General features: G+C 35.4%; 60 protein-coding genes and 6 pseudogenes (2 of these 66 running past the window's edge). 27 read left to right on the top strand and 39 right to left on the bottom strand.

What is annotated here, in order from left to right; all coding sequences use genetic code 11:
* The 6 genes from DN392_RS18820 to DN392_RS18795 all read right to left on the bottom strand — a co-directional run.
* Positions 1-985 carry the 5' portion of a conserved virulence factor C family protein gene (locus tag DN392_RS18820; protein ID WP_064469584.1) on the bottom strand. 143 nt of this gene lie to the left of the window's left edge, so only the first 985 of its 1128 coding nucleotides appear in the window; the start codon lies at positions 983-985; its stop codon lies off the left edge, out of view.
* A 155-nt stretch (positions 986-1140) separates the two neighbouring features.
* A complete protein-coding gene (locus tag DN392_RS18815) occupies positions 1141-1479 on the bottom strand; it encodes a single-stranded DNA-binding protein (RefSeq protein ID WP_000982032.1) in 339 nt (112 codons plus the stop codon).
* 158 nt (positions 1480-1637) lie between these two features.
* Complete coding sequence (locus DN392_RS18810) at positions 1638-1892, bottom strand: DUF4318 domain-containing protein (RefSeq protein WP_016134349.1); 255 nt, start codon at positions 1890-1892, stop codon at positions 1638-1640.
* Between the two features lie 144 nt (positions 1893-2036).
* Entirely contained in the window at positions 2037-2768 is a 732-nt protein-coding gene (locus DN392_RS18805) for a Bax inhibitor-1/YccA family protein (protein ID WP_088321158.1), read from the bottom strand.
* Positions 2769-2843: 75 nt separating this feature from the next.
* The gene (locus DN392_RS18800; protein WP_000783162.1) at positions 2844-4739 is read right to left on the bottom strand and encodes an ABC-F family ATP-binding cassette domain-containing protein; all 1896 of its coding nucleotides are present in this window, start codon (positions 4737-4739) and stop codon (positions 2844-2846) included.
* The gene (locus tag DN392_RS18795; protein ID WP_000165959.1) at positions 4736-5383 is read right to left on the bottom strand and encodes an HD domain-containing protein; all 648 of its coding nucleotides are present in this window, start codon (positions 5381-5383) and stop codon (positions 4736-4738) included. Before DN392_RS18795 ends, DN392_RS18800 begins: the two co-directional genes overlap by 4 nt.
* A 109-nt stretch (positions 5384-5492) precedes the next feature.
* Between DN392_RS18795 and DN392_RS18790 the strand changes: the two genes are divergently transcribed.
* From DN392_RS18790 to DN392_RS18765, 5 genes are all read left to right on the top strand, one after another.
* Positions 5493-6248 carry a hypothetical protein gene (locus DN392_RS18790; protein ID WP_088321156.1) on the top strand — a complete coding sequence of 252 codons (756 nt, stop codon included), beginning with the start codon at positions 5493-5495 and terminating at the stop codon, positions 6246-6248.
* A 482-nt stretch (positions 6249-6730) separates the two neighbouring features.
* Positions 6731-7006, top strand: a complete 276-nt coding sequence (locus tag DN392_RS18780; protein WP_000529672.1) for a TIGR04197 family type VII secretion effector — start codon at positions 6731-6733, stop codon at positions 7004-7006.
* Positions 7007-7046: 40 nt separating this feature from the next.
* Positions 7047-7409 (top strand): DUF3958 family protein, encoded by a 363-nt coding sequence (locus DN392_RS18775; RefSeq protein ID WP_064449672.1) that lies wholly within the window; start codon positions 7047-7049, stop codon positions 7407-7409.
* Complete coding sequence (locus DN392_RS18770) at positions 7406-9034, top strand: T7SS effector LXG polymorphic toxin (protein ID WP_083569008.1); 1629 nt, start codon at positions 7406-7408, stop codon at positions 9032-9034. Before DN392_RS18775 ends, DN392_RS18770 begins: the two co-directional genes overlap by 4 nt.
* A gap of 14 nt (positions 9035-9048) precedes the next feature.
* Positions 9049-9531: a hypothetical protein gene (locus tag DN392_RS18765; protein WP_002192948.1), complete on the top strand. Its 483-nt coding sequence runs from the start codon at positions 9049-9051 to the stop codon at positions 9529-9531.
* 177 nt (positions 9532-9708) lie between these two features.
* On the opposite strand, the pseudogene DN392_RS30910 reads toward DN392_RS18765, so the two are convergent.
* From DN392_RS30910 to DN392_RS18750, 4 genes and pseudogenes are all read right to left on the bottom strand, one after another.
* Positions 9709-9777: pseudogene (locus DN392_RS30910) on the bottom strand (N-acetylmuramoyl-L-alanine amidase); the annotation flags it as partial.
* A 12-nt stretch (positions 9778-9789) separates the two neighbouring features.
* Positions 9790-10818, bottom strand: coding sequence for a GH25 family lysozyme (locus DN392_RS18760; protein WP_071742711.1), 1029 nt, complete (start codon positions 10816-10818; stop codon positions 9790-9792).
* The gene (locus tag DN392_RS18755; protein ID WP_064056669.1) at positions 10818-11243 is read right to left on the bottom strand and encodes a phage holin family protein; all 426 of its coding nucleotides are present in this window, start codon (positions 11241-11243) and stop codon (positions 10818-10820) included. The genes DN392_RS18760 and DN392_RS18755 overlap by 1 nt, the downstream gene beginning before the upstream one ends.
* 93 nt (positions 11244-11336) lie before the next feature.
* A complete protein-coding gene (locus DN392_RS18750) occupies positions 11337-12446 on the bottom strand; it encodes a tail fiber domain-containing protein (RefSeq protein WP_002108434.1) in 1110 nt (369 codons plus the stop codon).
* Positions 12447-12492: 46 nt separating this feature from the next.
* Between DN392_RS18750 and DN392_RS18745 the strand changes: the two are divergent.
* A pseudogene (locus tag DN392_RS18745) lies at positions 12493-12789 on the top strand (YxiF family protein); the annotation flags it as partial.
* Positions 12790-12885: 96 nt separating this feature from the next.
* Here the strand turns inward: DN392_RS18745 and spoVS are convergent.
* Positions 12886-13161 carry a stage V sporulation protein SpoVS gene (gene spoVS, locus DN392_RS18740; protein ID WP_000427789.1) on the bottom strand — a complete coding sequence of 92 codons (276 nt, stop codon included), beginning with the start codon at positions 13159-13161 and terminating at the stop codon, positions 12886-12888.
* Between the two features lie 474 nt (positions 13162-13635).
* Here spoVS and DN392_RS18735 point away from each other — a divergent pair.
* Positions 13636-14219, top strand: a pseudogene (locus tag DN392_RS18735) (preprotein translocase).
* A gap of 184 nt (positions 14220-14403) precedes the next feature.
* On the opposite strand, the gene DN392_RS18730 reads toward DN392_RS18735, so the two are convergent.
* From DN392_RS18730 to exsG, 3 genes are all read right to left on the bottom strand, one after another.
* Positions 14404-15987 carry an esterase/lipase family protein gene (locus DN392_RS18730; RefSeq protein ID WP_370512828.1) on the bottom strand — a complete coding sequence of 528 codons (1584 nt, stop codon included), beginning with the start codon at positions 15985-15987 and terminating at the stop codon, positions 14404-14406.
* 238 nt (positions 15988-16225) lie between these two features.
* Entirely contained in the window at positions 16226-16435 is a 210-nt protein-coding gene (locus tag DN392_RS18725; protein ID WP_000830260.1) for a hypothetical protein, read from the bottom strand.
* Between the two features lie 215 nt (positions 16436-16650).
* Positions 16651-16803 carry an exosporium protein ExsG gene (exsG, locus tag DN392_RS18720; protein WP_000395678.1) on the bottom strand — a complete coding sequence of 51 codons (153 nt, stop codon included), beginning with the start codon at positions 16801-16803 and terminating at the stop codon, positions 16651-16653.
* A 202-nt stretch (positions 16804-17005) separates the two neighbouring features.
* On the opposite strand from exsG, the gene DN392_RS18715 reads away from it, so the two are divergent.
* Positions 17006-17905 (top strand): excalibur calcium-binding domain-containing protein, encoded by a 900-nt coding sequence (locus DN392_RS18715; protein WP_472926191.1) that lies wholly within the window; start codon positions 17006-17008, stop codon positions 17903-17905.
* Between the two features lie 199 nt (positions 17906-18104).
* Positions 18105-18812, top strand: coding sequence for an iron-sulfur cluster repair di-iron protein (gene ric, locus DN392_RS18710; RefSeq protein WP_071742716.1), 708 nt, complete (start codon positions 18105-18107; stop codon positions 18810-18812).
* A 57-nt stretch (positions 18813-18869) separates the two neighbouring features.
* Here ric and DN392_RS31405 read toward each other — a convergent pair.
* The 3 genes and pseudogenes from DN392_RS31405 to DN392_RS30905 all read right to left on the bottom strand — a co-directional run.
* Positions 18870-19097, bottom strand: a pseudogene (locus DN392_RS31405) (IS3 family transposase); the annotation flags it as partial.
* Positions 19061-19228 (bottom strand): IS3 family transposase, encoded by a 168-nt coding sequence (locus DN392_RS31400; protein WP_429786212.1) that lies wholly within the window; start codon positions 19226-19228, stop codon positions 19061-19063. The gene DN392_RS31400 and the pseudogene DN392_RS31405, both read right to left, overlap by 37 nt.
* A gap of 2 nt (positions 19229-19230) precedes the next feature.
* Positions 19231-19384: pseudogene (locus DN392_RS30905) on the bottom strand (IS6 family transposase); the annotation flags it as partial.
* A gap of 128 nt (positions 19385-19512) precedes the next feature.
* Here DN392_RS30905 and DN392_RS18695 point away from each other — a divergent pair.
* Positions 19513-19794, top strand: coding sequence for a hypothetical protein (locus DN392_RS18695; RefSeq protein ID WP_064056664.1), 282 nt, complete (start codon positions 19513-19515; stop codon positions 19792-19794).
* Positions 19795-19911: 117 nt separating this feature from the next.
* Here the strand turns inward: DN392_RS18695 and DN392_RS18690 are convergent.
* A pseudogene (locus tag DN392_RS18690) lies at positions 19912-20370 on the bottom strand (IS3 family transposase); the annotation flags it as partial.
* 212 nt (positions 20371-20582) lie between these two features.
* On the opposite strand from DN392_RS18690, the gene nirB reads away from it, so the two are divergent.
* From nirB to DN392_RS18665, 5 genes are read left to right on the top strand one after another with little or no spacing between them, the layout of a single operon-like run.
* A complete protein-coding gene (gene nirB, locus DN392_RS18685) occupies positions 20583-22988 on the top strand; it encodes an NADPH-nitrite reductase large subunit (RefSeq protein ID WP_064469589.1) in 2406 nt (801 codons plus the stop codon).
* A gap of 15 nt (positions 22989-23003) precedes the next feature.
* Positions 23004-23321 (top strand): nitrite reductase small subunit NirD, encoded by a 318-nt coding sequence (nirD, locus tag DN392_RS18680; protein WP_000616689.1) that lies wholly within the window; start codon positions 23004-23006, stop codon positions 23319-23321.
* A 58-nt stretch (positions 23322-23379) separates the two neighbouring features.
* Positions 23380-24804, top strand: a complete 1425-nt coding sequence (locus DN392_RS18675) for a uroporphyrin-III C-methyltransferase (protein ID WP_001014922.1) — start codon at positions 23380-23382, stop codon at positions 24802-24804.
* Positions 24801-25511 carry a sirohydrochlorin chelatase gene (locus DN392_RS18670; RefSeq protein WP_000676445.1) on the top strand — a complete coding sequence of 237 codons (711 nt, stop codon included), beginning with the start codon at positions 24801-24803 and terminating at the stop codon, positions 25509-25511. The genes DN392_RS18675 and DN392_RS18670 overlap by 4 nt, the downstream gene beginning before the upstream one ends.
* Entirely contained in the window at positions 25504-25974 is a 471-nt protein-coding gene (locus tag DN392_RS18665; RefSeq protein ID WP_000272176.1) for a precorrin-2 dehydrogenase, read from the top strand. The genes DN392_RS18670 and DN392_RS18665 overlap by 8 nt, the downstream gene beginning before the upstream one ends.
* A 223-nt stretch (positions 25975-26197) precedes the next feature.
* Here DN392_RS18665 and DN392_RS18660 read toward each other — a convergent pair whose 3' ends face one another.
* The 9 genes from DN392_RS18660 to moaA all read right to left on the bottom strand — a co-directional run bounded on the left by DN392_RS18660 (position 26198) and on the right by moaA (position 34269).
* Positions 26198-27115 (bottom strand): AEC family transporter, encoded by a 918-nt coding sequence (locus DN392_RS18660; RefSeq protein WP_000497511.1) that lies wholly within the window; start codon positions 27113-27115, stop codon positions 26198-26200.
* A gap of 85 nt (positions 27116-27200) precedes the next feature.
* On the bottom strand, positions 27201-27944 hold the full coding sequence (locus tag DN392_RS18655) for an amidohydrolase family protein (protein ID WP_001217843.1): 744 nt from the start codon (positions 27942-27944) through the stop codon (positions 27201-27203).
* Between the two features lie 486 nt (positions 27945-28430).
* Complete coding sequence (locus tag DN392_RS18650) at positions 28431-28628, bottom strand: PspC domain-containing protein (protein WP_000737851.1); 198 nt, start codon at positions 28626-28628, stop codon at positions 28431-28433.
* Between the two features lie 271 nt (positions 28629-28899).
* Entirely contained in the window at positions 28900-30069 is a 1170-nt protein-coding gene (gene narK, locus DN392_RS18645) for a nitrate transporter NarK (protein ID WP_000841868.1), read from the bottom strand.
* Between the two features lie 80 nt (positions 30070-30149).
* Positions 30150-30383: a molybdopterin converting factor subunit 1 gene (gene moaD / locus DN392_RS18640; RefSeq protein ID WP_000573670.1), complete on the bottom strand. Its 234-nt coding sequence runs from the start codon at positions 30381-30383 to the stop codon at positions 30150-30152.
* Entirely contained in the window at positions 30380-30850 is a 471-nt protein-coding gene (locus DN392_RS18635) for a molybdenum cofactor biosynthesis protein MoaE (RefSeq protein ID WP_000149968.1), read from the bottom strand. Before DN392_RS18635 ends, moaD begins: the two co-directional genes overlap by 4 nt.
* Before the next feature lie 44 nt (positions 30851-30894).
* A complete protein-coding gene (locus tag DN392_RS18630; protein ID WP_000890790.1) occupies positions 30895-32184 on the bottom strand; it encodes a molybdopterin molybdotransferase MoeA in 1290 nt (429 codons plus the stop codon).
* A 40-nt stretch (positions 32185-32224) separates the two neighbouring features.
* The gene (locus DN392_RS18625; protein WP_064056656.1) at positions 32225-33238 is read right to left on the bottom strand and encodes a molybdopterin-synthase adenylyltransferase MoeB; all 1014 of its coding nucleotides are present in this window, start codon (positions 33236-33238) and stop codon (positions 32225-32227) included.
* 17 nt (positions 33239-33255) lie between these two features.
* Positions 33256-34269 carry a GTP 3',8-cyclase MoaA gene (gene moaA, locus DN392_RS18620; protein WP_000544618.1) on the bottom strand — a complete coding sequence of 338 codons (1014 nt, stop codon included), beginning with the start codon at positions 34267-34269 and terminating at the stop codon, positions 33256-33258.
* Between the two features lie 280 nt (positions 34270-34549).
* On the opposite strand from moaA, the gene DN392_RS18615 reads away from it, so the two are divergent.
* Positions 34550-35242 (top strand): Crp/Fnr family transcriptional regulator, encoded by a 693-nt coding sequence (locus tag DN392_RS18615; RefSeq protein WP_064449668.1) that lies wholly within the window; start codon positions 34550-34552, stop codon positions 35240-35242.
* A 93-nt stretch (positions 35243-35335) separates the two neighbouring features.
* Here the strand turns inward: DN392_RS18615 and narI are convergent, their stop codons facing one another.
* The 4 genes from narI to DN392_RS18595 are packed head-to-tail and all read right to left on the bottom strand — an operon-like array spanning position 35336 to position 41741.
* Positions 35336-36025: a respiratory nitrate reductase subunit gamma gene (gene narI / locus DN392_RS18610; protein WP_088321664.1), complete on the bottom strand. Its 690-nt coding sequence runs from the start codon at positions 36023-36025 to the stop codon at positions 35336-35338.
* 17 nt (positions 36026-36042) lie between these two features.
* Positions 36043-36573 carry a nitrate reductase molybdenum cofactor assembly chaperone gene (narJ, locus tag DN392_RS18605; protein ID WP_000814228.1) on the bottom strand — a complete coding sequence of 177 codons (531 nt, stop codon included), beginning with the start codon at positions 36571-36573 and terminating at the stop codon, positions 36043-36045.
* Between the two features lie 19 nt (positions 36574-36592).
* A complete protein-coding gene (narH, locus tag DN392_RS18600; RefSeq protein WP_000692693.1) occupies positions 36593-38068 on the bottom strand; it encodes a nitrate reductase subunit beta in 1476 nt (491 codons plus the stop codon).
* The gene (locus DN392_RS18595; protein ID WP_088321663.1) at positions 38058-41741 is read right to left on the bottom strand and encodes a nitrate reductase subunit alpha; all 3684 of its coding nucleotides are present in this window, start codon (positions 41739-41741) and stop codon (positions 38058-38060) included. Before DN392_RS18595 ends, narH begins: the two co-directional genes overlap by 11 nt.
* Before the next feature lie 476 nt (positions 41742-42217).
* On the opposite strand from DN392_RS18595, the gene DN392_RS18590 reads away from it, so the two are divergent.
* The 5 genes from DN392_RS18590 (at position 42218) to DN392_RS18570 (ending at position 47977) form a co-directional block, all read left to right on the top strand.
* Positions 42218-42718 (top strand): hypothetical protein, encoded by a 501-nt coding sequence (locus DN392_RS18590; RefSeq protein WP_071742720.1) that lies wholly within the window; start codon positions 42218-42220, stop codon positions 42716-42718.
* Between the two features lie 116 nt (positions 42719-42834).
* Positions 42835-43185, top strand: a complete 351-nt coding sequence (locus DN392_RS18585; protein WP_061672509.1) for a hypothetical protein — start codon at positions 42835-42837, stop codon at positions 43183-43185.
* A 390-nt stretch (positions 43186-43575) separates the two neighbouring features.
* Positions 43576-44538, top strand: a complete 963-nt coding sequence (locus DN392_RS18580) for an AAA family ATPase (RefSeq protein WP_071742722.1) — start codon at positions 43576-43578, stop codon at positions 44536-44538.
* A complete protein-coding gene (locus DN392_RS18575; protein WP_061672510.1) occupies positions 44538-45752 on the top strand; it encodes a DUF58 domain-containing protein in 1215 nt (404 codons plus the stop codon). Before DN392_RS18580 ends, DN392_RS18575 begins: the two co-directional genes overlap by 1 nt.
* A complete protein-coding gene (locus DN392_RS18570; protein ID WP_071742725.1) occupies positions 45749-47977 on the top strand; it encodes a transglutaminase TgpA family protein in 2229 nt (742 codons plus the stop codon). Before DN392_RS18575 ends, DN392_RS18570 begins: the two co-directional genes overlap by 4 nt.
* A gap of 83 nt (positions 47978-48060) precedes the next feature.
* Here the strand turns inward: DN392_RS18570 and bsaA are convergent, their stop codons facing one another.
* Positions 48061-48543 carry a glutathione peroxidase gene (bsaA, locus tag DN392_RS18565; protein ID WP_000219419.1) on the bottom strand — a complete coding sequence of 161 codons (483 nt, stop codon included), beginning with the start codon at positions 48541-48543 and terminating at the stop codon, positions 48061-48063.
* A gap of 224 nt (positions 48544-48767) precedes the next feature.
* On the opposite strand from bsaA, the gene DN392_RS18560 reads away from it, so the two are divergent.
* The 4 genes from DN392_RS18560 (at position 48768) to DN392_RS18545 (ending at position 51002) form a co-directional block, all read left to right on the top strand.
* Positions 48768-48977 carry a DUF3925 domain-containing protein gene (locus DN392_RS18560; protein ID WP_000844971.1) on the top strand — a complete coding sequence of 70 codons (210 nt, stop codon included), beginning with the start codon at positions 48768-48770 and terminating at the stop codon, positions 48975-48977.
* A gap of 95 nt (positions 48978-49072) precedes the next feature.
* The gene (locus DN392_RS18555; RefSeq protein WP_071742727.1) at positions 49073-50044 is read left to right on the top strand and encodes an MBL fold metallo-hydrolase; all 972 of its coding nucleotides are present in this window, start codon (positions 49073-49075) and stop codon (positions 50042-50044) included.
* Positions 50045-50129: 85 nt separating this feature from the next.
* On the top strand, positions 50130-50564 hold the full coding sequence (locus DN392_RS18550; RefSeq protein ID WP_061672513.1) for a hypothetical protein: 435 nt from the start codon (positions 50130-50132) through the stop codon (positions 50562-50564).
* Between the two features lie 192 nt (positions 50565-50756).
* Positions 50757-51002 carry a hypothetical protein gene (locus tag DN392_RS18545; protein ID WP_061672514.1) on the top strand — a complete coding sequence of 82 codons (246 nt, stop codon included), beginning with the start codon at positions 50757-50759 and terminating at the stop codon, positions 51000-51002.
* Between the two features lie 54 nt (positions 51003-51056).
* Here the strand turns inward: DN392_RS18545 and DN392_RS18540 are convergent, their stop codons facing one another.
* Both DN392_RS18540 and DN392_RS18535 read right to left on the bottom strand, forming a co-directional pair.
* Positions 51057-51737 carry a DUF3600 domain-containing protein gene (locus DN392_RS18540; RefSeq protein ID WP_071742729.1) on the bottom strand — a complete coding sequence of 227 codons (681 nt, stop codon included), beginning with the start codon at positions 51735-51737 and terminating at the stop codon, positions 51057-51059.
* Entirely contained in the window at positions 51734-52312 is a 579-nt protein-coding gene (locus DN392_RS18535; protein ID WP_088321661.1) for a sigma-70 family RNA polymerase sigma factor, read from the bottom strand. The genes DN392_RS18540 and DN392_RS18535 overlap by 4 nt, the downstream gene beginning before the upstream one ends.
* Before the next feature lie 206 nt (positions 52313-52518).
* On the opposite strand from DN392_RS18535, the gene DN392_RS18530 reads away from it, so the two are divergent.
* A complete protein-coding gene (locus DN392_RS18530; RefSeq protein ID WP_064056646.1) occupies positions 52519-53505 on the top strand; it encodes a quinone oxidoreductase family protein in 987 nt (328 codons plus the stop codon).
* A gap of 29 nt (positions 53506-53534) precedes the next feature.
* Positions 53535-54173, top strand: coding sequence for a zinc dependent phospholipase C family protein (locus DN392_RS18525; protein WP_061672518.1), 639 nt, complete (start codon positions 53535-53537; stop codon positions 54171-54173).
* 44 nt (positions 54174-54217) lie between these two features.
* On the opposite strand, the gene DN392_RS18520 is transcribed toward DN392_RS18525, so the two are convergent.
* The 5 genes from DN392_RS18520 to DN392_RS18500 all read right to left on the bottom strand — a co-directional run.
* Positions 54218-54601 (bottom strand): VOC family protein, encoded by a 384-nt coding sequence (locus DN392_RS18520; protein WP_064056645.1) that lies wholly within the window; start codon positions 54599-54601, stop codon positions 54218-54220.
* Between the two features lie 70 nt (positions 54602-54671).
* The gene (locus DN392_RS18515; RefSeq protein ID WP_061672520.1) at positions 54672-55466 is read right to left on the bottom strand and encodes a sugar phosphate isomerase/epimerase family protein; all 795 of its coding nucleotides are present in this window, start codon (positions 55464-55466) and stop codon (positions 54672-54674) included.
* A gap of 196 nt (positions 55467-55662) precedes the next feature.
* Positions 55663-56832 (bottom strand): DEAD/DEAH box helicase, encoded by a 1170-nt coding sequence (locus DN392_RS18510; protein ID WP_000588609.1) that lies wholly within the window; start codon positions 56830-56832, stop codon positions 55663-55665.
* Positions 56833-56851: 19 nt separating this feature from the next.
* Positions 56852-57379 (bottom strand): hypothetical protein, encoded by a 528-nt coding sequence (locus DN392_RS18505; protein ID WP_000460226.1) that lies wholly within the window; start codon positions 57377-57379, stop codon positions 56852-56854.
* A gap of 90 nt (positions 57380-57469) precedes the next feature.
* A protein-coding gene (locus DN392_RS18500; protein WP_012644371.1) for a formate--tetrahydrofolate ligase crosses the window boundary here: on the bottom strand, positions 57470-57671 show its 3' end. The gene runs 1487 nt beyond the window's last position; only the last 202 of its 1689 coding nucleotides appear in the window; its start codon lies off the right edge, out of view — the gene reads right to left on this strand; the stop codon is at positions 57470-57472.

Genomic DNA, 57671 nt, shown 5'->3' with positions numbered 1-57671 from the left:
TCGCACTTTCATCTCCAAGTTCAAATAAGAACATTGCTGCACGCCAGCGTACTAATTTACTTGAATCTTTCAGAGATTTAATCATAACGAACATCGCTGCTGGATCACCTACGTCTGATAAGCAATCGCCCGCTGTACGGCGAACACTTACTGAACGATCTAATAACGCTTTATATAATAACGGCAATACCCCATCACCTTTTACCATACCTAAATACGCTGTTGCTAAACGGCGGATTGAAACTTTTTCATCATCTAACGCCATCTTCAACACTGGCATATCTTCTTCAGTAGGATCCATTTGCTCTAATGCTGCAAAACGATTTTTCCAGTCAGCATCTTTCATCATCTCTACTGTTACTTTATACGGCTCACGCTTTTGAATCGTTACTTCAACAGCACCTGCCTGGTTTAATAATTCTTTAACTGTTTCATTTACACGTTCTTCTGAATAAGCAGCAACAATCTCTTCCACTACTTCTTTCCCGATTTCTTCAAAATTACCGTAACGTGTACTTTGTTCCACCCATTTACGTTCTTTTACAACGTTTGGTGCAGACATTTGAACTTTCATAATTGATTCTTTAAAACGATCTGGTAAACCAACACGTTCTTCCGATGTTCCATCTGTTAACTTTACTTGCATTGGAATTGTAAAGAACATTTGAACAAACACTTTCACTTCTCCAAAATGAGCAAGTTGTTGTTCTTCACTCTCTTCTACTACCTCTTCGCCGAAAACAGCACGAACTTGTTGTAATAAAACTTTCCAGTCATACTTTGCATTTCGCTCCACCGCTAAAAAGTCGGCTACATGATATACACCTTTAATGCCTTCAATTTTCAAAATTTCTTGCACTTGCATTGGTGCTTGCTCTTTATTTTCATTTGTATAATTATTACGCGCTCCTGATGGTAATACTTCATTCAAAATAACTTTCATTGTATTTGGACTTGGCGTCGGTTCAATTGCTTTAATCTTCACGTAAAAAACTCTCCTTTATTGCATGTTCTTAGGTGTATTGTAACATGTTCCACCTTTCTAAACCTACTCGGATGCTTTATTTTGCTGATTTCTTTCCATCATCACACTTTATCTTTCAACCTAATTGCCCCAAACCCATTGTTTAAAGTCCCCTCTTATTGCGATGCGCCCTCCCGCCTTCTCTCCAAAAATGTAATGCTCTCAATTACAACTTCCGTTTTATATATTCTCTTACCTTGATCATCCTCGTAATTACTCGTATGAATACGCCCGGTAATTCCAACAAGAGACCCCTTCGTACAATATTCAGTTACATTCTCAGCCGCTCTTCGCCAAACGACACAATTAATAAAATCTACTTGTTGCTCACCTAAACTATTTCGAAAACCTCTATTCACCGCAACACATACTCGTGCATAAGCGACGCCTTGCTTTGTGTAGTATAATTCTGGCTCCTTTGTCAATCTACCGATTAATACAACTCGATTCATCATAAGTTATACCACCTCACATATTTTTCTTCATTGTAAAGAAAAATGTTTGAAGGGTAAAAAGCGTAAAATAATATATTTTAAAGTGAAAAATATTATTTTATATCTAATAAAAACAAAAAAGAAACCTTACATATTTTAAACATGTAAGGTTTCAAAATTTATACTTCACTACATGATATGTAATATCCACCGCGAGCCATCTTTATTTCAACGCGGTACATTACATTTTCTAAGTAAAAAGTAATCGGTTTAACTTTACTCTCAAATTTTAGTTTTTCATTACATTCAGCCGCATATCCTTCTATTGCTGAAGTAATAACTTCTGCTGACGGATATGTTAAAGCTTCATCTAGTTCTATGAAAAAACTTTTAGAAAATAGTTTTTTCATAATCCCTTTCTTCTCTTTCATCATATGCCATCCCCTTCAATTCAAACTATCACCATCCATATTATACCATACCCTCAATTTATCCCGCATTAACGGGCAGTAACAGCCCCACTGATTAAAATCTTTGAAAATAAAAAAATCCTGCATTTTTCATGCAGGATTTTTTTATTAGTCATTTTTCGTAAAGTAAGAAACAAAACGAAGAATTTCTAAGTATAACCAAACTAATGTAAGCATTAGTCCCATCGCAGTGTACCACTCCATATATTTCGGAGCTTGACTACGTACACCATTTTCGATTAAATCGAAATCTAGTAATAAGTTTAATGCAGCAACTACAATAACAACTGCACTAATAATAATACCAATCGTACCGCCTTGGTGAATGTACGGAACAGTTACACCAAACATGTTTAGTAGAAATACGACTAAATACATAACCATAATTCCAAGTGTTGCTGCCATCACGCCTGTACGGAATTTATCCGTTACCTTTACTACGCGTGTTGCATATAACACTAACATTGCAAATAGAATTGAGATTGTTAGTAATACAGCATTTAAAACGATAGAATCGCCAAATTTCATTGTATAAATCGCTGAAATACTACCTAATACAACCCCTTCTACCGCTGCATAGATTGGTGCACCAAAAGGTGAAATACGCGGGAAGAACATAGACGCAAATGCGATGATTGCCGCAACGATTAAAGCACCAATTAATACAGGCATCTTCATCGTCCCCTGCATCATTTGTATGTATGAATAGACAGACGTTGCAAGTAGCAAGATAAGCATAATAAACGTTTTGCCTACTGTTCCGCCAATCGTCATCGCAGAAGCGCTTGCTCCCTCTTTACGGAATGCCTCTTTTTTCAACATTGGATTAGATGTTCTCATTTTTTCCCTCCTAAAATAGGTTCTACCAATAGTGTAAAGTTTTTCTCTTTACTTTTCAATATATGCAGCTTGTTTTTATTTTAATCCTTCAACGATGTCTGATAGTTCACTCCATCTTTCCATCGTTTTTTCTAGCTCTTCTTCTGTTTTCTGCTGTGCTTCAGATAATTCTTGTGCCTTTGTGAAGTCAGATCCAACTTTCGCAAGTTCTTCTCCAATTGACTCAATTTTCTCTTCTAGTTCGGCAATTGTATCTTCAATTGTTTCCCATTCACGCTGCTCATTGTATGAAAGTTTACGTTTACGTTGTTGTTTCGGAGCTTCTTCTACCACTTTTTTCTCTTTCTGCACTTCCGCTTTCTCAATAAGTTCTCTCGTTTTTTCCATTTCTAAATAATCCGTATAACTCCCTAGAAATTCGCGCACTTCTCCTTCTCCCGCAAAGATGAACAACTCATCTACTACTTTATCTAAGAAATAACGATCATGCGATACAGTTAAAACGACACCTGGAAAATCTTCTAAATAATCTTCTAACACTGTTAATGTTTGTGTATCTAAATCATTCGTAGGCTCATCCAGTAATAGTACGTTCGGTTCCCCCATTAATATACGTAATAAGTATAAACGTCTTCTCTCGCCACCAGATAGTTTACCAAGCGGTGTGCCATGTGAATGCGTCGGGAATAAGAAACGTTCTAGCATTTGAGATGCACCAATTACTTTTCCGTCTGTCGTATGAATAACTTCTGCAATCTCTTTAATGTATTCAATCATACGCTGATTTAAATTCATCTCTTCATTTTCTTGCGTATAATAAGCAACTTTTACAGTTTGCCCTACTTCAACTTCACCACTATCAGGAGATAGCTTACCTGCAAGCATATTTAAAAGAGAAGATTTCCCACTTCCATTCGCTCCAATGATTCCGATACGATCTCCTGGTTTCACAATATGATTAAAGTTGTGTAATACCGTTTTATCACCGAATTTTTTCGTTACATCTTTTAACTCAAGTACTTTTTTCCCAAGGCGGCTACCGCTAAGTGCAATATCAACTGACTGTTTTGCAGCTGGGCCTTCTTGTCCCTTTAGCTCATCAAAACGCTGAATACGCGCCTTTTGTTTCGTAGAACGGGCTTTTGCACCACGGCGGATCCACGCTAGTTCACGACGATATAAGTTTTGACGTTTTGATTCTTGCGCAATTTCTTGCTCCTCACGCAAAGCTTTCGCTTCTAAAAACGTGCTATAGTTTCCTTCATAACTATATAGCTTTCCATTATCTAATTCGAAAATACGATTCGTTACACGATCTAAGAAATAACGATCATGGGTTACAAGTAATACAGCACCTGTATATCTTGCTAAATATTCTTCTAACCATTCCACTGTCTCATGGTCCAGATGGTTCGTAGGCTCGTCTAAAATTAATAGATCAGGTGTTTCAATAAAACATTGTGCCATTGCGATACGTTTTTTCTGTCCACCAGATAAATTCCCAACAATTGCAGTGAAATCTGTAATTCCTAATTTCGTTAATAACGATTTTGCATTCGCATTTGCTTCCCATGCACTCATCGCATCCATACGTTGCTGCACTGCAAATAATTGTTCCTGTACTTTTTCATTACTTGGATCTTTTTCGATATTTAATAACGATTGTTCATAATCACGAAGAAGACGAATTAAAGGTGTATCACCATGGAACACTTGCTCTAATACAGTAAGCTTTTCATCAAACTCTGGTTGCTGTGATAAATAACTAATTGTATACCCACGTGAATGCGTCATATCACCTATATCAGGAATTTCTAACCCTGCAATAATTTTTAATAATGTCGATTTACCAGTACCGTTTACACCAATAATTCCGACACGTTGTCCTTCTGTAATACTACATGATAATCCATCAAATAACGGTTTTTCTCCGTATGATTTCGATAAGTTTTCCACAGTTAACATTTTCATATTTGTGCATTCCACTCTTTCATAAATTGTTCAATAAACTGTTCCATATAACGATGACGAACTTCAGCCTCTTGTTTTGCTGCGTTCGTGTTCATTAAGTCTTTTAGTTTCAAAAGTTTTTCATAAAAATGATTTAAAGATGGATCGTTATTTTTTCTATATTCATCTTTCGTCATCACTTCACGCGGAGGAATAGTTGGATCATACATTAATCTCCCTTTTGCTCCACCATACGCAAATGTGCGAGCTATTCCAATTGCTCCAAGAGCATCTAAGCGATCCGCATCTTGAACAATCTCCCCTTCAAGTGACTTCACTTTGCCACCATGACCACCCTTATAAGACATGTTGGCGATGATATGAAGAACATGTTTGCTTTCCTCTTCTTCCACATGTAACTCTTCTAACCAATCAGAAACTTTTTTCATTCCTGCTTCTTCACTCTCATTTAGCTTCTCATCTGCCACATCGTGAAGTAATGCTGCCATTTCAATTATAAAACGATTTCCCCCTTCTTGCTCGGATAAAGAAATCGCCAGTTTATGTACGCGCTCAATATGATACCAATCATGCCCACTCGCATCTTTTTCTAAAATATGTTTTACAAAAGTAATTGTTTTTTGAATCTTTTCTTGTTTTGTCATTTTATCTTCACCCAGTTACTTATTGTAACACGCCCGCATTTTTTCATCACATATTTTCTTGTCCGCCCATACACTGAGTGGTAAGCATCATCATGGAGGAGGAATAAATATGTTCTATAATAATCAACCGCCTTATCCACAACAACCATTTTACCCTCAGCAACAGGACCAAAGATACACAGAGCAATATGAAGAACACGAGCTACAAGAGCAAAAATATGAACAAAATCCATACGCATCACAACAAAACCAAGAAGCTAATCATCAACAAAATTCATTCGACACACGTCCTAATTATGAATATCCTCAAAACCCATATGCAGCACCACAAGATCAAGAACAACAATTTCAGCAAAATCCATATGTAACACCACAAAATCAAGAACAACAGTATCAGCAAAATCCATATGTAGCACCACAAAATCAAGAACAACAATATCAACAAAATCCATACGCAACTCAGCCTCAACAACCACAATATCAGCCGCAAATGTATCAACCAAACTATGACGCGCGTGTTTCACCACCTAAACCACCAACAATTGATCCAACGCAACCTCAAATTTTACCTCCTGGACCAACATTCGATATTACACAGCCACAAATCTTACCACCTGGATCAATTACAGAACCGACACAACAACAAATTCAACAATTTGTCGGTACACAGTTTTTACCTTTAAAGAAACCTGTACTAGATTTCGTAAAACCTTGGGTAGATTACGGTTTAAATGAAGCAAAACATACATCACACAAACATGCTTTAACAGAAGTTGCTGCAATTATGTTTTTAGTTGGGAAAGGATTCAATCCTACGATTGCACATTATATTGTAGAATCTTGGGAGAAGAATGAGCAGTTTTAGGGTTGTTCGTTTTATATTATATAAAACTATAAAAGTGTCACAAATGCCTGTTATACAAGCATTTGTGACACTTTTTATTTGTTATATTATATTCTATTCCAAAGAGGTATTTCATATTTTTTCGCGTTTTTTTTATATTATTTGCGAGCAAAATGTGAGCAAATAATATCCTTTTAATTAAACTGTACTAGGGCGATTTTCATTTTAAAGACCATTCATTCAACATAAATTCCCACAATAAATTTTGTATTACAATCCCCTTGATAAATAGGTATTATCGTGGATTACCTATTGAGAACTATAACAAACACATATGTTGGAAAATATATTTTTTTGAGGAAACTTTAACCATTTATTATTATAATTATATCCGCGATATTTTTCCAGGAGGGTTCCTATAAAGAACAATAGGATAATGGACATACATACTAGGCACTCCCCTTCTTTAATACGTTCATAGAAATATAGAAAGGGTTTATACGATGGGACAATTCCAAAGTAATTTACAAACAGCAACACAAATTGCTACGAAAATGGGATCAGCTTCTGACAGGATTCAAAGTGCAACAAGTCGTTCTATAACAAAGGCGACGCGTACAACACTATCTGTTAACTCCAAAGCACAAGAAGCGAGCCAACAAGTTTTAGATTTGACGAAACAATTTTCTGTAGCCTTTCAACAAGCGGTTGATAATATTCATTCGGTAGCTAACGAGTTTGAGAGAATGGATAAAGAACTTCAAAATATTTTTCGCTAATGTGATAACCTACGTAAAGTAAAACGGTAGGAGGAAAAAGATGAGTCAAGATATTGAAAAACAAATGAATCAATTAAATCAAAAATTACGAAGTGTATTTGAAGAACAGAATCGGAATCAATCTGCGATTCAAACACAGGAACAAGTAGAAGAGGATTTTCATGTATGGAAAAATCAAAACCATCGTTTGTTTGACCGTATTTTAGGAACTTGGCATAGAGATAGAGAAATGTCATTGTTTTTTATGAATATGAGTCAAGATGTACAATATATTGAGCGAAAACTTACTTTCGAATTGGAAAATCAAAAAGAAACATTACTTAAGGAAAAACGAAATCTTAGTGACTTAGAAAATGACCTTTACTATCAAAAACAGAATCTAGCAAAGGAGGTCAATTCATGAGTTTGAATATGTATCTAGGGGAAGTACATACGCAAACACAAAGCATGAACGCTGTATGTACCGCTACCATTCAAGGTATGGAACAAGCTATTCAGTCGATTGATGCTTTTGCAATTGATACTGTTCTACAAGGACAAACATATAGCAGTGCAAAAGCATTCTTTGCACAAACCTTTCGTCCATTAGCACAAGGAATTATTTACTTGTGTGAAGAACTAATTCGTCAGAATGATGCCTTTCCAAGTCAATTTCAATCACAGGTAGCTTCAACTGATGTAATTGAACATGAAATATTAGAACAAATTCGAGAAATTGACCGAATGAAGGCAAGTATGGAAGCCATCAGTCAAGCTTTGCCAATCCCGGGTATGGACGCTATGACGAATCTTTTTATTGCCATGAGGCGCAAGCTTCAAGAAAAGTTAGATCATTTGTATCAGTTCAACCAAACATCTAGTAATAACTATAATACAGCAATTCAATTAGCCGCTATCATTGCGACGGGTCTTGCTGAAGTCCAAAGTGGGAAAGGTTTTAGTCCTGCTAGTGGTACATTTAGTACACAAGGGTTGAATATGGAATGGGCGGCTTCTATTCAAGCGATTGCAGAAGATAGGAATCGTCAGGCTGATAATTCAATTGAAGATGGAGAAATGTGCGGTAGGATAGAAAAGAAATCTCCGATTAGAAAGGCTTGGGACGATAAGATAGACGATGTAGTTACAATGTTCGAAACAGTAAAAAAGATGTGGAATGGTACTGTAATCGGAACAGGGAAAGCTGTTGAAGATGAAATCAAGTCCATGGAAACTTTAAGCAATATGGATATAGGAACTTTTATTAATGTTACATATGCGATTTTACATTTGGATGAAACGACAAAAAATATGTGGCATGCATTTTCAAGTACTGTGAAACGAGATATAATAGATGGAGATGCAGAGAGCATTACACAATGGACTACTTATGGATTAACACAAATAGGCATTGGTCTAATTCTCGATAAGGGACTAGGTAGAGCAGGCCTCGTCACAAAAGGAGCAGGTGGAGCAAGTACATTAGCTAAAGGCGTAACGCTAGTAAAAGAATTGAAGCAAACAGCTGATATTTTACAATCTTTTAAGAAAGATGTTTCATATGCTTTTGCAGGTATGAGTTCATTCAAAAATGAACCACCTACAATTAAAGATTTCTTTGTCAAAGCAAACAGTGGAGAAAGTAAGGGATTAAACAATAAAATTGGTAAGGATTCTAATCTTAAAAAGAATATTGAAATTGTCGAAAATAGAACAATTGCATTTAATAAAGCTAAAGACTTAGCTGGTATTCCTAAATCACAACAACCTACACGCCAATGGCAAGTAGGAGATGATATATCTAAAAAAGGGTATGAATCAAAGAACTATGAATATAGTGCTAATCACACTCACCATGGGCGTTATTATGAATATGATACCCCTCAAGGTAAACGAGTTATTGTTGAGCATATTAATGATGGCGTATTACATACACATGCAGGTAAACCAAAAGATGGCGCTAATCCGTATACTTATGATTTTAAGAAGGAAAGATACTCTAACATTTACGGGTCTAATAACGATCATCACATTTATTATAACAAATGAGAGGCAGGGAAATTATGATATATCAAAATGAGAAGATTCGTAGAAAAAAAGCATTAATCAGTGCCAAAAAAGTCTTTAGCCAATTTTCAAATTTAGAACTTATTGAATTTGAAAATCCCGATTCTGAATGGATAAAACTGTTCGACACAGCATTGAAACAGTTTCGTAATATAGACTCTAATCCAACATTTCACATTCCTATTGGTGATGTTAAAAGTAAGTATATTTTATGGATTGAAAGTTCTTTAGGTTCTTTAAGTTTTTCAAATCATAAAACAGAATATTTTATATTAGTTCCTAATTGTTTAGAGCCGGTATGGGCAAATGTTAGAATATTGAATTTCACAAAATCTATCGAGGAACTTTGGGACATTTCTGAAACTAATGAATTTATAATTGCTGATAAGAGTACAGGGCAAATTGCACAAATATTTTCTGAAGAAGAATGTTATGAAATTCACTTTAAGCGCTGCAACACAGACCTAATTGACTCTTAAAAAAATTAATTTGTAAATTAATATTAGTATTAGGAATTTAAGCCTTGATTAGCTAAATGTTTTTCAAACTTTCTGAATAGATGAGTATAGCAACTTGTGTAAAGTGATTGAGCAAGCAGTAAAAAATATATTATACAAAAGAGCACCCCTTAATTAGTGAATGCTCTTTTGTAACTCCTACTTCACATATACAAAGGCTTCATTTGCTGTTACATAGTATGTTTTACCTTTGTTGTTGTGTACTTTTGAAACCACCTATTACTTAATAATTACATGTTCCTCACGAATCCAACGATTACCACCAATATCAACATGCCCATCTTGTCTATTAAACAACTGATACGGCTCACTTCCATCCACAAAACCAGTGTCATTGCCACTCGGCCCATCGTAAGTTCGGATTTGATACCCTGACCAATATTTAGTGTATGCATAGAACCATTGAACATCAAAATGTTTTAGGTAAGCCCACTGTTTTTCATTTCCGAGGCAGATCATATTCTTCTCTCCACCACCCCAGTATCCTTTATGGATTAAGTAAGGGATTTTTTGTGTGATACGTCCAGCAAAAATAGGATCAGCAGGATTTTCATATAGATTCACACCATAACCATCATCGTATTTCGATGTTGCATGTCCAATGCCCTCTTTTTGAATAGGCTGAATTGGATCAATCGGGTTAATTGGATTTAGTTCATTACCACCAATAAACCAAGATAATGGCTTGTCTCCATTTAGAACATTTAAGTCAACTTTTCCTACACCATCAAGCCAACCGCCTGTTTCTCCATCTGCATATTGCCATAGATCACACGCATAGGCAGGTTTATTACTTCCATAACGAGGAATCCATAAAAAGTCTGCTTTCACCTTATTTAAACCATATTGATTGTACATATGATGTGATACATAAAATCCGACTTTCCAGCCTGCCGCTTTACATGTATCAATAAAAGCTTGAGAAGCAGCTGCTAGATTGTCGGGGCCACAACTTTTTAATGTATCATCCTCACAATCTAGCACTAAGAATTTAGCATTTGAATTTGTTCTTTTCATAAAATCGTTCGCTTCCACAATTGCATCATTAACAGAAACATAGCATCCATACGCATAGGCAGCATGTGAAATACCACGTTTCTCTAATTGCGCTACATGTTGTTTATATAATACATCTACTGTATCTGATCCATATTGAACACGGCAAATCGCTAAACTAACTTGAGGAGCTAATACATCCCAATTAATACTGTCATTCCATTTTGAAATATCGATAATATGTTTTTTCATTATTGAACATCTCCCTTTTTATCTTCTTGTTTTTGTTTACCACCTAAAATTTCAACCGCGTTTGTCAAAGCTTGTGGAAGTGAGATTCCCATACGTCCAGCGTTTTCTAAAAGTGATAGCAACTCATTTCCGATAAAGAAAAAGATTGTAGCTTCACGAATAGCACTATTGCTTCCGAGTGCTGTATCTAATTGAGTTGCCACTCCAACCAAAAGAAAAAGCACCACCTTTTTGGCGATGCCTTTGAATCCAACTTTACTTTTCAACTCTCCGTTATATCCTGCTGCAATCATTCCTGTAAGATAGTCAATGATTGCCATCGTAACTAAGATTTTCAATGTTGTATCCCATCCTCCCAAAAAGTACCCGCAGAAGGCACCAAAAGTTGCAATAAAAGCTTTTAATAATACATCGATTCGATCCACTATTTTACCTCCTTATTTAAATTAAATAGAGGACCACATTTTGTGACCCTCTTAATCTATAAAAGCCGTATTTTGTGCAAAATAAAAAACAGCTTATGGCTGCTCTGTTTGTGTTATATTTTTAGTTGTTGTTTCATTTATCAATTTCCCTACTAATTCTTCTAAAGTCATTATTCGTTTTTCTTGTTCCACCTCCTTAAGTCTTTGTCCTTCAAGTTTTTGCTTTAACATTCCAATATCAAACTGCATATTGTCTGCTTTCCAGTCTAATTCTTGAACCGCTTGCATTGTAATAGAAACAGAGTCATAGAGTGTGACTGCATCTTTTTCTTTTGTTGTGAATACTTCATCAGTATCTTCTGCAATCATACCGTAATTTACAGGTAAAACATCAATTTCACCTGCATTGTATTTTTCAACATCAGAGATTAAATTATATTGTTTAATTCTTAAGTTATTAACTTTTTTTAGTGCTGAGAAAGGTAAATCTTCGATGTTCGTTTTAACTTTCCGTGTAGACGTATTAATGAAATTCTTTGCATACACATCTGCATTACAGCCAATGTTCCCTATTGTTCGTAATATGCCTAGTTTCATGTTTCCCCAAGAAGTTCCTGTTCCATTTTTAATCTGCAATCCGTCCCCCACATAATCAGGATGCCTTGCCACTCTAAGCGTAAGCTGATTTGCAAAGTTGAAATCTACATCACCTTGATTTGTTGAAGCTAAATCTTTAATTACCATTGCTGGGAATGACTTATTCTCACTTGTGTAGAAATTAAAATAGCCACGTTTAGAAGTAAAGTTAATATCCTTAGAAGCGCTTAAATTTATAAAACCAGTTGTTGATCCTGTAGCATTAGCATGTAAGTTCACGTTTCCGTTATCATTCGTAATCTTGAATTCACCTTGAGACTTGAGCTCCATTCCTCCATCGTAACGATAGAAATTAATGTAACTTGATTTCAAGATGTCATTCCCACTTCTACCAGTAACAATTCCAATAGAAGCAACTGAGTTAGTCCATTGAGTACCTGCAATTGTAGTTTGATCAAGTACTAAAGAACCATTGAGGGTTCCTGAACTTGCATAATCATTACCTAAGATTAGAGCAGACTGAATATTACTATCTGTACGGTTAATAAAACCAAAGTAACCACGAGCCTGATTGCTGCCGTATAAAGTCATGTTCTGAGCATTCAAGCGGATTTGATTAGCTCCTGATCCTTGAGGTGCTGTTTGAATAGTTACCCCTTGTGAAGAAAACAGAATACTATCAATAGCATTGTTAAAAGAAATAGCTAAAACTATTAAATTTCCAGTTAATCAAGGGAGACTCTTTTTCTCTAAGGGTGGTAAATTTGAAGCAGTTAAACTGAACATTGCTGAAGTATTTGAGAATTTAGAAGCGTTATCAACCATATCAAGATTTCTAACTGGATATGCAGATTTTGTATTAGTTGGGGACGATTTAGAATTCGGGATTGTTATTGAGCGCACTGAACACCACTACGAATTCAGTATGTGGGGCGTATCCACAATATGAAATACGAAAATACAAAAGACCACTTCAAAAATGAGAGTGGTCTTTTTATTACTTTATCTATCAACCTTTCCAAATTATTCATATCAACACTTTCTTTTAAGACCTTCTCTTCCTAGGACCTACAATTAATTTAATCGCCGTTCTTTCTTGATCATTAATAGTAACCTCTTGAAATGCTGGAACAAAGGCCAAATCAATACCACTTGGAGCAACAAATCCTCTTGCGATTGCAATTGCTTTAATCGCTTGATTTATAGAACCCGCCCCAATCGCTTGAATTTCCACATTGCCACTTGTTCTTAGTACACCAGCTATTGCACCTGCTACTGAATTTGGTTTTGATTTTGAAGATACCTTTAATATATTTTCCATGTAAGTTGCTCCCTCTATTATTTAATCGCTCTTTTGTTACGGTTTAAAATATTTCAACGTATCTTTTATTACTATTCACACCAAAAGCAAACAATGCTACATATGTACATTCATTCGATACTTTTCGTCTTCTTCCTGCCCCACTACGTAAATAAAAGATAATAACCACAAACTCTAATATACAAACACTTCAAAATAGACATTCACTTAAACGATCACATCATTGCAACTGAGGATAATGGTTTTACTTTCACATGTAAAATATGAGTGCCCGCTTTACTTCAATCTTTCAAGATATTCCACTGATATTTCCACCAAAACATCAACCTTGTCTTCTTCAAAATCGTTACAGCTACTATTCTATTACTACATTTCATCGTATTAGCACTTTATACTCCAAATCTATCACCTTTTATATAAGACAAGCATAAAATACTATGAGTATACACTTCATTCATAATAGGAGGTAATATATTGGGTTCATACTATCATTCTTCAAATTCAAATAAAAAATGTTCATGTAACTCTTCTTCCAGTTCATATAAAAAATGTTCATGCAACTCCTCTTCTAGCTCCTATAAAAAATGTTCATGCGACCATTCACATAAAAAAGCTGTCCAGCATACGGCACTTTTTGGCAAACTGAGTTTATAACTGTCCCTTTTGGCGATCCTTTTCCATTTAATCACGTTGGCCCTATAGCAGGAGGAGTTTCCTTACTAAATCCTACTACTATACAATTTAGTCAAGCTGGTGATTATAGAGTTTCTTTCATTTCAACGATTAACACTACTTCAAATCCTGTATTTCCACATATTCCAGTCATGACTATATTTTTAAATAATAATCCACTTGCTAATAGTCAAGGTGATTTCGCTTTCCAAATGAATACTTCATCAAATAACGAATGTCTTCAACTAGCAGGCGAAACGATTGTTACAGTGACAGCTAATTCCACTCTTCAACTGAAAAATAATAGTGGTTTTAATCGTCAAAGTATTGCAACTTGTGATAATGGTATTAATTCAGTTGAATTAACAGTTATAAAACTAAGTTAATAATCCTCTTCACATTCAGATGCTATTTCAGCATCTTTTTTATTGAATAATGCTCTTTTAATTCCTATAATCAAACATAAATTCCATTGTACGTTTCTGTTAATCTAATAAACATGAAAAAAGTACCGAACTCTTCTACTACAAAAGTTCGGTACTTTTTATATTAAAAACTTCTCATTCTTTCTTACTTCTCCACATAAACCGACTTAACAATTGTACGATTATACGGTTGTCCTTCTTTATTCGTCCCTTTTATATCCATCGTAACGTTATATACTCCTGGTTGCTTTATGTCCTTCAAAGCACCAGTAAACGTATTGTTATTACCCTTTTGTAATTCATTGTATTCAGAGACTAGTTTCCCTTCTTTATTAACTACTCTTACTGTTATAGAAAGATCCCCTTTCATTTCAGGTGCCACAGGTGATTTTTTCAGTTTATACTCAGATTTATTCACTTTAACTTTTGTAGGCATTTGGAGAACAAATGGTGCACCACTATTGTAATCGCTTACGATTAAAAATGCATCTTTCGACTGCTTCGCCATCATTTTAACTTTCCATTCTCCTACATCCATTTTATCAAATTTAAATGTTCTAATTGTCGCACCACCAAAGAAAGATTCACCTTCACCAGTAGTAATAACGCTATCCTTATTTGTATACATTTTTCCTTTTGGAGACATCATTTGTACTTCTACATCCGAAGACGCTGTTAAGATAGAAACTATTCCTTCAGCTTTTTTATCAACCGTAACAGTTTGCTCTATCCACTGATTTTGTGGCAATTCTCCTCCTAATATGTTTTGATTTGAAGTTGTATTTAATTGTTCTATATTTTCATTTGAACTAGTGCTGGATGCTACTAAAGCCGGTACGGCTACACTTGCTGTACGTAAATATGGTTCAATTCGAGAGAAAACAGAAGATCCTTTTCGTATATTATCATGATCAAATCTGGAATCTGTAAATAAATGCGTTCCATATGGCAGCTTAGCACTCCACTCATTTACTAGTCCATCATTTGAACCGTATGATGACAAATATAACCCGCCCATAGATAGCGCAGAAAATACTGGTCCCCAGCTAGTCCCAGTAGCCGTATAGTAACGGTTTAATTTAGCTGCTGGATTATTATCAATCGTTGAACGAAATTTTGCCATTTCGCCCATTTGTAATGAGTACGTACCATCATCTTTTTGACCTAAAATAGAAGCCAGCCATCCTGCCCACCAACTATATGATAAGTCCGCTAAATTTGAGCCCTGATGTGGCGTCGCAAGCGTAATAACATTTCCTACAAATCGATTTGCACCATATCCTACTAATGCAGCCTGTGTATCGATACCGCCTTTACTATGTGCTACAATATTAACTTTTTTACCGAAGTGATTATATATTTCTTCTAATTTTTGTGCTAACAATTTTCCGTTGTCCCACTGACTAGCTGACCCTTTCCCAGCAGCATCATATAATTGTATAAATACTGTTTGATAGCCTGCTTTTAAAGCATAGTCATACATATCATTTATATCGTGATACACTGTCTTTCCATACCAACTATCAGCATTCCCATTCCTTCCTTGTACAAAAAGAATTGGAGGCTTATTCTCATCGTAATTAGCAGGTTTTTGACCTAAAAACCATTCTCCAGGTGTAAATACTTCTTTATCTGGAAATCCCGTTTTAATTTCTTTTACTTCCTCCGCCTCTACCTTCGTACTAACAGCCATCGGAGTTATAATAAAAAATGCGAGAAATAATAACATACACCTTTTCAAAATCCTCATTAACATTCCCCCTTTTTTGAAAGGAAGCACTATTTTACTCTAGTTATTTTTGCAGGTGAAATAAATAGTAACTGTCCTTTCTTATGAAACGTTATTCTCTCAACATGTATTCATTCCTTTTCCTATTAAGCTCATTAAAAATTTCTCAACATATTTCTAGCTAAAAAAGCTGCGTATAAAAGGTCTATTTCATAACCTTTTATACGCAGCTTCTTTCTTATAAATCAATGATATACTCATCATCATATTTATCGTATTGGAGCCCTGATCCTATTTTTGATTCCGTAACTTGATCTCTTAAAAACGGTGCAGCTTCCATTTTGCTAGTTGCAATTTCAATTCCATATTTTTTCGTTAAATGGGCTAATTCTATTAAAAACCACTCTCTTCGCAATGTAACTGGAATATCCAATGTTCTTCTTTTCATATATAATAGCACCTCTTTAATTTCATAACTTAATGAACATCACTACATTCACGTGTGAAAACTACCTTTCATCACTAACATCCAATGAAACATTATAGTATATGCATGTCCATTTTAAACGTGCTATTACAAAACATATCTTAGTTTACATAATCATATTATGTAAGAGTAGAAGAGAAAGGTATATCCCTTCCCTTCTACTCTAGAAACTTAAATTAAGAACATCTTGGTACACCTAAAGCTAAGAATAAACCTGCTACTCCCGCAGTAATCGGTACTTTTAACGTAATAACATCGTCTACTTTCGTTACTAAAAAGAAAGCATTACCTTCTTGTAATATACAAGTTACCAATAATTGAAATTCCATTTAAACCCCCTCCTTTCAATCTATATATTATACTTTATGAATTCTCTTTAAAAATGTAATAGGAAATATATCTATTTTTCCTTATATACGAAATAAATGTTTATAAGTCTATTAAAAATACTAATTTTCTAAATTTATATAAATCGTGTAATATCCAATAAGTTCCTATATAATCAATAGTGAAAATCTTACAAATGGAGGTATAAAAATGGCGATTTTGAGTAATATTGGTGCAGCTTTATTTTTTATTGCTTTTATTCTTTTAATACTATGTATCATTTCATTCTTTAAGAAAAATGGAAAAGCAAAACAATATGGTCGTCCTACTGTTATTCTTTTTATGATTTCAATTCTCTTAATAGGAATGGGCACTACAAAATCTGAACACCCAGTCATCGATTTTTTTGCTACTTTAAGTTTAATTTTATTTATTTTTTTCCTTGTTCTAGCAATCTTATCCGTAATTAAAAAGACAGGTGTAGCAAAAAAACAATTTATTATCACTGCTATTTTATTTGTCATTTTTGTTGCATTATCAAGTATTTCAGCTCCTTCTTCTGAAAAGACGACAGCAACAAATAAACAAGTCGCTTCTAATAAGGCAGAGAAAAAAGATGATAAAAAGAAAGAAGCGGACGAGAAAACTCAAAAGCAAGAGGATGAAAAACGCCAAGCCGAAGAGCAAGCTCGTAAGCAAGAGGATGAAAAACGTCTAGCCGATGAACAAGCTCGCAAACAACAAGAAGAGCAAAAACGTCTAGCTGATGAACAAGCTCGTAAACAACAAGAAGAGCAAAAACACCAAGCTGATGAACAAGCTCGTAAACAACAAGAAGAGCAAAAACGCCAAACTGATGAACAAGCTCGTAAGCAACAAGAAGAGCAAAAACGCCAAGCTGATGAACAAGCTCGTAAACAACAAGAGGAACAGAAAAAAGCACAGCAAGCTCAAACACAACCTGCTGCAAGTAACAATAGTAATGTAACTTACAAAAATTGTACTGAAGTTAAAAATGCTGGAAAAGCTCCATTATATAGAGAGCAACCCGGTTATAGCTCTAAACTTGATCGTGATGGCGATGGAGTTGCATGTGAAAAATAGTAATAAAAAAGAAGCTTCTAATAAGCTTCTTTTTTTATCAAATAGTATGGTGACTAATTACCTCCTCTCTCTTCCGTTTATAACACTCCTATTATTCTCAAAACTGACACATTATAAGTGATTTCAATCACCACATTGTTTTTCATTTATCGCTATTCTTAATTTAGATATTACATTTAAACTTTATGGAGGCATTCATATGGAACATACATTTACTGAAACTTCAATTGTTGGTGAGATTGTCACACAATTTCCGAAAGCTAGTGATCTCTTTAAATCATATAGAATAGATTTTTGTTGTGGTGGTAATAAGCCACTTATTGATGCAATTCATGAAAGAAATTTATCGGCGGATGAAGTAATTACAGAGTTAAATACGCTTTATCATAATACGAAACGATTAAATGAATCTGAAATTGATTGGAAAAGTGCTTCTTATCGCGAATTGATTGATTATGTTATAAATAAGCATCATCGTTATTTAAATGAAGAGTTGCCACAATTAAGTCCTTATGTGACGAAAGTGTTACGTGTTCATGGAGCAAGTCAGCCTCATTTAGCTCAAATTCATAAGCTATTTCATGAACTAAAGATGGAATTAGAACAGCATTTAATTAAAGAAGAAACGGAAGACTTCCCATTAATTTTAGAATTTGAACAAAATCCAACTGATGAAAATTATGCAAAGTTACGTAATGTAGTAGATGAACTAGAAAATGAGCATAATCATGCTGGAAATATTATAAAAGAACTTCGTAAAGTGACAAATGACTTTACTCCTCCAGAAGGCGCTTGCGGTACTTATCGACTTGTCTACCAACGTCTTGAATCGCTAGAGTCTGATTTATTTGAGCATATTCATTTAGAAAATAATATTTTATTTCCACGTGCCATTAAGAAAGCTTAAATACAGTGCAGGACATGAGTATACATGCTTTGAAGTGACCCCATAAAGTTAGACAGATTATTTCATTAGGCAACCTTTTATGCATGGGTCCAGTATTGTAACGGGCCCATGCCCCTTTAGTTTTGCCTTAATTCTTTTATGATTATTGTACTTTATATATTTTGCTAGTTCTTTCTTAAAATGTTCTATACTCTTAAATTCTTTTCGATACAGACATTCTGACTTCATGATGCCAAAGAAGTTGTTAATCACTGCGTTATCGTAACAGTTTCCTTTACGAGACATTTTAATCCCCATTCCTTCATGATATGATACACTTTTTTATGATTTACTGTACGTCCGCGATTCGTAAGTTCATCACGAATACGACGATAACCATAAAGCCCATCATGTTCGTCATAAATGGTTCGAATCAATCCTTTTCCTTTAATTTCTTGAACGTACAAATTAATGTGGGTGCCTTATCTATAATGAGGACTGTTGGTTCTTCAAACGTTTTTACTAACCTTTTCATAAAGGTATATGCCGCCTAATGATTTCGTGTTTTTCGGGGTTGAGATATCCAAAGTGTATCATAAAAAATCCTTCTGTTTTTAAATTTTGGCTTGTCTGACCTATCAATAAACCTATACACACCAAAATTTAAAGACATAGTTTAAAACAGGAACTTTAATTTTTTTATTTTAGGAGGAATTTTATTATGAACAACAATGGATATTCATCTTATCCCCGACCACATGTAGATCTTCACTGTCCATTTGGACCAGGTAGCTGCCATTACGATGTTCATTATCCAGACCCATATGGACATGGTCCTGGTGCATTAGTACCTATTAGTCCATGGGGCGGAGGAATGGGTGGAGTACATGGACCTGGCCCTGGTGGTTTATTAATACCTGTTACTCCACCATTTGGTGGCGGATTTGGTGGCGGATTTGGCAGTGGGTTCGGTGGCGGACATTTCGGTCATGGTCATAGATAAATAATAATGTACGCGAATACAGACAAAAGAAGACACTTGATGTGTCTCCTCTTTGCAGCAAATACAACGAACACAATTGGATTGAACTGACTCCATAAAGTTAGACAGGTCGTTTCATTAGGCAGCCTTTAGGGCATGAATTCGGTATTGTACCGGACTCATGCCTTTTAATTTTCCCTTAATTCGTTTGTGATTATACTAATTGATATATTTTTCAAATTCTTGTTTAAAGTGTTCTATGCTTTCAAAATCTTTTAGGTAAAGAAATTCAGATTTCATAATACCAAAAAAACTCTCAATACCCGCATTATCGTAACAGTTCCCTTCACGGGACATACTTTGAGTAATCTTGCGTTCTTTTAAGGCATAACGATACTTCTTCATTTAATAGTGCCAGCCTTGATCAGAGTGAATAAGGAGGTTGTCTCCTTCCGTCAATTGTTGAAAAGACTTCCCTAACATCCTTGAGACAAGTGAATAGGTTGGTCTTGAGTCAATGGTATACGCAATAATCTCTCCGTTAAATAAGTCTAACATCGGTGATAAGTAGAGTTTCTCACCGCATAATTTAAATTTTTAATTAGGTGGGTGTCTCTTCACTCCCCCACCTAACCTATCTACCCACATAAAAAATTCCCTTTCACTCATCTCTTCACATAAATCCGAATTTTAACAATTTGTGAATCATTATAAAAATGTGATAAATATCACATCTCCCCCTTATTTAATTTTCTATAATAAAAATATAATCCTTTGTTCAATATTTCACATAAAAAGGGGAAACGAAAATGAAAAAACGTTTAGTTATGATCGGAAATGGTATGGCTGGCATACGTTGTATCGAAGAAATATTAAAACATGATAGTGATTTATATGAGATTACTATTTTTGGAGATGAACCGCATCCAAACTACAATCGCATTATGCTCTCTCATGTTTTACAAGGAAAAACAAATATGCAAGATATCATTATGAATGAATACAGTTGGTATGAGGAGAACGAAATAAACTTGTATACAGATGAAAGAGTTCAGAGTATTAACCGTGAAGAAAAAATCATTATCACAGAAAAGAATCGTACTGTTACATATGACAAACTCATTGTCGCAACAGGTTCTAGCGCTTTTATTTTACCTGTTGAAGGTTCCACTCTTTCTGGTGTAACAGGATTTCGAACTATTGAAGATACACAATTTATGATAGATACCGCTAAAGAAAAGAAAAAGGCCGTTGTCATTGGTGGCGGGTTACTCGGTTTAGAAGCCGCAAGAGGTCTAATTGACTTAGGAATGGACGTACATGTTGTTCATTTAATGCCTAGCTTAATGGAGCAACAACTAGATACGAAAGCAGCTTCTCTTCTGCGTGAAGATTTAGAAGCACAAGGCATGAAGTTTTTAATGGAAAAGAAAACTGTAAAAATTCTTGGCACAGAACATGTTGAGGGCATTCAATTTGAAGATGGTGAAGTTGTAGATTGTGATTTAATCGTAATGGCTGTCGGAATACGGCCAAATACGAAAATAGCAAGAGATGCTGGTCTCATTGTCAATCGAGGCATTGTAGTCAATGACTATATGCTTACAAATGATGAATCCATTTATGCAGTTGGCGAATGTGCAGAACATGATGGTATCGCATATGGACTTGTTGCCCCTCTTTATGAACAAGGCGCAATATTAGCGAAACATATAACGAATTTACAAACTGATGGATATACGGGCAGTATCGTCGGTACGCAATTAAAAGTTGCTGGTTGTGATTTATTCTCTGCTGGCCAAATTTATGAAGATGATCAGACGAAAGCAATTTCAATATTTGATGAATGTAAACGTTCCTATAAAAAAGTATTAATTCGTGATAATAAAGTCGTCGGTATCGTTTTATATGGTGACACAGCTGATGGCACACGCCTCTTTAGCATGTTAAAGAAAGAAGAAGATATACAAGAATATACAGCCGCTTCCCTTCTTCACAAAGCTGGTGAAGAAAGTGAACTTGACGTTGCTACAATGAGTGCAGATGACACGATTTGTGGATGTAATGGTGTTACGAAAGGTACAATCGTTCATGCCATTTTAGAGCAAGAGTTAACTACTTTTGAAGAAGTAAAAGGCTGCACGAAAGCCGCAGGATCTTGTGGTAAATGTCGTCCGCTTGTGGAACAAGTTTTATCTCATACACTCGGAGATGCTTTTGATGCTTCTGCGCAGTCTGCTGGTATGTGCGGATGTACAACTTTATCACGTGATGAAGTCGTAGCCGCCATTCACGAGAAAGGCTTAAAATCTCCAAAAGAAGTACGCAATGTTCTTGGTTTTGCACATGAAGACGGCTGTTCAAAATGTCGCCCTGCTTTAAATTACTACTTACGGATGGCGATTCCAGAAGAATATGAAGATGATAAATCATCTCGTTTCGTTAATGAAAGAATGAATGGTAACATTCAACACGATGGTACATTTTCTGTTATTCCACGTATGTACGGAGGCGTTACAACAGCTGATGATTTAATGAAAATTGCTGAAGTTGCGAAAAAATATGACGTCCCTCTTGTGAAAATTACAGGTGCGAGCCGAATTGGCTTATACGGTGTAAAAAAACAAGATTTACCTAACGTATGGGCTGACTTACATATGACTTCGGGATATGCGTATTCAAAATCTCTTCGTAATGTAAAATCATGTGTTGGTTCTCGCTTCTGCCGTTTCGGTACGAAAGATTCATTAGGACTTGGTATGCTACTTGAACAATCATTAGAAATGGTAGATACACCACATAAAATGAAGATGGGTGTAACGGGCTGTCCTCGTAACTGTTCGGAAGTACTAACGAAAGATTTTGGCGTTGTTTGTGTCGAAAATGGATACCAACTTTATATTGGCGGAAATGGTGGTACAGAAGTACGCGAAGCTGATTTTGTAATGATTGTCCCAACTGAAGATGATGTCCTTCGCATCGCTACAGCTTACATGCAATATTATCGTGAAACTGGTATTTATGGAGAGCGTACTGCCTACTGGACAGAACGTTTAGGCTTCGATCACATAAAAGAAATACTACAAGATGCAAGTATGGTGACTACGCTAAATGAACGCTTCCAAACAGCTCGTAGCACATATACGGAAGCGTGGGGACAAGCACTAGAAACGAAGTCATTAAAAGCGATGTATGAAGTAGAAACTGTGAAATAAGGAGCTGTGATCTATATGATACAAACGAAAGAAAAAATAAAAGTTATGCGTGCGGAAGACCTTCCTATTCAAATCGGTAAAGAAGTGCAAATGAAAGGTATGTCTATCGCCCTATTCCGCCTTTCAAATGGAGATATTCGAGCTGTAGAAAATCGTTGTCCTCATAAAAACGGACCGTTAGCAGAAGGAATTGTATCTGGAGAATTCGTCTTTTGTCCACTGCATGATTGGAAAATCTCATTAATAACAGGTGAAGTTCAAAAACCTGATGACGGCTGTATCCAAACATACGAAGTAGAAGTTATTGATGGTGACATTTATATAAACATGTAATTTACGAAAGGAAGCCTCCTCTGGCTTCCTTTTAAATAAAAATAGAAGAGGTGCGATTATGAACGGATATGTATATTTAGTTGGTGCAGGACCAGGTGATGAAGGGCTTATTACAAAGAAAGCGATAGATTGTTTAAAGCGTGCAGATATCGTTTTATATGACCGTTTATTAAACCCTTTCTTTCTTAGTTATACAAAAGAAACATGTGAACTTATTTATTGCGGCAAAATGCCAAAGAATCATATTATGCGACAAGAAATGATTAACGCCCACCTCCTTCAATTCGCACAAGAAGGAAAAATCGTTGTCCGATTAAAGGGCGGAGATCCATCTATTTTTGGCCGCGTTGGTGAAGAAGCAGAAACTTTAGCAGCAGCGAACGTTCCATATGAAATCGTACCAGGTATTACATCTAGCATCGCCGCTAGTAGCTATGCAGGTATCCCCCTCACCCACCGTAACTACAGTAATAGCGTCACTTTATTAACTGGGCATGCAAAAGGCCCTTTAACCGATCATGGAAAATATAATTCATCCCACAATAGCGACACAATTGCCTACTACATGGGTATAAAAAACTTACCTACAATTTGTGAAAACTTACTACAAGCAGGAAAGAAAAAAGATACGCCAGTAGCCGTCATTGAATGGGGTACAACCGGAAAGCAGCGCGTTGTCACAGGAACACTTTCAACCATTGTTCCTATCGTCAAAAACGAGAATATTTCAAATCCAGCCATGACAATTGTTGGTGATGTCGTTTCCTTACGTAATCAAATCGCTTGGAAAGAATGTAAACCATTACACGGTAAAAAAGTTTTATTTGCATCCGCAACAAATAAAACAAGTTCAATGGTGCAAAAGTTACAAGAAGCCGGTGCAGAAATATATCAAATTCCAACTTTCAAAAAGGAAGAATACACATTAACATTTGAACAAATCAATGAAATTTTTAACGTTGATCGCCTTGTTTTTTGTTCAGCTGAAAGTGTAGAAATATTGATGCGATCATGTAGTAAACATCAGAAAGATGTTCGTTCCTTACAGGCGAAACTGCAATATTTGAACGTTGCCACTCAAGAAAAACTGATGCAATATGGGCTACTAAGTAAACAAGCAGAGTTCTCTTCCGATACTACTGTTTATTTAGGCAGAAATATTAATCGGATTGCTTTTATTCAAGAGAAAATTGGTGCCGGGTCATATATGATGACTCATGCGTATACAATTGATCATCGTTTCGATGAAGTCCATTCTCGTATGCTTTCTGAATTCTCATGGGATAGTATTGTATTTGAAGGGCGTGCCTCAATTGATACATTTCTATCAGAAATAAAACGCCTTGGCTTTATCGATATTCTTACTCTTCCCTTCTCATATACCGATATTCCAACTTTACACTATGCGAAGAAAGTCGGGTTTCATAACGTAGATCAACAATTACAAGACATGATTATGAAGAAAGACATGGTGGGACAATGAAAGGAATTGTATATGTTGGACACGGTAGTCGCCTGCAAGAAGGTAATGAACAATTCATTCACTTTATTCAATCTGTTATGAAAGAACGTAACGAACAGATTCAAAAAATAGCTTTCCTAGAACTAACGACACCTACCATTCAAGATGCAGTTACAGAAACGATACTAGAGGGCGCAACTGAAATAATGATTGTACCTGTTTTATTATTTGCAGCAGCTCACTATAAACGTGATATTCCTTTTGAAATAGAGCAACTACAAAAGAAATATCCTCAAATAACATTTTCAGTTGTACCACCTTTTAGTACGCATCCACATATGGTTGAACTTGTAGTAAAAAGAATACGTGAAGCTATGCCAAAGCAAGATAGTAGTATTTTACTCGTAGGACGAGGCAGTAGTGATCCACAGCCGATACATGAGTTACAACAAATCGGAGCTGCTGTCGAACGAAAACTCGGTATGCAAGTATCGTGCTCCTTTTTAACGAAAGGAACACCCTCTTTTACTGCTGAGCTCAAGACTATAACATCTACGGCATCCCATGTATATGTCATGCCGTATCTTCTCTTTACCGGACTGTTGCTTCAAAAAATTAAGTTGCATACAAAAAAATATGCTCACATCACGACTTGTAACTGTCTTCAGTTTGATACATATATGAAATTGACATTATTAGAACGAATGGAGGAATGTGTGTATGTATGACATGTACCCTCTTATGCTTAATCTAAATAAAAAAGTAGTTGTTATAGTTGGTGGAGGTAAAATTGCATATCGAAAAGCGTCTGGATTAAAAGATACAGGCGCTTTTGTGACCGTTGTCAGCCCAGAAATTTGCGAGGAAATGAAGGAACTACCTTTTATTACTTGGAAGCAAAAAACTTTTAGTAATGATGATATTAAAGATGCTCACCTTATTTACGCAGCTACAAATCAACATGATGTGAATATGATGGTCAAACAAGCTGCCCATGATTTTCAATGGGTTAACGTTGTAAGTGATGGTACAGAATCATCGTTTCACACACCGGGTGTCATACGAAATGGTGAATATGTTGTAACGATTTCAACTTCAGGTAAAGATCCATCGTTTACAAAGCGTTTGAAGCAGGAACTAACATCTATATTTCCTAAACTTATAAAAAAGCTTTCTCGTACTCACAAATAATAATCTATTTCTTAGCTAAAATAGTAATTCCCTTTGGACAAACGTTTTTTAGAAGCGTTTGTTCTTTTTGTATTGGTTCCTTTTTTGAATTAAGCCGCTTGATTATCAGGCATGGTACAATTGTAAACGACACCTAATATATCAAAGACTGTTTTCCTCTCATATCGATGGGATTTCCGTCCATCATTTACCGCCTCAAATCTATTCGGTTTTAAACGTATATTCAAAACAAAATATATGACAAATAAATAACGACAGTTACTGTAATTATGCTGAAAAGTGTTGAAAATAAAACGATTTGTGCATGTAGTTCAGGCTCTATTTGATACTCCATAGCAATGGTTGATGTATTTCTTGAAGTAGGAAAAGAACTTGCAATAAATAATGATTGTGCAACAATACCATCAATGTTTAGTAGGTAGATCATGGCAAGTGCTAATAATGGTCCCATCAGTAGCCTTCCAATTAAAGCCCATGTTATGACTCGATGGAAAAAATTAAGCTTAATGTTGGATAATTGTGCTCCTAGCAATATGAGTGCTATTGCAACAAAACTATTCCCAAGCTGATTAAGAGGTAGAAAGATAGAATTAGGTATTTGAATTGTAAAAGATTGAAAGAGAACCCCTAATATGAGTGCATAAAACACAGGCAGTCTTAGAAATGATCGAATAATACTTCCGATTGTTTTTGTTGCTGATAGTAAGTTATATATCCCATACGAATAAGTTAAAATATTCTGAAAAATAACAATAAAAATTTGAATGGAAACCCCCACTGGATTGTGACTAAAAATCAATTGACTTACTGGTAATCCATAATTACCGGAATTCATTAACGAAATGCTATTTTTTAGAGCTGCACTTTCTCCTTTTTCTAACTTTAATGTTTTTGAAATGAAATGACTTACTATCATCACACTCAGACTGTAAAGCATTAAATAGTATATTATCTGGAGCAACAAACCTGTTTCTATACTAATATCATATATATTCACAAATACAGCTGCTGGCATCAAGCAATAAGTAATAAGTGTAGATAGCTGCTTTAAGTTAAATTGGAACTTTCTTTGTAAGATTGCACCAATTAGCATCAATATTAATATTGGTAATATTACGTCTAATATAATAAAAACAAACATTTAAAACCTCATTCTAAATATATTTTATTTGGATTAAACACTTTAAAAAATATGGACACATTTAATTCAAATGTAGACCCTGACGCTACCTAAAATACCATTTAAAAGCATTCGTATACAGGATGTTATCGGTAGCTTGTTCATCAAATAGCTGTTGAATCAATTTGATATCTGCATACTCAAAAGGTCTTTTCGCTCTGGTAGATGGTAAATCTGTTCCAAACATAAGTGCATCTGGGTTAACTTCATAAATCGACTTTAAGGCATTCTCAACATCTAATTCGACACGACCAAAACCAGTAGCTTTCACATGTACCCCTTTATCAACTAGTTTTAATAAATGTGGTAAACCTTCTTCTGATAACCCTAAATGATCAATTGATATAGCTGGTAACTTTTCTATAGTGGATGCAATTTCGGGCAACTCTTTTGCATCCATATAAAGCTCACTATGCCATCCTACTAATTCATGAACTCTTCTAGCAAAGTAATCCAACTTCGATAAATCTTCTGAACCACCTCTTTTAATATTAAAACGTAATGCTTTTATCCCATTTTCATTTAAATTTAGTATTTCTTCATCCGTCACTGTAGAAGGTAATTGTGTTACGCCACAAAATGTTGAACCCAACTGTTTTAGTGCCTTTAATAAATATTCTTGATCAAACCCTTGGAAAGAACCAGATACGATCGCTCCACCAATTACATTCAAATTAGGAGTTTCATTCTGATAGTCTTCTACAATAAAGTTGGGCGGAAAATATCCTTGGTTCTCAATAACCGGAAAATTAAAATCAATAATATGAAAATGTGCATCAAAAATTCTCATTTCATTTCCCTCCCCTCTCTTTTCTTTAACATATCAAATATGACTCATAAAGAAAATTATGGATTATTTATACAAATTCATAATCTTATCTTATCGACCTAAACTTTATTCTTTATTTTAAGTGTACTTTTTCACAATATCCATTAGCCTTACCAAAAAATCTGGCCCTAAAAAATATGAAGTTTTTTCTTGTTATAAATACCGTCATATATTTTTATAATTTCGGGATATTTATATATGTTTCTATATATAAATATATAGTTTTTTAGAAAGGAGCGACTATTTATCGATTCGTTAGCGATCAATAGTCATCGTTTCATTCAAAAGTTATTACTTTCGTTCTCGTTATATTCCGAATGTTTTATGAGGATTTTTCGGTTGTTCATTTCAGTCTTATAACAATCGTACTGTTGCTTTTACTTTGGAAACTTTCAATAGACAATAAACTGAGTTCTCGATTGTTGAATTAGATTTAAGTTCATACATTTATCTCTTAATATCTTTATCTGTAGGCAAAACAATTGCAGCTATTATATAAAGTAACACTGTAAATCCGCTAGAAAAAAAGGCTGATAATGCAGTTACTATACGAAGGATACTAACATCAATTCCATACTTATCACTTAAACCACCTAATACACCTGATACTTGTTTATCTTGAGTAGACTTATATAATTTTTTCATCTAAACACCCCGATTCAATTAAATATTTGTATGTTAAAAATTAGTTCGATCTTTGGAAGAAATTTAAACTTTCTTTAACTAACCTGCCCTTTAATTGAATAACACCTGACATCTATATTTTAACATAAAATCCCATAAGCCTTCTTTTTTTCATTTTAAAACCACATTATTTTAGAAAACAAGCGTTTGTTGAGATATCAATAAAAAACATGTTGGAGCCTATTACTAAAAGAACCATACCAAAATACTTTGGGACGGTTCTTTTTCCTGATTAATGATTCTTTAACATCACTAACAGTTTCTCTTGGCTATACATCCATACTGTAATGATTAAACAAGCAAGTGCGACTTCTGATAATGCCATAAATCCAATTGCATAATGGCCTGTTAGTTGGAATAGTAAAGTTAAAATTAGCGGCGGGAAGAACCCTCCTAGTCCGCCTAAGGCTGAAACAAGTCCGTTTACAATCCCTGCTTGCTCTGAGAAGTACATTGGAACGAGTTTGAAAATTGTACCATTACCAATCCCTGCACAAAATGCGACTAGTAAGCAACCAAATGTATACACGTTCATACTAGGCATAAATGATAAAATAATACCTGAAAGTGTTAAACCGATAAATACGAAGATTAATATTTTAAATGGGTTAAATTTATCACCTAGCCAACCGCCAATTGGACGCATCATTGTTGCTAATACGATGAATCCAGCTGTCCGCATACCTGCATCCACTTTCTCTAATCCGAAGTGAGATACTAAAAAGTTTGGTAAGTATACTGTAAATGCGACAAATGATCCGAATGTTAAAAAGTAAAAGATACATAGAAACCAAAGTTTTTCATTTTTATATACACCTTGAATTTGTTCCATTAATGGTGTATTCACCTTTTTCTCCTTACGATCGCCTAATAAAAAGTTCATAAGTGCAAATGCTGCAAGTAAAACTAAATAACACTGTACTGTCGTTCTCCAGCCAACTGAAGTTGCAATGACAGGTGCTAAAAACGAAGTAATTGCTGTTCCGGCGTTACCGACACCGTAAATACCATTTACAAAACCGTGACTCTCTTTCGGAAAGTATTTCGGTAAAGATGTTACGCCTACAGAGAATACTGCGCCACCGATTCCGACAAATAATCCACCAATAATTAAATCCATCATTGAATTGGCAACACTAATATAAAAGACAGGAAATAATAATAGAATAAAACTAATAAAGAATAATTTTCTTGCTCCGAAACGATTTGTCCAATAACCAATTGGAATGCGAAGAACAGAACCTAAAATAACCGGTACTGCTGTTACCATAGAAATTTGTCCCGCAGTTAATGGAATATCCGCTTTAATATAAGGCATTAACGATGATAAAATGACCCATACCATAAAACCGATAACTAGATTAGAAGTTTGTAAACTTAATTGAAAATTAGGACTTTTCATCCTGTTCCCTCCTATGTATGCATAGTTATATTCATTCCCTCCAGCCTAATCACGTCCTAACATGATTAGGCTGAAAAGAATCAACCACCACTTACTGGCGGAATCATTGCTATAACATCGCCAGTTTGAATGATGTCATCCTCTAGTGCATACTCTTCATTGATAGCGACCATGATCTCACTTGAAATCGCTACATTGTATTTCTTAATGAGCACTTCCTTTAGTTCAGCAACCGTAATATTTTCACAATCTATGTGTAATGCTGGCTTACTTACTTCTTCTTGTAAATGTGCAAATAATAGTACTTCAATCATATTCTCATCTCCTTTCCAGGCTCACCATTTGCATATGCTACCTTCTCTAACTGATCACCAATCCATGATTCACCATCTTCCCAGAACTCTTTCTTCCAAATGGGAACAATTTGTTTTATACGCTCCATAATATATTCGTTTGCCTCATAGGCAGCTTCCCGGTGTGGTGTAGAAACAGCGACGACAACAGCAAAATCAGAAATTTGTAATGTACCAATGCGATGTGTAATGGCGACATATGTCTCAGGCCACTTCTCTCCTACTTCGGTGCCAATTTTCTCAAGCTGTTTTTCTGCCATTGTTTTATATGCTACATACTCTAAATATAGTGTACGACGGCCTTTCGTAAATTCTCTAACAGTACCAATGAAAGTAGTAACTGCGCCGCATTCACGACGAATTACTTTGTTTGTAACTTCTTCAATTGAAATAGGTGTATCAATTACTTCATAATACGTATGTGTCATCTTGCACCTCTTATCTTTGTATAAGTTAGTAATCTATTTTTCTATTATTTGTATGATCGAAGTGGTTCTTCCCAAGGCCACTCACTTCCGGCGTTTGATTCTAATAAAAGTACCGAAACAGTAATTCCTGCTTCAAATCCTCTCGTTCCTCCCGGCAGGACGATACATGCGTTCGCCTCTGCAAGTGAAGAAATGGCACTAGATTTGTCTAAACCAACTGGTGTCACTTGCAATTTTCCATCTACAATTTCCACTTTCCCTCTTACAAAACGAGTAAATGGGTTTGCTTTCGGAAAATCTTTCTGTAAAATTGCTTCCGCTCGATATACATGCGGATCTTTCTTATGCAAGTATGTTCTAATGACTGGCCTAACATATAATTCACAACCGACATAACAAGCAGAAGGGTTACCAGATAGACCAAATAGTAGTTTTCCTTCTAACTCAGCTACAGTTGTCACACTTCCTGGTCGCATCGCTATTTTGTTAAAAAGTACATTAGCTTGTAACCTTTCATAAATAGCAGGTAAATAGTCATAGTCTCCTACTGAAACACCACCAGTTGTAATTAAAATATCGACTTCTTTTATCGCTTTTTTTACAGTGTTATAACACGTCTCAAAATCGTCAGCGAATTGTCCATAATACTGTACAACTCCGCCCGCTCGTTCAATTTGAGCAGCAATCATATAAGAGTTACTATTTCGTATCTTCCCTGACTTTAATTGTTCATGTACTTCAAGTAATTCACTCCCTGTCGTCACAATCCCAACAACTGGGTGTTTTACAACATGTACTACACTATAACCAAACGTAGCAAGAAGCGCTGCTACTCCAGGGTTAATAACAGTCCCTTTTCTCACAAGAATGCTATTTTGTTTTACATCCTCTCCTTTAAAAGAAATGTTATCCCCAGAAGAGAAAGAACGTTTTAATTTCATATATGTCTTTTCGTTTTCTTCAAATCCTTCCGTTAGCTCAAACATAACAACAGCATTACACCCGGCTGGAATTGCCGCACCTGTCATTATACGGACAGCTTGAAATGGTTTCACTTCTTCTGTAAAAACAAAACCTGCTCCAATTTCGCCAATCACTTCAAACTGAATGGGGTTACTGCTACTTGCTTCTATTGTATCTTCCGCTCGAATTGCAAACCCATCGTACGGAGAGCGATCAAAATGCGGAACATCATGGTCTGCATTAACATCTTCTCCTAGCGTTCTACCGTAGCTTTCTATAAGAGAAACCTTTTCTATTTCACCCTGGTAGGCATATTCCATTACACGTGCAACTGCTTCTGCCACTGGAATTGGTATACGTTTTTCTAACATTTTTTCACCTCGTTTTAATAAATTGAAACCCTCTTACTCTTTATCCCATATATTTTGCGTATAATCGTTTTGCTATTTTCACATCATTTGTCCCATGAATAAATGCCCTACCGTCTGTAAATAAAACGAAACGATATTGATCAATTAGAAATGATAGTAAGTACGGTGTTTTTTGGACATGTACACTTTTTTGTAATCGTTTTTGAATTTCGGTTAAATTAAGATCTCTCTTTATTCCTGAACGGATTTGAACTGTATTCCGTCCGCATAACACTTCCGTTTTCATTTGCGCTTCAAATGCTAGACTTGGATACGTTCGTGATTTCCCGCAAGATGGACATGTACTTTTTCTCTGTCTATTTACTTTTAATGAGAGATATTGATTGTTCCAAATATCAAATGATAACATTGTTCCTCGCAGCGCCTCAAAATCATCCACCAATATTTTTATCGCCTCTGTTACTTGGTGAGCAACAACCATCTGTACAGCTGGCTGAATAATTCCGGCTGTATCGCATGTTGCACCGCCCATAGGATGATCCATCAGACAGCGAAAACATGGTGTTTTCCCAGGAAGAATTGTATACGTTACACCGTAACTTCCAATGCAGCCACCATATATCCAAGGTATATTTTCTTTTTGTGAAATGTCATTTATAAGTAGGCGCGTATCGAAATTGTCAGTCGCATCTATTATAAGATCCACTTCTTTTGTTAACTCTGCTATTTCTTGCATTGTGACATCCGTTACAACTGGTATAATTTTCACTTCAGAATTAATCTTTCTTACATGTTCTGCCGCTGCAATTGCTTTCGGTTTACACTGGTGTACATCTTCTTCTGTATATAACTGTTGCCGCTGTAAATTACTCCATTCGACGTAATCACGGTCGGCAATTGTCAATTTCCCAATTCCCATCCTTACGAGTGCTTCTGCATTTGCAGCTCCTAGTGCACCCGCACCGATTAAGAGCACATGCTTTTCTCTTATTTTTCTTTGACCCATTTCACCAATTCCAGAAAACAATACTTGCCTTGAATATCGCCCTTGCATAGGGAATCCTCCTTTCGCTATCCGCCAATGTATGACATTTCAACTTTTGGACGTTTATTTGTACTTTCCGCCGTTCTTTCATCTGAATATCGATCTGTTCTATATCGCCACGTATGTTGTAAAATTTTTAATAGTGATGCATCAGGAATATTTTCTCGAAGAAGCGTTCGTAAATCCGTTCCTTTCGTTCCAAATAGGCACGTAAAAAACTTACCGTCTGCCGAAATACGAGCTCTCGTACAAGAGGAACAAAATGACTCAGATACTGAAGTAATAAATCCAACTTCTGCATCGCTCCCTACATATCGATACAATTTCGCAACTTCTCCAAAATAACGAGGTGTAACAGGTTCAATCGGATATACGCGATTAATCTTCTCTATTAATTGTTCCTTCGTAATAACTTGTTCAAAATTCCATCCGTTCGTACTGCCCACATCCATAAACTCAATAAAACGGAGCTGAATTTCTTGTTCTTTAAAATAACGAGCCATATGAAGAATTTGACTATCATTCATCCCTTTTTTTACGACCATATTTACCTTTACTTCTAATCCAGCAGTCTTTGCTGCTTCAATTCCTTTCAGTACAGGTTTTGTACTTACATTTCTTCCGTTAATTTTTTGGAAGACATGGTCCTCTATCGCATCTAAACTAATATTTACACGTTTTAATCCCGCCTCTTTTAGCGCCTTAGCTTGTTTTGCTAAATGTATACCGTTTGTTGTGAGCCCAATATCTTTTAAACCTTCTAGCTTTGTAAGACTTGCAATTAACTGCGGTAAGTCTTTACGCAATAAAGGTTCGCCGCCAGTAAGCCTAATTTTATTGACTCCCATACTTATAAACAATCTTGCTAATCTTTCTATTTCATCGAACGTTAATAAAAACTCTTCTTGTAAAAAAGCGTAATCAGGCCCGAACACTTCAGCAGGCATACAATATGTGCACCTAAAATTACAACGATCAATAACTGAAATACGTAAATCTTGAAGTGGTCGTTCTAAAGAATCTTTCATTTTCTCGTGCATCTATATCCCTTCTTTTCTGCTGCAATCCTTAGTAAGCTTTCAATTTTTTTATTTGCCTTCATTATAAAAAAGAAGCGACATATTCAATGTGACTTTTCTCACATTACTTTCCCCATTCAAAAATTCTTCACAAATCTGTTCGAATTTTGTTCACATCTCCATCCCCTTACTACTTACGGTCATTGAAATTTTACATTATTTTTAAAATAGCTCTTGCATTTTCAGCATATTTACACTCAAAATAGGAAATGTATTGCTTATAAGAAGAAAGGTGATTGCTGTGACAAACAGTATGACATTATCTCAAGATTTAAAGGAATTACTTGCATCTGTTGAATATAAAATGCAGATTAAAAAAGGAAGTTTTATTTTTCAAGAAGGTATGGACGCGACAGAACTCTATATCGTCCACTCAGGAAAAGTACAAATTAGTAAACTAAGTGCTGACGGGCAAGAATTAACACTTCGGATTTGTTCGGAATATGACATTATCGGAGAATTAACATTGTTCACGGACAATGCGAAGTATTTATTAAATTCAAAATGCCTTGAAGATGTTGAAGTAGGCGTTATAAAGCGTGAAGCGTTAGAAAAAGCATTACTCCAAAAGCCCGCACTTGTATTTGAATTTATGAAATGGATTAGTGAACATTTAAGAAGAATGCAGACGAAGTTTCGAGATTTAGTATTACACGGCAAAAAAGGTGCCCTATATTCTACTCTCATACGAATGACAAATAGTTATGGTGTGTTAAAAGAAAATGGTATTCTCATCGATTTACCTTTAACGAATCAAGAACTTGCTAATTTCTGTGCAACTTCACGTGAAAGTGTAAATCGAATGTTAAATGAATTAAAAAAGCAAGGTACAATTTCTATTCATAAAGGAAAGATTACAATTCACGATTTACAATTTTTAAAATGTGCAATTGCTTGTGAAGATTGCTCTGCTTCTGTTTGTAGCATTGATTAGCATCTTATTTAGATACTTATACCTATAAGGAAAGCCGAGGTCTCCAATTAGATCTCGGCTTTCCTTATAAATTACTAAACATATAAAACTAAATCATTTTTTCAATTCATTTGGAATACGTCTTCTGTAAATTACATAACTACGGCTTACATATTTAATTGGGGCACTAAATACATGTACCAGTCTAGTAAATGGCCATACTGCGAAAAGCCCTAAGCCTGCCAGAATATGAATTTTAAACCATACAGGTACTTCCGTCATATATTCAACTTTCGGTTGGAAAATAAAGAGACTTCGGAACCAAGGACCTATCGTTGTACGATAATCAAATCCTTTTGAGTCGATGTTTAAAAATGTTGAAGAAAGCCCTGCCATCATAACGATAAGTAATAAAATAAGCGCAATATAATCTCCCTTTGTACTCGTTGCAATGATGCGTTTTACCGTTACACGGCGGTATGTTAATATAATTAAACCGATGATAGAAGCAACACCTGTCGGAAGCCCGAAACTAATTGCTACTACATGATACATATGCTCAGAAATACCTATTGAGCGATATACAGCTTCTGGAATTAAAATCCCCATAACATGACCGCCAATTACGAACATGATCCCAAAGTGGAATAATATACTTCCGATTCGGAGCATTTTCTTTTCTAATAGTTCACTAGATTTTGATGTCCATCCAAATTGATCATAGTTGTATCTGAAAATATGTCCACCGATAAAGATTGCAAAAATGATATAGGGAAACAATACCCATAGAAATTGATCCATCATTTTAACAACTCTCCTTTCTAATTTGTCTGTACACCCCATGCATCGATAGCGAGTAGAACAGCCGCAAGAATTGGTTCATACATACTATCTGCTTCTTTTAACTGAACGTGTAATGCTTGTATGTTCCCCTTGTATTTACTCATAATTGGTTCACTGTCTTGCTCATTTGCATTTGCAAAAAACTCGAGTAATAGCGGTAAATAATCAGGGAGTTCTTTATCTGTTACTTCAAAACCAGATTTTTTATAATGTTGTTTTAACTCTAGTAATTCAATACCTCTTTCTCTTTGTTCACCAGTGTTCATATAAGTAAGATACATATTTGTTTTCTTACCAAAATCGAATGTATATACGTAACTGTCAATGAGTTGATCATTCGTTTTATCTAGCACCTGTTTTACAAATGCTGTAAGTGATACTTTAACGTCTTCCTGTTCAATTGCTGCAATCTCTTCTTGTAATTCAGTTACATCTTCTCTCCACCCTAGTTCCGGGTAGGAGAGAAGGAATGAAGAACAGGAAAAAGCAGTTTGTAAACTTTGTTTCATATTTTTCTGCCTCCTTTATTTAAGAAATTGTCATACAAGAGCCTGGGCCACCTGCGAATGATAAACCACAGCTTCCTTGTTCGTTATATAAATCTGCAACTTGTTCGCGGTGAGTGGCCGGAATGACGAAGCGATCTTTATATTTTGCGATAGCAAGAAGACGATACATATCTTCTACATCCTGTTTCGTTAAACCAAGTTCTTTTAATACAGCTTCATTTGGTTCTTTATTAATTTGCAGTGCTCTCATATGCGTTCGCATGACAGCCATTTTTTTTAATGTAAGACGAATGTGTGATTCATCTCCTGCAGTGAGTAAGTTCGCTAAATATTGAATTGGAATACGCATATTATCGATAGCAGGGAAAATCTCTTCTGCTTGCCAGTTACTACCTTTCCCCTCCACCATATTCATAATTGGGCTAAGCGGTGGTATATACCAAACCATTGGCATTGTACGATACTCTGGATGAAGAGGTAGAGCAATTTTCCAATCGATAATCATTTTATAAATTGGCGACTGTTGTGCCGCTTTAATCCATTCTTCAGGAATGCCTTGTTTTTTCGCTTCAGCTGCTACTTCTGGATCATTTGGATCTAGGAAAACAGTAAGCTGAGATTCATATAAATCTTTTTCATTTTCAACAGAAGCCGCTTCTTTTACTTTGTCAGCGTTATATAGCATTACCCCAATATATCGAATACGTCCTACACATGTTTCTGAACAAATTGTTGGCATACCAGCTTCAATACGTGGGAAACACATTGTACATTTTTCAGCTTTATTCGTTTGCCAGTTAAAGTACACTTTTTTATATGGACAAGATGATACGCAGAATCTCCATGCACGACATGCGTTTTGATCTACAAGAACAATCCCATCTTCTTCACGTTTATACATCGCACCAGATGGACAAGATGATACGCAAGATGGATTCATACAGTGTTCGCATATGCGTGGTAAATACATCATAAAGACATTTTCAAAATCTGTTTTAATTTCTTCTTCCATTTTCTTTACGTTCGGATCTTGCAATCCTGTTATATGTCCACCAGCTAAATCATCTTCCCAGTTTGGACCCCATTCAATTTTGTCGATAAATTCGCCTGTAATTGCTGATTTCGGACGTGCAACTGGCTGATGCTTACGCTGCGGACTATTTGTTAACGTTTCATAATCATAGTTCCAAGGTTCAAAGTAATCATCGATTGTTGGTTGATCTGGATTGTGGAAAATATTCATAAGGCGTTTCATTTTCGAACCGGATTTCAGCTGAATTTCACCATTTTTTAATTCCCAGCCGCCTTTATATTTCTCTTGATCTTCCCATTGCTTCGGATAACCAATACCAGGTTTCGTTTCTACGTTATTGAAGTACATATATTCAGCACCTGGACGGTTCGTCCAGGTGTTTTTGCATGTTACGCTACAAGTATGGCATCCGATGCATTTATCTAGGTTCATTACCATTCCGACTTGTGCTTTAATCTTCAAGCCAATCTACCTCCTTCAATTTGCGAATTACAACGTTTAAGTCGCGCTGATTCCCAGTCGGACCATAATAGTTAAATCCATAACTTAATTGACCATATCCACCAATCATATGTGTCGGTTTCACGTGAATTCGAGTTGGACTATTATGCGTTCCCCCGCGGTTACTTGTTAATTTCGTACCAGGTACGTTAATGTGGCGATCTTGTGCATGATGCATAAATGCCATTCCTCTCGGTATACGGTGCGTTACAACAGCACGCGCTACAACAACACCGTTACGGTTAAAGCACTCAATCCAATCATTATCTGCTACGCCAGCTTCTGCAGCGTCCTCTTTATTCATCCAAACAGTTGGACCACCTCTAAACAGCGTTAACATCGGTAATGAATCGAAGTACATACTATGAATCGACCACTTATTATGCGGCGTTAAATAGTTTAATGTAATTTCTTTCCCTTCTACTTCAGGTCGTGATTTACGGAACGGTTTATGTTGCAGAATTGGTTTAAATGTTGCCATCGTTTCACCAAATTCTTTCATCATGTCATGATCTAAGTAGAAAGATTGTCGACCAGTTATCGTTCTCCAAGGAATAAGACGTTCCACATTTGTTGTAAATGGTGAATAACGTCGTCCACCTTTTTCAGAACCTGTGAAGGCTGGAGAAGTGATTACTGTTTTCGGTTGTGCTGTAATTTGTTCAAAAGTGAAGCATTCTTCTTCACGTTCTTCTGCTAAATCACGTAGTTTTAAATCGGTTTGTTTTTCAAGTGCTTCCCATGCTTTTACTGCCATATGACCGTTTGTTGTAGAAGAAAGCGTTAATACCGCTTCAGCAGCATTGATTGCTTCTTTTATGTCTGGGCAACCTTTCGCAATAGAATCTGTTCGAACAACTCCTAATCGACTCTTTAGTTGCTCATATTCTTTTTCTGCAGACCAAGAAATCCCTTTTGTACCAATCGGTTGTTTCCCTGCATTCGGTCCTAGCGCAGTCATTTTGTCATAAATCGTTTTATAATCCCTTTCGACAACATGAATTTGTGGCATCGTTTTGCCTGGGATCGCTTCACACTCACCTTTACTCCAGTCTTTAATCTTGCCAAGTGGTTGCGCTAATTCTTGTGGTGTATCGTGAAGAAGTGGTGTTGCAACAATTTCTTTCATTGGTTCAAGATCGATTTTCTTCGCTAAATCTGACACAGCTTTAGAAAGAGAAGTGAAAATATCCCAATCAGAGCGCGCTTCCCACGGTGAACCGATTGCTGGATTAAATGGATGTACAAATGGATGCATATCTGTACTACTTAAATCATGCTTTTCATACCAAGTTGAAGCTGGTAAGACGATATCAGAATAAAGCGCTGTTCCAGCCATACGGAAATCTAAATTAATGAGTAAATCAAGCTTCCCTTCTGGTGCTTCTTCATGCCACTTAATTTCTTCTGGTCGTAACGAATCACTATCGTCATTCATTAATCCATTTGTTGTACCTAATAAATGTTTTAAGAAATATTCGTGACCTTTACCAGAACTCGAAATTAAGTTTGCACGCCATACGAATAAGTTACGCGGGAAGTTATTTTTGTTATCTGGATCTTCAATTGCAAATTTCAGTTCTTTATCTTTTAATTTTTGTGCAACGTATTTTCCGATTTCTTCTTGCGTTGTTGCACCAGAAGCAACAGCTTCTTTATATAATTCAATCCCATTTTTCTCGAATGTCGGATACGAAGGTAACCAGCCAAGTCGCGCTGCTAATACGTTGTAATCACCGTGATGTTGATAACGAGAGTTGCCTTCCACTGGTGATGCTAAATGTCCAACTGGTGTATCTTCATAGCGCCATTGATCTGTTACGAAATAGAAGAAAGATGTACCGTTTTGTAATTTCGGTGGCCCTTGCCAATCTTTTGCCATCGCGATTGTTTGCCATCCTTCCGCTGGTCGTAATTTTTCTTGACCAACGTAATGCGCCCAACCGCCGCCATTTACACCTTGTGCCCCAACGAGAAGAACAAGATTTAAAACGGCGCGATAAATCGTATCAGAGTTAAACCAATGGTTAATACCAGCTCCCATAATAATCATCGAGCGACCATTCGTATCAACAGCATTTTGTGCGAACTCACGAGCGATTTGAATAATAAGCTCTCGTTTCACCCCTGTCATTTTCTCTTGCCATGCAGGCGTAAACGGTACATCATCATTGAAATCTTTCGGCTCTTGTCCGCCAAGCCCTCGATTCACGCCGTAATTTGCTAATGTTAAGTCATATACAGTTGTAACGCACACTTCGCCTTCTTCTGTCATAACTTTTTTCACTGGAATTGTACGTTCTAATATTGTATTTCCATCATCAGAGAAGTATGGAATTTGTACAGTTTCAATCGCTTCTTCCATTCCAAGTAAAGAAAGACGTGGATCAATCGTTTCACCTGTCTGTTCATCTTCTAAACGTAAGTTCCATTTCTTTTCGTTATCCCAACGTGACCCCATTGTGCCGTGAGGTATTGCAAAATCTTTTGTGTTCTCGTTCCAAAGTACAGGTTTCCATTCTCCTAACTTCGTTTCACGTCCAATATCAGTAGTATTTAAGAAACGATCAGCGACGAATTGATCTCCTTTTTGTTTCAATGTGACGAAGAAAGGAAAATCAGTATATTGCTTCGCATACTTTGTGAAGTATTCCACTTGATTATCTACGTAAAATTCTTGTAAGATCACATGCCCCATTGCCATCGCAAGCGCACCATCTGTACCTTGTTTCACACTAATCCAATCATCCGCAAACTTAGTAGACTCGGCGAAGTCAGGACTTACAGAAACGACTTTCGTTCCTTTATATCGAACCTCTGCTAAAAAGTGTGCATCTGGTGTTCTCGTCATCGGTACATTTGAACCCCATGTCATAATGTAACCAGAGTTATACCAATCACTACTTTCTGGTACATCTGTTTGATCACCCCAAATTTGCGGAGAAGCTGGTGGTAAATCAGCGTACCAATCATAGAAGCTAAGCATCGGCCCGCCCATAAGTTGCATAAAGCGGCTACCTGCAGCATGACTTAACATCGACATAGCTGGAATTGGTGAAAAACCAACATTTCGGTCTGGACCGTATTTTATTACTGTATAAAGTAAAGAAGCTGAAACAAGTTGTAATACTTCATCCCAATTCGCTCGGATGAATCCGCCTTTACCACGCGCCTGCTTATACTTACGTGCCTTTTCAGGGTTTTCCACAATGCTTTTCCAAGCATCTAATGGTGACTCGTTATTTTGTAGTTCTTCTTGCCACATTTCCCAAAGCACACCACGTACATATGGATATTTCACACGAAGTGGACTATAAATGTACCAAGAAAAGCTCGCTCCACGCGGACATCCTCGTGGTTCAAAATCAGGCATATCAGGACCTGTTGTTGGATAGTTAAGCTCTTGACCCTCCCATGTTACAATTCCATCTTTCACATAAATGTTCCAGCTACAAGAACCAGTACAGTTCACACCGTGTGTAGAACGGATTACTTTATCATGCTGCCAACGCTTTCTGTACACATTTTCCCATTCACGATCTTCATATGTTTCTTGTGTATGATTATCGTTATAACGATCTATTGGTGAAAAATATTTTAAACGTCTCATTAGTGCTGAAGGTTTCTTCTTCATACTGTTCACTCCTTTAATACGTCTCTCTTACATACCCTTACTATAAGAGAGGTTGTAAAATACAGATGTGACATTTCGCACAGTTCAAGAGATTGTCAAAAATTCCGAAAAAAATATAAAAAAGTGAATATCTAATCATTGTGGAGGGATCACATCCTTCACTGACTGTTAAATTACTTCCTTGCTTCTAGAAAAGTTTAAGATGAAGTACTGATAATAATGAACGTGCAAAAAATTTCTTATATAATAGAGGAAGTAATTTGGGAGTAGTTAAATTTGATATGCCTAAATCGTTATATCGGTTTATAAATAAAATGAAATACTTTAATCCCACCCTACCAAGGGCAACTATCCTGAAAATAGTTGAACAAAAAACGCTAGGGAATCCATATGAATTATCAGCAAGTTGAATTGAATGAATAGAAAAATACACCCAGAATGGCAGGATTATAAGATAATAATAAAAGGAGGATATTATGATATTAGAACCGCTTTATGCAGAAAACATTATAGTAGCCGTTATATATAAAAATGAGTTTAGATGGTATGTAACAGATAAAGAACTATGGTTTTTAGATTATGATAAATTAGATCATGCATATAAAAATTTAGGTGTAAGCATTGAAGATAATGAGGAAACGGAAGAAAGAAATGGAATACAAGTATTAAATAATGAAAATGTAGAAGTATTTTTACTAAGGATTAATCAATATAAAACAACTAAAGAGGAAATAAATTATTTACTAATTGAAAATATTAAAAGGAAAAATGCAGGAGAAGATCTATTAGATTTTAGTCCAGTCTTATTAATTAACTTTGATAATAAAATACTATATTCAATGTTTCCAGAACCGGCATCATACGAAAACTATGTACCAAAAGATTGGAGTGGTACATATGAAGATTTCACTGAATTCATACCTACATCAGAGAAATATTGGATAGATAAGTTTAATAATAATCTACTTTTACTATAATTCAAGTAGGACAAGAGTGATGATAGTATAAGAACTTCTTACCTTAATAGAGCTTATGAGATTAATGGAGAAGTAAATAGAGTCCCTAAATCCAGAAATAAAGGAGTAAAATAGTCATGAAATATCCATATAGTTTTGAAGTACTTAACAGTAGAAATTTAGTTATGAGACTTCCTCAAGAAATTAAACTTGTTGAAACTTTTTTAGGAATTGAAGTTTCAGCTTTTGGAGATTGGATTTTAGAAGAAATAAAAAGTGTTTTAAACGGAGAAAAAAATTATGTAGTAGTAAATGGCAACATTTGCGGTTTAGAAATTCGGAACGATACAACTACTGTGTTAGACAATTTAGCCGAAGATGGTAAAGGCGAATATTGTGAAATTGAAACAATGGACTTGGTAGAATTAATTCATATTTGGTTAGATAAACAAAAAGAATATAAGAAAGATAAAAATAAAGGATTGTAATAATTTACATAGCTGGCCTCTTAATGAAGTCGGCTTTATTTATTACTCATATAAATTTTAATCACAAGGCGTATGATATAGGTTTCCAACTTTACGCGTAGGGTTCCCTATGCTATTTATTTTTCTCATCGAAGTCACTCTTTCCTTCCCCTCCTCTATGTTTTACCGATAATACTAGTTTATATCAAGACATATTGCACATAAAACTACAAATCATTATTTACCATATTGCCCTAAGTTACGGAAACAATTATACTAGATATAATCGAGATAAATAATCTGAATATTCTCAGAATTAGAGATAAGATTTTTACTTCCCGCAAATAGAGGCGTAAATTCTATTTTCCACTAAATAGATTAGAAAACGTTAATAAAATGAGGAGGGTTACGATGCCCCAGCTTGATTCATTACATCCTATTGTAGAAAAAATAATAAACAATATTGAAAAATTAATGGTCGGAAAACGAAAAGAAACGATCTTATCCTTGACAGCTCTCTTAGCTGAAGGTCATGTACTATTAGAAGATGTTCCTGGTGTCGGGAAAACAATGTTAGTACGTGCTCTTTCTAAATCCATTGATGCTGATTACAAGCGAATTCAATTCACACCTGATTTACTGCCGTCAGATGTAACAGGTGTTTCTATTTACAATCCAAAAGAGCTCCAATTTGAGTTCAAGCCTGGACCAATCATGGGGAATTTTATACTTGCTGATGAAATTAATCGTACATCTCCCAAAACACAATCTGCCTTACTTGAAAGTATGGAAGAAGGCAATATTACAATAGATGGCATGACAAGACCGTTACCAAAACCGTTCTTTGTAATGGCTACACAAAATCCGGTCGAATATGAGGGAACATACCCTTTACCAGAAGCCCAGCTCGATCGATTCTTATTGAAACTAAAAATGGGATATCCTACACCAGAAGAAGAATTTGAAATTTTAAACCGGATGGAAAAAACAAATCCACTCTCCCATCTACAAGCTATTACTACAATAAAAGAGTTACTTTATTTACAACAAAGCGTACGAGAAGTAAGCATGGACAAAGCAATCAAGCATTACATTGTAAAGCTTGTTAGTCAGACTCGTTCTTATAGTTCTATACAGCTAGGTGCAAGTCCACGTGGCTCAATTGTTTTAATGAAAGCTTCACAAGCTTATGCATTCATCCATGGTAGAAATTATGTTATTCCAGACGATGTTAAATTTTTAGCTCCTTACGTGTTAGCTCACAGACTCATTCTAAAAATGGAAGCAAAATTTGAAGGAGTAACAGGGGAACAAGTTATTTCAAAAATCGTTGCACGAACTGCCGTGCCGACTCAAAGGACGATGAACCTTTGATGAAACGCATGCTACGAGCACTATATCATGTTACTAAGTTATCACTCATTCCTTTATGCCTAGTCTTAACCTTTGTATACGCTATGCTTCAAGGAGGATTTGTAAGTTGGTTTTTGTTTTACAGTGCGATTCCTATTGGCCTTTATTCACTATTGCTTCCCTTCTTTGCTTTACGGAACGCTGAGGTAAAACGAAGAACAAATCAAGACGAATATGTAGCAGGAGAACCATTTTTAAGCACGATTACAATAAAAAGAAGTTTTCCATTTCCCTTACTTTATTTAATTATAGAAGATGAACTGCCATTACAATTCACAAATTGTAAACAAACGAAAGTAAATAAGGCAATACTCTTTCCAGGATTGAAACAAAATATTTCGTTTCAATATGCAATTGACACAATACCTAGAGGAGAGCACACTTTTTCAAGCGTACGTGTCAAAATTGGTGATCTATTCGGTATGATGGAGAAAGAAGTAACTTTTTCAGTTCCAGATACATTTTTAGTCTACCCTCAGTATGTAGATATAACATATCGACAATTGGAAAATCATTTCGAACAAGGAGCGCTTTCAGCAAATATAAATTTAGCAAAAGACTCTACAATTTCTGTCGGTGTCAGAGAATATAAACCTGGCGACCGCTTTTCATGGATTGATTGGAAAGCAACTGCACGAACAAACAATATTATGACGAAAGAGTTTGAACAACAACGCAGCCATAATATCATGATATTTATGGACAGAACCCCATCCCCTCTATTCGAATCAGTCGTCACATTTACTGCCTCTATTGTCAGGTCTGTCTTGAAGCAAAATTCACCGGCGTCATTCGTGTCTGTCGGAAAAGAACGTACTTTTTTTCCTTTAGACAATGGAGATAGCCAGTTGCAGCAAATCTTTTGTCATTTAGCGAAAGTACACGCAGATAGTGTATTCCCGCTCTCCCGGAGTGTAGAAATGGAATTAAGAAAAATTTATGAGCCCGTCACGATTATACTCGTGACAAGCGATCTTTCTCCCGATATTCAAAAGGCGGCTGACTTTGCTGCTATAAAAAATAGAAAATTAATGGTGTTTGTCGTAAAAGAAAAAGCAAATCAACTCTCACACCGAGAACTCAGTATTCTAGAAACTCTACAAAAACGACAAATATTTGTAAATGTGGTTTATGGAAACCAGTATACAAACGTGTTTTTTGAGGTGAGCAAATGATAACATTACAGGAAAAAAAACAATTGGATATGACTAGATTTTTCATGCATGCATGCGCATTTCTACTTTTACTAGAATGGCTAAGGCCCCTCGTAGGTATTACAAACGTAGGTAGATTAGATATTTTTATAATATTTATAGGAATTTGCTTCACACTCTCTTTTTTTCAAACAAGTTGGCAGATTCCAATAAAGATCGTCACGATTTTATTCATCATTCATTTCCTATATTATAAAAATGCTTTTATAAATCCATCTTGGCTAACGAAATTTTTTACTGATATTTCTCAAAATTCCTCCTTGTTATTTCAGGGGAATTTGCTAGATATTTCTCCAGTTTTCCCAACACTTTTATTGCTTTTATCATTTTGGTTTTTAAGTGCTTTCATCTCTTTTTGGATGATTCATAAAAAACGTGGGTTGTTATTTCTTATATTGACTATTATTTATATCACAATTTTTCACGACTTACATTTATACAATGCAAACTACGCTATTATTCGTACTGTTGTCATCGTTTTTTTTATGCTTAGTCATCTCCACATAGAACGAATAAAAGAGATGGAACACTTACAAAATTATGCTAGAGAAATCTCAAAATTACTTAGACCACTTACACTATTTATTGTATTTTCAGTAACCATCGCATACTTTGCTCCAAAATTTGGACCTCAATGGCCAAACCCAATGGATTTTTTAAAATTCAATACATCCGAAGCAAGTAAAAAGCAAGAAGTTTCTAAAATTGGGTATGGTTTAGATGACTCGAGATTAGGCGGTCCTTTTAAGGCGGATCCTACAATTGTTTTCACAGCACAAACGCAAAACAAACAATATTGGAGAGTCGAAACGAAAGATTTTTATACAGGAAAAGGCTGGGAAGTTTCTGAAAATCAAAAAAAGATTTCTTTTAAAAATAAAAACGACGTCGTGAGCTGGTACGAACAAAATACAAAAATGGAGACAACAAAGGCAACAATCAACATGCAAAAAAGTTATCCTCACCTTACCTATCCAGCAGGGTTAATATCAGTTGAGGCTTCTTCAGATGTATCATACAGCGTTGACCCATTTTCTGAAAAAATCTATACGATGGATGGAGATTCTTCTACTACTTTAAATTCCTATAAAGTAACATATGATGTCCCGGAGTTTTCCATAGAAAAATTGAAAGCTGTTAAAATGAATGAAGGCCAAGAAACAAATCCTTATTTCATGAAAAAGTACACGCAACTTCCCGAATCATTACCGCAGCGAGTAAGAGACTTAGCTGTTAATCTAACAAATGATAAAGACAACCGATATGATAAAGTATTAGCTATTGAAAACTACTTTACCGACCATTCTTTTGTATATGAAACAATGAATGTCTCGTTCCCTGCCAAAAACCAAGATTATGTAGATCAATTCCTTTTCGATACAAAAAGCGGCTACTGTAATAATTTCTCGACATCTATGATCGTGTTACTTCGTTCCGCCGGGATTCCTGCTCGCTGGGTAAAAGGTTATACGGAAGGAACTCTTGATAATACACTTGCCTCTGCAGAAGGTGACGATGTATATAAAATCGCGAATGATAACGCACACTCTTGGGTCGAAGTATATTTCCCAGGATACGGATGGATTCCATTCGAACCAACAAAAGGATTTACGAATCCCTATAATTTCACAAATAATACTCCTGCTCCTACTATACAAAATAGCGAAGAAACTAATTCTCAAAACGAGCAAATACGCCAGCGGAACAATGAAGCCAAGCTCAAAAATTTAATAGACGATACAGAAGAAACTACTACTAAAAAGAGTACAAATTCTAAAAATGAATTTTCCTGGTGGTACGTATTTCTCTCTACGATATCGACTAGTATTGTAGGATATATTCTCTTCACCACTAGAATAAAATGGATTACATTTTTTATCATTCTTTTCTATAAATACCGAAAAGGTGATGCTGTTTATAGCAAAGCTTATGGCGCACTTTTAAAACAATTTGCGCGAATCGGTATACCACGTGGGGAAAGTCAAACATTCCGAGAATATGCTCTCCACATTGATACACTTTACAACTCGGCTCATATGCAACAACTTACTTTCAGTTATGAGAACGCTATGTATCAAAAGGGACAATCCGCAACAGAATGGCAGAAATCCGTACACTTATGGGAAATCCTTATGAAAAAAGCAGCCTCTCCGCCAAAATCAAATGACTTCCATTCAGCGATTTAATCTTGATAATGTGAGTTGAAAGAAAACGCCTCAAAGAACTACATTGTTCTTTGAGGCGTTTTTTAATAAAGTGAAATTCCTAGTTATTCCCCAAGTACCTTCTCAATCTCAACCTCTAAATCCACCGGCTTCGTTTGCGGCGCAAAACGCCCTACTACTTTCCCGTCTTTTCCGATTAGAAACTTAGTAAAGTTCCATTTCACTGCTTTCATACCGAGTAAACCTGGTGCTTGTTCTGTCATGTATGTATACAGAGGATGAGCCTTGTCACCTTTTACATCAACCTTTGAAAACATCGGGAAATTTACACCGTAGTTTAACTCACAAAAACTAGTAATATCTGCTTCTGTACCTGGTTCTTGTCCTCCGAATTGGTTACAAGGGAAACCGAGTATTTCTAGTCCTTTGTCTTTATATTTATCATATACTTCTTGTAACCCTTTATATTGCGGTGTAAAACCACACTTGCTAGCTACATTTACAATAAGAAGTGCTTTTCCTTCGTAATCTTTTAACGATTTATCTTCTCCTGTTATCGTTTTAGCTGAAAAATCATAAACTGTCATTTTCCTTACCCCTCTCTTCACTATCATTCTATGTTTATACTATACTACATTCATGAATATACAGCTCTTATTACGTACTTACACCCCAATATGATAGCGCTTTATTTCTGTTCAAAAATTCGACACAGACTACTAGACTTTTATGATGGAAAGTTTTACAATTGAATTGTGAACAAAATGTGACAGTTTGTATTCCATTATAAAAGAAAAGGATGGTGTTCATTATGAAAACTGCACAACATGAAACGATTTCAAATCGCGAGTTTTATTTCGTAATATATATGATGTTATTGTATGTTACTGGCTGGGTAATCGATGTAAATGGTTTATTTTTAAGCTCCTACTTTAATTTAGCAGGAGAGATTATGCTTCCAATCGTTGGTGGCATAGTTGGACTGTTCGTTATGTCTATCAATAAAGAACAAACGAAATAACAACACTTTAAAAAGGCAGAAGACGAGCTTTCGTTTTCTGCCTTTTTCTATTTTAGCGTATAATAGAAACATACAGTAACTAAGGAGTGGTAACGATGAAAAAAGTAGAGCAATTATCTTCACACCTATATCTTATTGATGATTTTGATTTACAACACAATGAACGAACTGGTACGTACGTTTTATTAGGTGACGATATTACTTTAATTGAAACTTGTGCAGCCCCTTCTCTTCCGTATATTTTAGATGGCTTACAACAATTACATATTGATTTATACGATGTAAAAAACATTATCGTTACACATGTTCATTTAGATCACGCCGGGGCTGCTGGTTTAATGATGGAAAAGTGTCCAAACGCTACTTTATATGTGCATTCTCGCGGTGCTCGTCATATGATTGACCCAACAAAACTCATTTTAGGCGCAAAAGCTGTATACAAAGAAGATTTCGATAAACTATTTGATCCAATTCTTCCTATAGAAGAAGAACGTGTTCGTATTGTACAAAATGGTGATACGTTAAAAATTGCCGCAGACCGTACACTTACATTTTACGATACACCGGGACATGCAAAGCACCATATTAGCATTCACGATTCATTAACAAACGGCATTTTTACTGGCGATACAATTGGCATTTATTATAGAGAACTCGCAGACCTTGGTGTTGAACTATATTTACCATCAACGTCCCCTTCACAATTCCAGCCAGATGCGATGATTGCTTCTAAAAATCATATTCAAAGTATAAATGTAGATACTATTTATTTCGGCCATTACGGTGCATCCTCCAATGTTACAGAAGTATATAACCAACTGGAACATTGGCTACCTATTTTCGTTCATACTGGTAAAGAGGTCTTTGAACAGTATAATGATTTCGACGAAGCGACTAAAGCATTACAAACTGTGTTAATGGAAAAAATCTCTTCTCATCTTACAATGTTAAACGTTCCATCAGATCATTCCGTTTATAACATTTTACATCTAGATATAGAAATTAGCGCGATGGGCATTATTGATTATTTCACAAAGTTAGAAAAAACAAATTCCACTATTAGCTAACAGTAAAAGAAGAGATATACAACAGTAGTTATTGTATATCTCTTTTTTCTTTGAATATATTTTGAGTAAAGGATGGTGGAATGCAATGCAAAAAGTGATGCTATACCTCTGCTTTACCTTATTTATCGTCTTATTATTATTTGTCGGGGTAAAAATTCAATTTTATTTAGATACAGATGCGCAGGTGAATTTTAACGTTTATCCAAGATTATTCTACTTTACACTCTTCCCTCTTATAGTTGGCATTTTATTACGATTCCTTCAATCCATTAATCGCGAAACAAGTAAACAAAACTGGCGCTTTCAACCGGATAAATTTATCGCTATTACTGTGCCTACGTTATTCATTTCCTTTTCTCCAGCTCTACTCTTTTCACCAGTTGGTGCATACCTACCTTATTTAACTAATATTATTCTTATAAATACTACTTTTGTTACGATAATTAGTTTAATAGCTGGTTATTCCCTTTTAGATTGTTTTATACAAAAAGATACTGCAAATATGAAAAGATATAATTGATGACCAATTCTTAAATGTCGTTGGTTACGACGGTCTGCTGTAAATAAATCTGGCACCGCACCATTAAATCGTTTTATTTATAAGTGCGATACTACTTGTAAAATTCACTATACATGCGGCAAGGAAATTTATGTTAAACTAAAGAAAATCGTGTACTAAGTCCCATGACACTTCAACTAAGGAAGAATTGTTATGTATAGATTTTTTGGATTCTCGTGTCTAACGTCTCTCGCAAGTATATGTTCTTTCTTTATTTTAAGAGGACCGCATGCAAGTTTAACTTTAATTATTACGATTCTAGCTATACTTTCATTACTCGGTATTATTTTTGCAATCGCATCAAAGAATTGGTTATTCGGAATAGTTGGTACAGCATTAAATGGAGTAATACTAGTATTTGTATATTTCTTATCGCTAGCAAAAGGAATAGGTGGTTAATATATTTACGTTTCAATAAGAAAAGCTCACAGCTTAGGCTATGAGCTTTTTTATTTATCGCACTTTTTCATCTACATACTCCATAAACTGCTCTGCTTTCATAAATCTTTCTTTGTACGCCTCAGGTATATCTTCTACTTTTATTCCACCAGTTGATTTAGTCTTCACTCGTACTATTTCATGTGTCATTAAAGCTTCCATATAGCGATCAAACTCTTCTTGTGTTAATACTTCTTTACTAGATTTATGACCATTTAATTTATCAAAGTATGGTTGAAGGCTCATACTTAAATTTTTCATTTCTTCTCTTTTTCCTAGTGATAATTGATCATAATCAATATTACCGTTCGAATCCCCGTACTCAAGTTTTGCATTTGTTAATTTCTTTAGTTCTGTTGTAAACTCTTCATATTCCTTCGCACCCATTTCATCTTTCGCTTCTGATAATTTTGCATTAAAACGCATATACGCTTCTAATGTCATTGCTCCAGCATGTTTTTTTAAATTCTCAAACGATCCGTATATACCATCCGCCATAATAGATTGGTAAGCAAAACCAGTCGTTGGGATTAAAAATACTGCTGCAAGCACCCCTGCGATAAGGCGCTTCTTCCTTTTACTTCCCCCGCTCTTCATTTTTATTTGGACAATTACTTTTTCCTTTAACTCCGGCGGAGCAATAATCCCCTTCGCTTCTTCTTGTATAGATTCTCTAACTCTACAATCTAAGCTCATTTCACATTCCCTACCTCTCCTAAAAAGATTTCTTCTACTTGCTCTTTTTGACGTAGTTTCTTTAATGCCGCATGAATTCTAGACATCACTGTACCGATTGGAATATGTAATATGTGTGCTACTTCTTCTTGAGTGTAATCGTGTAAGTATCTTAAGATAATAACTTGTTTCAATTTATACGGTAATTTATGAATGAGTTCGATTAGTTTTTGATTTGATATTTTACTTACAACATCATTAGAAAAATCAATTTGCACTGGTTTTCTTTGTTCTTCTGCTTTTTTTATAATGCGTAGTCGCATCCACCTCTTTCTTCTATAAGAGTGAATTTGTTTAATCGCAAGTCCAATTAGCCAAGGACGAAATGGCTTCTCACCATCATACTTACGAAGCGATTCATATAGTTGTATGTATATTTCTTGAACGACATCATCTACATCCGTTTTATCACCTATTAAAAAATATGCTGTTTTATATACTTCTTGAATCGTTTTATCATACAATTCGCCATACGCTTCTTTATTGCCTGATAAAGTTAATTGGATTAAATCTGTATACACTGTTTCCCCCTTCATGTACCATCCCTCCTTTGTCCTACACTATATATTGGCAAGAAAACGATATTTCGTTCGATTTCTTTCAAAGTTTTTTCAAATAAATTAATATAATGATGCAATGACTTCATAAGCTTCACTTATAACCCTGCATAACAATTATATAATTTCCCAATTTCTAATAAAGATTTAAAATAATATATATATTCAAATTTAGGAGGATGTATATGAAAGCTATCATTGTAACGTCGTTCGGTGGTCCTGAAGTGATGAAATATACAGATGTGGATATGCCGACTATTTCAGAAGATCAAGTTTTGATTCGCGTTGTTGCTACTAGTATAAATTTCGCCGATATTAAATCCCGTTATGGTAAAAAAGGAAATACAGCACTACCTTTTATACCAGGGATAGATGCCGCTGGTATTGTAGAACGTGTCGGTTCTCAAGTGAAAAATATTTATCCTGGACAACGTGTCATTGCTTTTCCTCAAAATGGATCTTACGCAGAATACGTTGTCGCAAACGAAAACCTTACTTTCGTTTTACCTGATAACGTCGATTTTCAAACTGCAGCTGCTTGTCCGATTGTATCTTTTACAAGCTATAATTTACTCGCAAATGTTGCAAGGCTTCAACAAGGTGAGTCTGTACTCATTCATGCAGCGGCTGGTGGAATTGGTACGACAGCAATTCAACTTGCTAAACTATTAGGGGCTGGAACAATTATCGGTACTGTTGGAAATGAAGCGAAAGGTAAAATCGCTTTAGATGCTGGAGCTGATTATGTTATTTGTCATCAAGATGAGGGTTTTGTAGAGAAAATCAATGCGCTGACAAATGGCGAAGGGGTCGATGTAATTTTAGATTCTATTTCTGGAACGGTTTCGGAAAGAAGTTTAAAATGTCTTGCTTATTACGGTCGCCTCGTTCATTTCGGTAATGCAAGCGGTGAAATTGGTAACTTTCAAACGAAAGATTTACACGCAAGTTGCCGCTCTATACTCGGTTTTAGCTTCGGCACTACACGAAAAAAACGTCCTGAACTCCTCCAAGAAACTGCAAATGAAGTTTTCCGCTATTTGCGTGACGGAAGTTTACAAATTAAAGCCACGAAATCTTTTCCACTTCAAGATGCAGGGAAAGCACATGAATGGGTCGAAAGTAGAAAAAGTACAGGGAAAGTAATACTAACTGTTCAGTCCTCTTCCTGAAATGAATACTTGAAACCGAGGTGTCATTCATGGGATCACGAATTATGCATGCTATTATCGCTAACAGGATTGCCGAGAAATTATCTATTCAAGATAAAACTTCTTTCATACTTGGAGGTGTGGCCCCTGATGCGGTTCATTCAGCAGAAGAAAAAGGAACTTCACACTTTTACGCTGGCACAACGAAAAACTATACGAGAAGGATAGATTTCAATTCTTTTTTTCAAAAATATAAAGCTCATATGGATTCCCCTTTTCTTCTTGGCTATTACACCCATCTCATTGCCGATGACAATTGGCTAAGTGGCTTTTTTCTACCATGGCTAAAAAATAGAATAGAAAATGACGAAACGATCGCACCTATGTACTATAACGATTTTAAATTGTTAAATGCAAAGTTGCTTCATCATTACGATACAGAACAGCAGCTCTTCTCTCTTCTCAACCAAGAGGCTCACATTGTGGATATTGAAGAAGTTTCTAAAGAAAACATATTAGCTTTTCGGAAGTATCTTTTTGAAGATATGTTGTATCCGGAGCAACATTTGCATGAAGACTTACAAGTATTTACGTTTAATCAAATCATTGGTTATATTGAGACAGCTATTGAAAAAGGCGTATTTTATATTAATCAACTCTCTAATGAAAAATCCACTTCAAACATGTAATCCCCCTCAATATATTTGAGGGGGATTTTCACATAGCAATATTATTATTTGTTCTTTTCCATAACCGCAAAATAATTGCCTTCACTATCAGCAAAGTTAAATACTTTACCAGAAGGCATAGTTACCATTTCACCAACAGTAACATTTTTATTTTTTAAATCTGTATATAATTGATCAAGATTTTCTGAGAAGAACATTAAAGATGGTGTACCAAGATTTAATTCTGGGCTCATCTTAGAAATAACTTCTTTGTTATGTAGTATGATACTCGTTTCTGCACCGTTAGTCGGAGCGATTTCAATCCATCTCATTCCTTGCTTGTTATCTTCCTCTGCAACTACATGAAACCCTACCTTTTCCGTCCAAAAATTTACTGCCTCATCTTGATTATTTACATACAACATAATTTGTCCAACTTTATGGATCATTTCATTTCCCCCTAATGGTTTTTATATTCTATGTAGGTTTCTACAGGTGCTACCGTTATTCCTTTTGAATTTATATGTACTTCTTTGCAAAATTTATCGACTGACTCATCCCATCCAATTCGTCAAAGTAATCATTTCTTTCAATCATGTTATATCCGTCGAATCTAATTTCATCTAATACCTTGAAGAATATATCGAAATCCACTTCACCATTTCCTGCTGCTACTTCTATATACTTACTCGAACTATCACTTTTTACTTCTTTACAATCTTTAATATGAGTTTGTACTATATAATCTTTTAATAGTAATAAACCTTCTACCGGATTTTCATTTACATTACTTATTAAATTTGCTGGGTCAAAGTTAACCGCTAGTCCTTTTGAATTTATATTTTCTAAAAATCTTTTTAACACTATCGCTTTTTCAGAACCAGTCTCAATTGCAAAAACCCCTCCAAATTTGAGTGCTAATTCCCCTATCTCATAACAAACTTGTTCCATTTTATTATAATACTCACTTTTTTCATCATCTGGAATTCCCCCGATATGAGCTGTTATTATCTTTGCTCCTAGCTCCAAACCTCTGTCAGTAATGTATTTAAACTGATCTATTTCACTGTCAACTTCCGTTCCCACAATTCCATTTTCTCCAAAGCTAATTGCTAATGATGGAACCTTTATTCCATTAAAAGATAAGCTTTTCTTTAAAGTATTCCATTCTACCCTTGGAATATTAGCTAAGTTGAAGTTCTTATTCATAGCATATAATTGAATACATTCTACATTCCATTCTCTCGCCTTATTTATTCCTTCATTTACTTCAATATGTTTCGTATTTAAAAACATTCCTAATTTCCTATCCATATATGTACCTTCTTTTTATTATTTCGCATCAGTTTAATATTCGACTCTCTTTATATTACTTCCTTGTACAAAACTAAATGAGAAATAATTTACCTTTATCGATATTTCTTATAATATGGGTACATTTAAATTCCCTTTGTTATTGAATTACAAACAAAAAAGACGTAACTACAAATAGTTACGTCTCCCTAATTATTTATCTAGGTTTTTTCTTCCCAGTAAATGCTGGTTTCTTTTTCTTTGGTGCTTTCGGTTTCGTTTCTACAAATGATCCGTTGAACATTTCTTGCTTCGTAAACACGATACCTAATTTTTTTGCAAATTGAAGTAATTTACGCTCTTCTTGTTGTGTTACAAGAGAAACGACAGTTCCTTCTTTACCCATACGTCCTGTACGTCCTGAGCGGTGAATATATTGGTCTACTGTGTCTGGTAACTCCAAGTGGATTACATGTGTTAAATCATCGATATCTATTCCACGTGCTGCAATATCAGTAGCAAGTAGAATTTCTAATTTCCCGCTGCGGAAAGCACGCATCGTTGCTTCACGCTCTTGCTTACTTGCCTCTGAATGAAGAGCTGCTGCTTTCATTTTACGGAATTGCAATTTCTGAGTAATTTCATCTAAACGGAATGGGTCATTTAAGAAAGCAACAGCTTTTACATCGCCCATATGCATAATTCTTCTTACGTAATCATTTTTTTCGCGTCGCTCACAAATGATATACGTATGCTCAACTAGGCTTTTTGACTCTGCACGTGTTATACGTACTAATTGTGGTTCAACTGCTAAATCACGTGCAGCATCTTCTGCCGCTTTTGTAATTGTCGCCGAGAAGAATACTAATTGACGATCTCGCATTGTAGATTTAATTACATCTTGTACTGCGCCCATCATCTTTTGTTTTACAATTTGATCAAACTCATCAAATACAATCGTTTTTACTTCATGCATCTTTAGCTTTTTCATTCGAATTAATTCTAAAATACGTCCTGGTGAACCGACAATTACTCTCGGGTGTTTCTTTAATTTTTCAACTTGGCGCTTAATATCTGCACCACCAATTAAAGATGCCCCTGAAATTTCAGTCCCTGCTGTAAACTTTTGAACCTCTTCGTGAATTTGCATGACAAGCTCACGTGTTGGCGCTAAAACAACAACTTGTGGTTGTTTTACTTCAGGATTGATTTTATGTAAAAGGGGTAATAAGTACGCTAATGTTTTTCCTGTTCCAGTTGGAGATTCAGCTATAACGTCTTGTCCTTCTAAAATAGTTGGAATCGCTTGTTTTTGAATTTCAGTTAATTCTTTAAAACCAGCCTTCTCCCAAGCTTGTTGTAAAAATGGTTGCATATCTTTTATCATTTGTTTTTCTCCTTTATCTCTATTTTTGAAGAAAATGTTGTATTGTTCGCACCGTTTCTATCATGTGTGAAATAACAGCTATTAAATCATCAACATGGTCTTCTGTAATCGCTTTTTGAAATAGAACCTCTACCTTATTATGATATGAAATCGCTTGCTTATTATATTCGTATGAAATTTTCTGCGTAATCATTCTTTCTTTTCCCCATATAGAATGCATGAAAGTTTCAATTTCTTCACACACTACCTCTGGCTTTTCTATCGGGAATGAAAATGCTAACTTCATTTCACAACCTGGTGTAAATTGTGGTACTTCCAATATTTCACCAGACAAGTTCTTTGCATCTACAGATAGTGAAAATGTTGCTTTTACTACCGGTTCGAACGGTTCTGTTAATTGAAATGAAATATGGTATATACGACTTAATGAGGCAAGGTCCATCATGTCTTTTCGATCTGTTACAAGAATATCTCCATGTAAATCAAAATCATAAACAGCACCTTCTACGATTACTTTTAAATTATCAAAAGCAGTTGGATCAAACATAATTTCCTCCAAAAAACAGGCGCCTTTCGATGGAAAGGCGCCACTTGATGTATATATAGTTTACAGATAAACGAGATGAATTACAACCTTTTAGAATAAACCTACTGCTTTTCCATCTTCATTTACATCCATTTGTAGTGCTGCTGGCTGTTTTGGAAGGCCTGGCATTGTTAACATTGTTCCTGTTAACGCAACGATAAACCCTGCACCAATTGATGGTTTTAGCTCACGAATTGTAACGATAAAGTCAGATGGACGACCTAATTTTGTTGCATCGTCAGAAAGAGAGTAT

Source organism: Bacillus sp. BB51/4, assembly GCF_008368845.1.
Classification (GTDB): domain Bacteria; phylum Bacillota; class Bacilli; order Bacillales; family Bacillaceae_G; genus Bacillus_A; species Bacillus_A wiedmannii.
Note: the sequence above shows the minus strand (reverse complement) of the source record. Positions and strands in the feature narration are given on the sequence as shown.

Coding starts and splice junctions, on each gene's coding strand:
- DN392_RS18815 (WP_000982032.1), bottom strand. CDS start 1,479: ATGATGAATCGAGTTGTATTAATCGGTAGATTGACAAAGGAGCCAGAA.
- DN392_RS18810 (WP_016134349.1), bottom strand. CDS start 1,892: ATGATGAAAGAGAAGAAAGGGATTATGAAAAAACTATTTTCTAAAAGT.
- DN392_RS18805 (WP_088321158.1), bottom strand. CDS start 2,768: ATGAGAACATCTAATCCAATGTTGAAAAAAGAGGCATTCCGTAAAGAG.
- DN392_RS18800 (WP_000783162.1), bottom strand. CDS start 4,739: ATGAAAATGTTAACTGTGGAAAACTTATCGAAATCATACGGAGAAAAA.
- DN392_RS18795 (WP_000165959.1), bottom strand. CDS start 5,383: ATGACAAAACAAGAAAAGATTCAAAAAACAATTACTTTTGTAAAACAT.
- DN392_RS18790 (WP_088321156.1), top strand. CDS start 5,493: ATGTTCTATAATAATCAACCGCCTTATCCACAACAACCATTTTACCCT.
- DN392_RS18780 (WP_000529672.1), top strand. CDS start 6,731: ATGGGACAATTCCAAAGTAATTTACAAACAGCAACACAAATTGCTACG.
- DN392_RS18775 (WP_064449672.1), top strand. CDS start 7,047: ATGAGTCAAGATATTGAAAAACAAATGAATCAATTAAATCAAAAATTA.
- DN392_RS18770 (WP_083569008.1), top strand. CDS start 7,406: ATGAGTTTGAATATGTATCTAGGGGAAGTACATACGCAAACACAAAGC.
- DN392_RS18765 (WP_002192948.1), top strand. CDS start 9,049: ATGATATATCAAAATGAGAAGATTCGTAGAAAAAAAGCATTAATCAGT.
- DN392_RS18760 (WP_071742711.1), bottom strand. CDS start 10,818: ATGAAAAAACATATTATCGATATTTCAAAATGGAATGACAGTATTAAT.
- spoVS (WP_000427789.1), bottom strand. CDS start 13,161: ATGGAAAATATATTAAAGGTATCTTCAAAATCAAAACCAAATTCAGTA.
- DN392_RS18730 (WP_370512828.1), bottom strand. CDS start 15,987: ATGTTATTATTTCTCGCATTTTTTATTATAACTCCGATGGCTGTTAGT.
- DN392_RS18725 (WP_000830260.1), bottom strand. CDS start 16,435: ATGAAAAGAAGAACATTGGATATTCCAGTTACATTGCGAAGAGAGTGG.
- exsG (WP_000395678.1), bottom strand. CDS start 16,803: ATGGAATTTCAATTATTGGTAACTTGTATATTACAAGAAGGTAATGCT.
- ric (WP_071742716.1), top strand. CDS start 18,105: ATGGAACATACATTTACTGAAACTTCAATTGTTGGTGAGATTGTCACA.
- DN392_RS18695 (WP_064056664.1), top strand. CDS start 19,513: ATGAACAACAATGGATATTCATCTTATCCCCGACCACATGTAGATCTT.
- nirB (WP_064469589.1), top strand. CDS start 20,583: ATGAAAAAACGTTTAGTTATGATCGGAAATGGTATGGCTGGCATACGT.
- nirD (WP_000616689.1), top strand. CDS start 23,004: ATGATACAAACGAAAGAAAAAATAAAAGTTATGCGTGCGGAAGACCTT.
- DN392_RS18675 (WP_001014922.1), top strand. CDS start 23,380: ATGAACGGATATGTATATTTAGTTGGTGCAGGACCAGGTGATGAAGGG.
- DN392_RS18670 (WP_000676445.1), top strand. CDS start 24,801: ATGAAAGGAATTGTATATGTTGGACACGGTAGTCGCCTGCAAGAAGGT.
- DN392_RS18665 (WP_000272176.1), top strand. CDS start 25,504: ATGTATGACATGTACCCTCTTATGCTTAATCTAAATAAAAAAGTAGTT.
- DN392_RS18660 (WP_000497511.1), bottom strand. CDS start 27,115: ATGTTTGTTTTTATTATATTAGACGTAATATTACCAATATTAATATTG.
- DN392_RS18655 (WP_001217843.1), bottom strand. CDS start 27,944: ATGAGAATTTTTGATGCACATTTTCATATTATTGATTTTAATTTTCCG.
- DN392_RS18650 (WP_000737851.1), bottom strand. CDS start 28,628: ATGAAAAAATTATATAAGTCTACTCAAGATAAACAAGTATCAGGTGTA.
- narK (WP_000841868.1), bottom strand. CDS start 30,069: ATGAAAAGTCCTAATTTTCAATTAAGTTTACAAACTTCTAATCTAGTT.
- moaD (WP_000573670.1), bottom strand. CDS start 30,383: ATGATTGAAGTACTATTATTTGCACATTTACAAGAAGAAGTAAGTAAG.
- DN392_RS18635 (WP_000149968.1), bottom strand. CDS start 30,850: ATGACACATACGTATTATGAAGTAATTGATACACCTATTTCAATTGAA.
- DN392_RS18630 (WP_000890790.1), bottom strand. CDS start 32,184: ATGTTAGAAAAACGTATACCAATTCCAGTGGCAGAAGCAGTTGCACGT.
- DN392_RS18625 (WP_064056656.1), bottom strand. CDS start 33,238: ATGCAAGGGCGATATTCAAGGCAAGTATTGTTTTCTGGAATTGGTGAA.
- moaA (WP_000544618.1), bottom strand. CDS start 34,269: ATGCACGAGAAAATGAAAGATTCTTTAGAACGACCACTTCAAGATTTA.
- narI (WP_088321664.1), bottom strand. CDS start 36,025: ATGATGGATCAATTTCTATGGGTATTGTTTCCCTATATCATTTTTGCA.
- narJ (WP_000814228.1), bottom strand. CDS start 36,573: ATGAAACAAAGTTTACAAACTGCTTTTTCCTGTTCTTCATTCCTTCTC.
- DN392_RS18595 (WP_088321663.1), bottom strand. CDS start 41,741: ATGAAGAAGAAACCTTCAGCACTAATGAGACGTTTAAAATATTTTTCA.
- DN392_RS18590 (WP_071742720.1), top strand. CDS start 42,218: ATGATATTAGAACCGCTTTATGCAGAAAACATTATAGTAGCCGTTATA.
- DN392_RS18585 (WP_061672509.1), top strand. CDS start 42,835: ATGAAATATCCATATAGTTTTGAAGTACTTAACAGTAGAAATTTAGTT.
- DN392_RS18580 (WP_071742722.1), top strand. CDS start 43,576: ATGCCCCAGCTTGATTCATTACATCCTATTGTAGAAAAAATAATAAAC.
- DN392_RS18575 (WP_061672510.1), top strand. CDS start 44,538: ATGAAACGCATGCTACGAGCACTATATCATGTTACTAAGTTATCACTC.
- DN392_RS18570 (WP_071742725.1), top strand. CDS start 45,749: ATGATAACATTACAGGAAAAAAAACAATTGGATATGACTAGATTTTTC.
- bsaA (WP_000219419.1), bottom strand. CDS start 48,543: ATGACAGTTTATGATTTTTCAGCTAAAACGATAACAGGAGAAGATAAA.
- DN392_RS18560 (WP_000844971.1), top strand. CDS start 48,768: ATGAAAACTGCACAACATGAAACGATTTCAAATCGCGAGTTTTATTTC.
- DN392_RS18555 (WP_071742727.1), top strand. CDS start 49,073: ATGAAAAAAGTAGAGCAATTATCTTCACACCTATATCTTATTGATGAT.
- DN392_RS18550 (WP_061672513.1), top strand. CDS start 50,130: ATGCAAAAAGTGATGCTATACCTCTGCTTTACCTTATTTATCGTCTTA.
- DN392_RS18545 (WP_061672514.1), top strand. CDS start 50,757: ATGTATAGATTTTTTGGATTCTCGTGTCTAACGTCTCTCGCAAGTATA.
- DN392_RS18540 (WP_071742729.1), bottom strand. CDS start 51,737: ATGAGCTTAGATTGTAGAGTTAGAGAATCTATACAAGAAGAAGCGAAG.
- DN392_RS18535 (WP_088321661.1), bottom strand. CDS start 52,312: ATGAAGGGGGAAACAGTGTATACAGATTTAATCCAATTAACTTTATCA.
- DN392_RS18530 (WP_064056646.1), top strand. CDS start 52,519: ATGAAAGCTATCATTGTAACGTCGTTCGGTGGTCCTGAAGTGATGAAA.
- DN392_RS18525 (WP_061672518.1), top strand. CDS start 53,535: ATGGGATCACGAATTATGCATGCTATTATCGCTAACAGGATTGCCGAG.
- DN392_RS18520 (WP_064056645.1), bottom strand. CDS start 54,601: ATGATCCATAAAGTTGGACAAATTATGTTGTATGTAAATAATCAAGAT.
- DN392_RS18515 (WP_061672520.1), bottom strand. CDS start 55,466: ATGGATAGGAAATTAGGAATGTTTTTAAATACGAAACATATTGAAGTA.
- DN392_RS18510 (WP_000588609.1), bottom strand. CDS start 56,832: ATGATAAAAGATATGCAACCATTTTTACAACAAGCTTGGGAGAAGGCT.
- DN392_RS18505 (WP_000460226.1), bottom strand. CDS start 57,379: ATGTTTGATCCAACTGCTTTTGATAATTTAAAAGTAATCGTAGAAGGT.